This is a genomic window from Zobellella endophytica (genome assembly GCF_003012775.1).
GTDB classification, from domain to species: Bacteria; Pseudomonadota; Gammaproteobacteria; order Enterobacterales; family Aeromonadaceae; genus Oceanimonas; species Oceanimonas endophytica.
Window position 1 is genome coordinate 228,183 of record NZ_PXYG01000005.1, and the last position, 57,671, is coordinate 285,853.

At 58.4% G+C, this 57,671-nt stretch carries 52 protein-coding genes (1 of these 52 only partly in view); 38 read left to right on the top strand and 14 right to left on the bottom strand.

The window, feature by feature from the left end; genetic code table 11:
• Positions 1-187 precede the first annotated feature (187 nt).
• From lpcA to C7H85_RS13090, 15 genes are all read left to right on the top strand, one after another.
• A complete protein-coding gene (lpcA, locus tag C7H85_RS13025; RefSeq protein WP_106730130.1) occupies positions 188-769 on the top strand; it encodes a D-sedoheptulose 7-phosphate isomerase in 582 nt (193 codons plus the stop codon).
• 5 nt (positions 770-774) lie between these two features.
• Positions 775-1,557 carry a class II glutamine amidotransferase gene (locus C7H85_RS13030; protein ID WP_106730131.1) on the top strand — a complete coding sequence of 261 codons (783 nt, stop codon included), beginning with the start codon at positions 775-777 and terminating at the stop codon, positions 1,555-1,557.
• A 356-nt stretch (positions 1,558-1,913) separates the two neighbouring features.
• The gene (locus C7H85_RS13035) at positions 1,914-3,224 is read left to right on the top strand and encodes a nucleotide sugar dehydrogenase (RefSeq protein ID WP_106730132.1); all 1,311 of its coding nucleotides are present in this window, start codon (positions 1,914-1,916) and stop codon (positions 3,222-3,224) included.
• A 44-nt stretch (positions 3,225-3,268) separates the two neighbouring features.
• Positions 3,269-4,216 carry a Gfo/Idh/MocA family oxidoreductase gene (locus C7H85_RS13040; RefSeq protein WP_106730133.1) on the top strand — a complete coding sequence of 316 codons (948 nt, stop codon included), beginning with the start codon at positions 3,269-3,271 and terminating at the stop codon, positions 4,214-4,216.
• Between the two features lie 55 nt (positions 4,217-4,271).
• On the top strand, positions 4,272-4,853 hold the full coding sequence (locus C7H85_RS13045) for an acyltransferase (RefSeq protein WP_106730134.1): 582 nt from the start codon (positions 4,272-4,274) through the stop codon (positions 4,851-4,853).
• Positions 4,850-5,977, top strand: coding sequence for a DegT/DnrJ/EryC1/StrS family aminotransferase (locus tag C7H85_RS13050; protein WP_106730135.1), 1,128 nt, complete (start codon positions 4,850-4,852; stop codon positions 5,975-5,977). The genes C7H85_RS13045 and C7H85_RS13050 overlap by 4 nt, the downstream gene beginning before the upstream one ends.
• 51 nt (positions 5,978-6,028) lie before the next feature.
• A complete protein-coding gene (locus C7H85_RS13055) occupies positions 6,029-7,261 on the top strand; it encodes a glycosyltransferase (RefSeq protein WP_158260093.1) in 1,233 nt (410 codons plus the stop codon).
• Positions 7,262-7,387: 126 nt separating this feature from the next.
• A complete protein-coding gene (locus C7H85_RS19595; RefSeq protein WP_146140460.1) occupies positions 7,388-8,515 on the top strand; it encodes a phosphoenolpyruvate carboxykinase (ATP) in 1,128 nt (375 codons plus the stop codon).
• A gap of 29 nt (positions 8,516-8,544) precedes the next feature.
• A complete protein-coding gene (locus tag C7H85_RS13060; RefSeq protein WP_158260094.1) occupies positions 8,545-9,864 on the top strand; it encodes a flippase in 1,320 nt (439 codons plus the stop codon).
• 151 nt (positions 9,865-10,015) lie between these two features.
• Positions 10,016-11,125 carry a glycosyltransferase gene (locus C7H85_RS13065; protein ID WP_158260095.1) on the top strand — a complete coding sequence of 370 codons (1,110 nt, stop codon included), beginning with the start codon at positions 10,016-10,018 and terminating at the stop codon, positions 11,123-11,125.
• A gap of 179 nt (positions 11,126-11,304) precedes the next feature.
• Positions 11,305-12,429 carry a glycosyltransferase family 4 protein gene (locus tag C7H85_RS13070; RefSeq protein ID WP_106730205.1) on the top strand — a complete coding sequence of 375 codons (1,125 nt, stop codon included), beginning with the start codon at positions 11,305-11,307 and terminating at the stop codon, positions 12,427-12,429.
• A gap of 76 nt (positions 12,430-12,505) precedes the next feature.
• Complete coding sequence (locus C7H85_RS13075) at positions 12,506-13,795, top strand: exopolysaccharide biosynthesis polyprenyl glycosylphosphotransferase (protein WP_245879664.1); 1,290 nt, start codon at positions 12,506-12,508, stop codon at positions 13,793-13,795.
• Positions 13,796-13,813: 18 nt separating this feature from the next.
• The gene (gene galE, locus C7H85_RS13080) at positions 13,814-14,878 is read left to right on the top strand and encodes a UDP-glucose 4-epimerase GalE (RefSeq protein WP_106730139.1); all 1,065 of its coding nucleotides are present in this window, start codon (positions 13,814-13,816) and stop codon (positions 14,876-14,878) included.
• Between the two features lie 233 nt (positions 14,879-15,111).
• Positions 15,112-15,897 carry a type IV toxin-antitoxin system AbiEi family antitoxin gene (locus C7H85_RS13085; RefSeq protein ID WP_106730140.1) on the top strand — a complete coding sequence of 262 codons (786 nt, stop codon included), beginning with the start codon at positions 15,112-15,114 and terminating at the stop codon, positions 15,895-15,897.
• Entirely contained in the window at positions 15,897-16,832 is a 936-nt protein-coding gene (locus tag C7H85_RS13090) for a nucleotidyl transferase AbiEii/AbiGii toxin family protein (protein ID WP_106730141.1), read from the top strand. Before C7H85_RS13085 ends, C7H85_RS13090 begins: the two co-directional genes overlap by 1 nt.
• A 231-nt stretch (positions 16,833-17,063) precedes the next feature.
• On the opposite strand, the gene purN is transcribed toward C7H85_RS13090, so the two are convergent.
• On the bottom strand, positions 17,064-17,702 hold the full coding sequence (gene purN / locus C7H85_RS13095; RefSeq protein WP_106730142.1) for a phosphoribosylglycinamide formyltransferase: 639 nt from the start codon (positions 17,700-17,702) through the stop codon (positions 17,064-17,066).
• Complete coding sequence (gene purM, locus C7H85_RS13100; RefSeq protein ID WP_106730143.1) at positions 17,699-18,736, bottom strand: phosphoribosylformylglycinamidine cyclo-ligase; 1,038 nt, start codon at positions 18,734-18,736, stop codon at positions 17,699-17,701. Before purM ends, purN begins: the two co-directional genes overlap by 4 nt.
• 241 nt (positions 18,737-18,977) lie before the next feature.
• Between purM and upp the strand changes: the two genes are divergently transcribed.
• The 4 genes from upp to hda all read left to right on the top strand — a co-directional run bounded on the left by upp (position 18,978) and on the right by hda (position 22,850).
• Positions 18,978-19,604, top strand: a complete 627-nt coding sequence (upp, locus tag C7H85_RS13105; protein WP_106730144.1) for a uracil phosphoribosyltransferase — start codon at positions 18,978-18,980, stop codon at positions 19,602-19,604.
• 212 nt (positions 19,605-19,816) lie between these two features.
• Positions 19,817-21,085, top strand: a complete 1,269-nt coding sequence (locus tag C7H85_RS13110; protein ID WP_106730145.1) for a uracil-xanthine permease family protein — start codon at positions 19,817-19,819, stop codon at positions 21,083-21,085.
• Positions 21,086-21,150: 65 nt separating this feature from the next.
• The gene (locus C7H85_RS13115) at positions 21,151-22,131 is read left to right on the top strand and encodes a DUF2066 domain-containing protein (RefSeq protein ID WP_106730146.1); all 981 of its coding nucleotides are present in this window, start codon (positions 21,151-21,153) and stop codon (positions 22,129-22,131) included.
• Positions 22,128-22,850, top strand: coding sequence for a DnaA inactivator Hda (gene hda, locus C7H85_RS13120; RefSeq protein ID WP_106730147.1), 723 nt, complete (start codon positions 22,128-22,130; stop codon positions 22,848-22,850). The genes C7H85_RS13115 and hda overlap by 4 nt, the downstream gene beginning before the upstream one ends.
• Before the next feature lie 95 nt (positions 22,851-22,945).
• On the opposite strand, the gene C7H85_RS13125 is transcribed toward hda, so the two are convergent.
• Entirely contained in the window at positions 22,946-23,320 is a 375-nt protein-coding gene (locus C7H85_RS13125) for a DUF2069 domain-containing protein (protein WP_106730148.1), read from the bottom strand.
• Positions 23,320-23,667 carry an arsenate reductase (glutaredoxin) gene (arsC, locus tag C7H85_RS13130; RefSeq protein ID WP_106730149.1) on the bottom strand — a complete coding sequence of 116 codons (348 nt, stop codon included), beginning with the start codon at positions 23,665-23,667 and terminating at the stop codon, positions 23,320-23,322. Before arsC ends, C7H85_RS13125 begins: the two co-directional genes overlap by 1 nt.
• Before the next feature lie 61 nt (positions 23,668-23,728).
• Here arsC and C7H85_RS13135 point away from each other — a divergent pair, with 61 nt between their 5' ends.
• Complete coding sequence (locus C7H85_RS13135; RefSeq protein WP_106730150.1) at positions 23,729-24,175, top strand: TlpA family protein disulfide reductase; 447 nt, start codon at positions 23,729-23,731, stop codon at positions 24,173-24,175.
• A gap of 921 nt (positions 24,176-25,096) precedes the next feature.
• Here the strand turns inward: C7H85_RS13135 and bepA are convergent.
• On the bottom strand, positions 25,097-26,539 hold the full coding sequence (gene bepA, locus C7H85_RS13140) for a beta-barrel assembly-enhancing protease (RefSeq protein WP_106730151.1): 1,443 nt from the start codon (positions 26,537-26,539) through the stop codon (positions 25,097-25,099).
• Positions 26,540-26,655: 116 nt separating this feature from the next.
• On the opposite strand from bepA, the gene C7H85_RS13145 reads away from it, so the two are divergent.
• The 3 genes from C7H85_RS13145 to C7H85_RS13155 are packed head-to-tail and all read left to right on the top strand — an operon-like array spanning position 26,656 to position 29,333.
• Positions 26,656-26,877 (top strand): sulfurtransferase TusA family protein, encoded by a 222-nt coding sequence (locus C7H85_RS13145; protein WP_106730152.1) that lies wholly within the window; start codon positions 26,656-26,658, stop codon positions 26,875-26,877.
• Between the two features lie 11 nt (positions 26,878-26,888).
• Entirely contained in the window at positions 26,889-27,959 is a 1,071-nt protein-coding gene (locus C7H85_RS13150; protein WP_106730153.1) for an AI-2E family transporter, read from the top strand.
• Positions 27,960-27,995: 36 nt separating this feature from the next.
• Positions 27,996-29,333, top strand: a complete 1,338-nt coding sequence (locus C7H85_RS13155; RefSeq protein WP_106730154.1) for a sodium-dependent transporter — start codon at positions 27,996-27,998, stop codon at positions 29,331-29,333.
• 81 nt (positions 29,334-29,414) lie between these two features.
• Here C7H85_RS13155 and C7H85_RS13160 read toward each other — a convergent pair whose 3' ends face one another.
• Entirely contained in the window at positions 29,415-30,251 is an 837-nt protein-coding gene (locus C7H85_RS13160; RefSeq protein ID WP_106730155.1) for a tetratricopeptide repeat protein, read from the bottom strand.
• Positions 30,252-30,264: 13 nt separating this feature from the next.
• Entirely contained in the window at positions 30,265-30,984 is a 720-nt protein-coding gene (locus C7H85_RS13165) for a 4'-phosphopantetheinyl transferase family protein (protein ID WP_106730156.1), read from the bottom strand.
• 206 nt (positions 30,985-31,190) lie between these two features.
• Here C7H85_RS13165 and C7H85_RS13170 point away from each other — a divergent pair, with 206 nt between their 5' ends.
• Positions 31,191-31,586, top strand: coding sequence for an NlpC/P60 family protein (locus C7H85_RS13170; RefSeq protein ID WP_425445073.1), 396 nt, complete (start codon positions 31,191-31,193; stop codon positions 31,584-31,586).
• A 126-nt stretch (positions 31,587-31,712) separates the two neighbouring features.
• Here the strand turns inward: C7H85_RS13170 and C7H85_RS13180 are convergent, their stop codons facing one another.
• Positions 31,713-33,569 carry a DUF3413 domain-containing protein gene (locus C7H85_RS13180; RefSeq protein WP_106730158.1) on the bottom strand — a complete coding sequence of 619 codons (1,857 nt, stop codon included), beginning with the start codon at positions 33,567-33,569 and terminating at the stop codon, positions 31,713-31,715.
• 32 nt (positions 33,570-33,601) lie between these two features.
• The gene (locus C7H85_RS13185) at positions 33,602-33,829 is read right to left on the bottom strand and encodes a YejL family protein (protein WP_106730159.1); all 228 of its coding nucleotides are present in this window, start codon (positions 33,827-33,829) and stop codon (positions 33,602-33,604) included.
• Between the two features lie 77 nt (positions 33,830-33,906).
• Here C7H85_RS13185 and yejK point away from each other — a divergent pair, with 77 nt between their 5' ends.
• Both yejK and C7H85_RS13195 read left to right on the top strand, forming a co-directional pair.
• Positions 33,907-34,905: a nucleoid-associated protein YejK gene (gene yejK / locus C7H85_RS13190; RefSeq protein ID WP_106730160.1), complete on the top strand. Its 999-nt coding sequence runs from the start codon at positions 33,907-33,909 to the stop codon at positions 34,903-34,905.
• A gap of 518 nt (positions 34,906-35,423) precedes the next feature.
• A complete protein-coding gene (locus tag C7H85_RS13195) occupies positions 35,424-36,320 on the top strand; it encodes a hydrogen peroxide-inducible genes activator (RefSeq protein ID WP_106730161.1) in 897 nt (298 codons plus the stop codon).
• Positions 36,321-36,377: 57 nt separating this feature from the next.
• On the opposite strand, the gene ahpF is transcribed toward C7H85_RS13195, so the two are convergent.
• The gene (ahpF, locus tag C7H85_RS13200; RefSeq protein WP_106730162.1) at positions 36,378-37,925 is read right to left on the bottom strand and encodes an alkyl hydroperoxide reductase subunit F; all 1,548 of its coding nucleotides are present in this window, start codon (positions 37,923-37,925) and stop codon (positions 36,378-36,380) included.
• A gap of 94 nt (positions 37,926-38,019) precedes the next feature.
• The gene (gene ahpC, locus C7H85_RS13205; protein ID WP_106730163.1) at positions 38,020-38,586 is read right to left on the bottom strand and encodes an alkyl hydroperoxide reductase subunit C; all 567 of its coding nucleotides are present in this window, start codon (positions 38,584-38,586) and stop codon (positions 38,020-38,022) included.
• A gap of 839 nt (positions 38,587-39,425) precedes the next feature.
• Here ahpC and C7H85_RS13210 point away from each other — a divergent pair.
• The 6 genes from C7H85_RS13210 (at position 39,426) to C7H85_RS13235 (ending at position 48,767) form a co-directional block, all read left to right on the top strand.
• Positions 39,426-41,024: an isocitrate lyase gene (locus tag C7H85_RS13210; protein WP_106730164.1), complete on the top strand. Its 1,599-nt coding sequence runs from the start codon at positions 39,426-39,428 to the stop codon at positions 41,022-41,024.
• A gap of 234 nt (positions 41,025-41,258) precedes the next feature.
• Positions 41,259-43,397, top strand: coding sequence for a methyl-accepting chemotaxis protein (locus C7H85_RS13215; protein WP_158260096.1), 2,139 nt, complete (start codon positions 41,259-41,261; stop codon positions 43,395-43,397).
• 106 nt (positions 43,398-43,503) lie between these two features.
• Positions 43,504-44,688, top strand: a complete 1,185-nt coding sequence (locus C7H85_RS13220; RefSeq protein WP_106730166.1) for a thiamine pyrophosphate-dependent dehydrogenase E1 component subunit alpha — start codon at positions 43,504-43,506, stop codon at positions 44,686-44,688.
• On the top strand, positions 44,688-45,665 hold the full coding sequence (locus C7H85_RS13225) for an alpha-ketoacid dehydrogenase subunit beta (protein WP_106730167.1): 978 nt from the start codon (positions 44,688-44,690) through the stop codon (positions 45,663-45,665). Before C7H85_RS13220 ends, C7H85_RS13225 begins: the two co-directional genes overlap by 1 nt.
• Before the next feature lie 9 nt (positions 45,666-45,674).
• The gene (locus C7H85_RS13230; protein ID WP_106730168.1) at positions 45,675-46,946 is read left to right on the top strand and encodes a 2-oxo acid dehydrogenase subunit E2; all 1,272 of its coding nucleotides are present in this window, start codon (positions 45,675-45,677) and stop codon (positions 46,944-46,946) included.
• A 3-nt stretch (positions 46,947-46,949) separates the two neighbouring features.
• Positions 46,950-48,767 carry a protein kinase domain-containing protein gene (locus tag C7H85_RS13235; protein ID WP_106730169.1) on the top strand — a complete coding sequence of 606 codons (1,818 nt, stop codon included), beginning with the start codon at positions 46,950-46,952 and terminating at the stop codon, positions 48,765-48,767.
• Here the strand turns inward: C7H85_RS13235 and C7H85_RS13240 are convergent.
• Together C7H85_RS13240 and C7H85_RS13245 are read right to left on the bottom strand one after the other, a co-directional pair.
• Positions 48,764-49,345, bottom strand: a complete 582-nt coding sequence (locus tag C7H85_RS13240; RefSeq protein WP_106730170.1) for an acyl carrier protein phosphodiesterase — start codon at positions 49,343-49,345, stop codon at positions 48,764-48,766. The genes C7H85_RS13235 and C7H85_RS13240 overlap by 4 nt on opposite strands.
• Positions 49,342-49,851, bottom strand: a complete 510-nt coding sequence (locus C7H85_RS13245) for a CBS domain-containing protein (protein ID WP_106730171.1) — start codon at positions 49,849-49,851, stop codon at positions 49,342-49,344. The genes C7H85_RS13240 and C7H85_RS13245 overlap by 4 nt, the downstream gene beginning before the upstream one ends.
• 201 nt (positions 49,852-50,052) lie before the next feature.
• On the opposite strand from C7H85_RS13245, the gene queA reads away from it, so the two are divergent.
• The 6 genes from queA to nlpI all read left to right on the top strand — a co-directional run bounded on the left by queA (position 50,053) and on the right by nlpI (position 56,762).
• Entirely contained in the window at positions 50,053-51,114 is a 1,062-nt protein-coding gene (gene queA, locus C7H85_RS13250; RefSeq protein ID WP_106730172.1) for a tRNA preQ1(34) S-adenosylmethionine ribosyltransferase-isomerase QueA, read from the top strand.
• Positions 51,115-51,289: 175 nt separating this feature from the next.
• Entirely contained in the window at positions 51,290-52,438 is a 1,149-nt protein-coding gene (gene tgt, locus C7H85_RS13255) for a tRNA guanosine(34) transglycosylase Tgt (protein ID WP_106730173.1), read from the top strand.
• A gap of 173 nt (positions 52,439-52,611) precedes the next feature.
• On the top strand, positions 52,612-52,938 hold the full coding sequence (gene yajC / locus C7H85_RS13260; protein ID WP_106730174.1) for a preprotein translocase subunit YajC: 327 nt from the start codon (positions 52,612-52,614) through the stop codon (positions 52,936-52,938).
• 21 nt (positions 52,939-52,959) lie between these two features.
• Positions 52,960-54,813: a protein translocase subunit SecD gene (gene secD / locus C7H85_RS13265; RefSeq protein ID WP_106730175.1), complete on the top strand. Its 1,854-nt coding sequence runs from the start codon at positions 52,960-52,962 to the stop codon at positions 54,811-54,813.
• Between the two features lie 11 nt (positions 54,814-54,824).
• Complete coding sequence (gene secF, locus C7H85_RS13270; protein WP_106730176.1) at positions 54,825-55,769, top strand: protein translocase subunit SecF; 945 nt, start codon at positions 54,825-54,827, stop codon at positions 55,767-55,769.
• Positions 55,770-55,886: 117 nt separating this feature from the next.
• Positions 55,887-56,762: a lipoprotein NlpI gene (gene nlpI / locus C7H85_RS13275; protein WP_281257633.1), complete on the top strand. Its 876-nt coding sequence runs from the start codon at positions 55,887-55,889 to the stop codon at positions 56,760-56,762.
• Between the two features lie 24 nt (positions 56,763-56,786).
• On the opposite strand, the gene C7H85_RS13280 is transcribed toward nlpI, so the two are convergent.
• A protein-coding gene (locus tag C7H85_RS13280) for a U32 family peptidase (protein WP_106730178.1) crosses the window boundary here: on the bottom strand, positions 56,787-57,671 show its 3' portion. 15 nt of this gene lie beyond the right edge of the window; the window shows 885 of its 900 coding nt (coding positions 16-900); its start codon lies off the right edge, out of view; the stop codon is at positions 56,787-56,789.

Consider the following 57,671-nt stretch of genomic DNA (forward strand, 5'->3'; position numbering starts at 1 on the left):
TGTTTTCCCTAGTTGTAATTCATACGAGTGTTTAAATCAAGCTGCGCGGCCGTTAAAAAAGTGTATATCCTGAGCCGGGCGGGAGGACAACCGCACCGGCCGGGCTCAAGCCTGCCGGCTCCCCCGGCTTCCCGCCCCTGGCGACTTATGCCAAAATGCCCCTTTACCGCAAGTGAGAGGCAATTTCATGTACCAGGACCTGATCCGCAACGAACTCACCGAAGCCGCCGAGGTGCTGAGCCGCTTTCTGGCCGACGACGCCAACATCGCCGCCATTGAGCGGGCGGCCAAACTGCTGGCGAGCAGCTTCAAGGCCGGCGGCAAGGTGCTCTCCTGCGGCAACGGCGGCTCCCACTGCGACGCCATGCACTTTGCCGAAGAGCTGACCGGCCGCTACCGGGAAAACCGCCCCGGCTACCCGGCCATCGCCATTTCCGATCCCAGCCACATCTCCTGCGTGTCCAACGACTTCGGCTACGAGTACGTGTTCTCCCGCTACCTGGAAGCGGTGGGCAGCAAGGGCGACGTGCTGTTCGGCCTCTCCACCAGCGGCAACTCCGGCAATATTATCAAGGCGATAGAAGCGGCGCGGGCCAAGGGCATGCAGGTGATTGCGCTCACCGGCAAGGACGGCGGCAAGATGGCCGGCCTGGCGGACGTGGAGATCCGGGTGCCCCACTTCGGTTATGCCGACCGCATCCAGGAAGTGCATATCAAGATTATCCACATCCTGATCCAGCTGGTGGAAAAAGAGATGGAGCAAGGGTAAGCGCCATGTGTGAACTGCTGGGCATGAGCGCCAACGTACCCACCGACATCTGTTTCAGCTTTACCGGCCTGATGCAGCGGGGCGGGCGCACCGGCCCCCACAAGGACGGCTGGGGCATCGTCTTCTACGAGGGCAAGGGGCTGCGCACCTTCAAGGATCCCCAGCCCTCCAGCCAGTCGCGCATCGCCCAGCTGGTGCAGGAATACCCCATCAAGAGCTGCGCCGTGGTCAGCCATATCCGCCAGGCCAACCGGGGCGGCATTGCGCTGGAGAACACCCACCCCTTCACCCGCGAGCTGTGGGGCCGCTACTGGACCTTTGCCCACAACGGCCAGCTCACCGGCTACAAGAAGCTGAAAACCGGCCGGCACAAGCCGGTGGGCGACACCGACAGCGAACTGGCCTTTTGCTGGCTGCTGCACGAGCTGGAGCGCAAATACCCGCGCAGGCCCGGCAACATGGCGGCCATGTTCCGCCACGTGGCCACATTGTGCGACCAGCTGCGCACCCTGGGGGTGTTCAACATGCTGCTCACCGATGGCGAGCACCTGATGACCTACTGCACCAACAACCTGCACTGGATCACTCGCCGCGCTCCCTTCGGCCCGGCGCGCCTGATCGACGAAGAGGTGGAAATCGACTTCCAGAAGGAAACCACCCCCAACGACATCGTCACCGTGATCGCCACCCAGCCGCTCACCAACAACGAGCAGTGGCACAAGATGCAACCCGGCGAGTTCAGCCTGTTCCACCTGGGCGAGCGCATCGCCGGCAACGGCGCCGCCTGAGCACCGGCCCGCGCCCCGGCGGCGCGGGCCGCTTTTCCACCTGGCTCCCCGCCCGGCTGTACGCTTTTCAACCACTCCCGCTCGCGCCGCAAAAATAAAACAACACCATGATCCGCAACACAAAATTTTCACGATCAAGGCGCCCGCCATGGCTTACACTGAACAATGCAGGGCCAGGGAGCAAGGCCGGCACATAAGCCAATCATCAATCCTTACGGCGATATGCTGCCTGCAGTGCTGCCCGGTCAAAAAACAGGCGCTGGCAGCATTGAGGGGCTGTAACCTCCGGGCGGTAGCGTGTTTAAAGCATTATTGGTGTGCCCAGATATCCAATCATGGCAAACGGAGCTTTACACATGTCGTTAGCACAATTATCGATTGATAAATTCAATAAAAAAGAAGCCGTCATCGGCATTCTGGGCATGGGGTATGTAGGTTTGCCTTTAGCTTTACGCTATAGCCATGTTGGTTTCAGAGTTTTAGGTATTGACATCGATAAAAGTAAAATCGAACAGCTAAATAATGGGAAAAGCTATATCTCTCATATATCTGATAGTAATATTATATGTGCGATTAATAGTGGCTTTAGAGCAACTGATGATTTTTCTTTGGTTGCTGAGTGTGATGCCCTTATATTATGTGTGCCTACACCACTAAACAAATACCGTGAGCCTGATATGCAATTTGTGATTAATACAACAGAATGCATTGTTCCTTATTTGCGCCATGGTCAAATTGTATCATTGGAAAGTACAACCTATCCCGGCACCACCGAAGAAGAGTTGCTTCCTCGCTTGGAAAAATCTGGACTTAGCGTCGGTCTGGAACTATTTTTAGTGTATTCTCCTGAACGTGAAGATCCAGGGAATTCTGAATTTGAAACCTGCTGTATTCCTAAAATCATTGGCGGTTGCACTCCTGATTGTCTAAAGGTTGGGGTAGCATTGTACCAACATGCTATCAATAAAATTATTCCCGTCAGTTCAACACGTACAGCGGAAATGACGAAGCTGTTGGAAAATATACATAGAGCAGTGAATATTGGACTGGTTAATGAAATGAAAATAGTAGCCGATCGAATGGGAGTGGATATTTTTGAAGTTGTAGATGCAGCCGCCACCAAGCCATTTGGCTTTACTCCTTATTACCCCGGGCCAGGTTTGGGAGGGCACTGCATTCCTATTGATCCATTTTATCTTACTTGGAAGGCTCGTGAGTATGGTTTACATACCCGTTTCATAGAGCTTGCCGGTGAGGTAAATAGAGCCATGCCTGAGTATGTTTTAAATAAGCTGATTGAAGGTCTGAATAATCAGGGTAAGGCTCTTAAAGGGTGTCAAATCTTGGTCTTGGGCGTTTCCTATAAAAAAAATGTGGATGATATGCGTGAGTCTCCTTCAGTAAAAATAATGGATCTGGTGCGTGATAAAGGAGGAATTGTTGCTTATAGTGACCCTCATGTACCAAAGTTCCCCAGAATGCGAGAACACTACTTTGATCTGCAAAGCGTACAGTTGACTGTAGACAATATCAGGATGTTCGACGCAGTAGTACTGGCTACAGATCATGATTGCTTCAATTATGAAGGAATAAGAGAGAATGCTCAGTTAATTATTGATAGTCGTGGAAAATATCGTGAGGCTGAAGATAACGTAATAAAGGCTTGAGGTTTTTCAATAGAATGTCCTTTAAACTTTATTAAGGTTACCGAATGAAAAGATTCGCACTTATAGGTGCTGCCGGCTATATTGCCACTCGTCACATGAAGGCGATTAAAGAAACTGGTAATGATTTGGTATGCGCTTATGATATTAATGATTCTGTAGGTATCATTGATAATATCTTTCCGCAGAGTGAGTTTTTCACTGAGTTTGAGAATTTTATAGATTATGCTTACTCTATTAAGAAAAAGCCACAAGCAGCGCTGGATTATTTGGTAGTGTGTTCACCGAATTATCTACATAAAGCCCATGTTTCAGCAGGTTTGAGATTAGGGTGTAATGTTATATGTGAGAAACCTCTGGTTCCTACACCTGGGCTGCTGGATGAATTGAGTGATATAGAAAAGGAAACGGGCAATAAGGTTTATAATATCCTGCAACTTCGTCATCATAAAACAATATTGAATTTAAAAAGTGAGATTGCCGAGCAATTTTATAGTGAAAAATATGAAGTTGATCTTACTTATATTACATCACGTGGTAAATGGTATATGGAAAGTTGGAAAGGTGATCCGAGAAAGTCATTTGGAATTGCAACCAATATAGGTATACATTTCTTTGATATGCTGCATTTTATATTTGGTGATCTCGAACGTAATGAGTTGCATTATAGTGATGAATACAGAGCGTGTGGTTACCTGGAGTATGAAAGAGCAAAGGTTCGTTGGTTTCTTTCTATTGATGCAAACGATTTGCCTGAAGATATTAAATATAAAAAAACCACATACCGATCTATTATATGTAATGGTCGGGAAGTTGAGTTTTCTGACGGTTTCACCGATCTTCACACTGTTAGTTATCATAAAATACTAGATGGTCTTGGTTTTGGTATAGAAGATACCCGTCAATGCATTGAAACTATTAATGATATTCGCACAGCGAAACCTCAGTCCTCCAATGAGGATGAAGCGCATGCTTATCTAAGTAAACTTATATAGTCTTTCATTGTAATTGTACTTACTTTGTTATCCTTATTACTGTTAAGGTCATGTTATGATTTATAGTGCTCATCCAAGTGCAATTATTGATGATGGAGCGCAGATAGGCAATGGAACATGTATCTGGCACTTTGTTCATGTATGTGGTGGTGCTCATATTGGTAGGAATGTTTCTTTAGGGCAGAATGTCTTTATAGGAAACAAAGTAAATATTGGTGATAATTGTAAAGTTCAAAATAATGTTTCAGTCTACGATAGTGTTACTTTGGAAGAGGGTGTTTTTTGCGGTCCCAGTATGGTGTTTACTAATGTACTCAACCCACGATCACTGATAGATAGAAAAAGTGAATACCGCAGTACCTTAGTAAAAAAAGGCGCCACCTTGGGGGCAAACTGTACCATAGTATGTGGTATCACCATCGGTGAGTTTGCATTTATTGGGGCTGGAGCAGTAGTTAATAGAAATGTGCCAGCCTATGCTCTGATGGTTGGGGTACCGGCCAGACAAATTGGTTGGATGAGTGAATTTGGAGAACGTTTGGCACTGCCAATCCAGGGGGAAGGAGTGGCTATTTGTATTCATAGTGGTGATAGTTATCTACTAAGCGGTAATAAGCTGACCAAGGTGAATGTATGATGCAGTTTATTGATCTTGCTGCACAGCAAGCACTCATCAAGGATAAGATAGATGCTGCTATTCAACAGGTTCTGTCTCATGGTCAATATATCCTTGGGCCAGAAGTGGCTGAGCTTGAGCATAGACTGGCGGCATTTGTAGGAGCAAAGTACTGTATAACGGTTGCCAATGGCACTGATGCATTGCAAATAGCGCAAATGGCATTAGGTATAGGCATTGGGGATGAGGTGATTACCTCAGGGTTCGGTTACATCGCTGCTGCGGAAACTGCTGCTTTACTGGGAGCAAAACCTGTATATGTAGACATAGATCCTCGCACCTACAATCTGGATCCAACCAAGCTGGAAGCTGCTATCACACCTCAAACCAAGGCCATTATTCCTATCTCTCTCTACGGCCAGTGTGCCGATTTCGATGCCATTAATGCGATCGCCAATAAATATGGTCTTCCTGTAATAGAGGATGCTGCCCAAAGCTTTGGGGCCAGCTACAAGGGGAAACGATCCTGTAACCTGACCACTATTGCTTGCACCAGCTTTTTCCCCAGTAAACCTCTTGGTTGCTATGGTGATGGAGGGGCTATTTTCACCAATGATGATGAGTTAGCGTTAGTTATGCGGCAAATTGCTCGCCATGGCCAGGATAGGCATTATCATCATATTCGGGTAGGTGTAAACAGCAGATTGGATACTTTACAAGCCGCTATATTATTGCAAAAATTGGATATATTTGACGATGAATTAATTAAGCGTCAGAAGATAGCTCTGCGTTACAATAATTTCTTTGAAGAGTTAGGTAGGAGCATGCACTCGAATATGATTGGTAATTTAATCATTCCCCCATATGTTGAACCTTATAATGTCAGTGCATGGGCGCAATATACTGTTAGACTAAATAATCGTGTTCAACTACAAGAAAAGCTTAGAGTGGCAGGCATACCAACAATTGTACACTACCCATGCACTCTCAATGAACAAGTCGCGTTAAAAGACGTAGATGTAAATCTTGAGGTTGGAGGTGATGTTTCAACAGGAGTAATTAGCATTCCTATGTCGCCCTATCTTAGTGATAGGGACTTATCATTCATTATAAAGCCTTTGTCTGATTTTATTCAATCTCTTTAATGTAAGTATGAATTAACTCTCAAATATTCCTTTGATATGTTGAAGGCTGAAATGAAAAAAATCGTAATATTTACCAATGCATTTCCCTATCTTCCTGGCGAACAGTTTTTGGAAGAAGAAATGAAATTTTGGTCTGATGTTATATCTTGTGAGATTTTTATACTTCCTTGTCTTGCCAAGGGAATACCAAGGTATGTACCTAAAAACATTACAGTGGACTTGTCATGCACAATAAACCATTCATGGGTTTGTTTTTTGCTCTATACAATTAAATCTTTTTTTGATAAACACTTATATAAAGAAATTTTATATTTATGGAGCATTGGTAACCTTAATCTTTTTACTTTTCTTTCCGCGCTGAAATGTATATCCAGAACATTGAGGCTTAGTTATAAGATAAGAAAATTTGTAAAATTAAATGGTGTAATTGATGTTGCATATTGTTACTGGAATGACGTGCAGTCTTATGCTGCCTGTCTTGTTAAACTTGATGGGTATATAAATAAAGTAGTATCTAGAGTACATCGGTTTGATTTGTACGAAGAACAGAGGGACTTTAATTATATGCCTTTGAAACGACAGTTTGTTAGTATTTTTGATAAAGTATACTGTTTGTCTCAAGAAGGGATGATGTATTTTTTTAATAAATATCATGTGAGTTTACAGCGTGTATGTATTTCTCCTTTAGGAGTTAGGTTACCATCAGGTATGTCTAAGGCTAGTCTAGCTGGACATATCCATTTGGTGTCTTTGTCATATTGTGTTTCTGTAAAAAGAATAGATAAGATAATTAGTTCTCTGGTGGCTTTATCTAAAGAAGAACCTAGTTTGAAAATAAGGTGGACGCATATAGGTGAAGGGCCACTTTCTAATTATCTAGAAAATCTTTCTATAGATTCATTTGATGGGGTGGATAATGTCGAATTTATGTTTTTAGGAGGGATCGATAATTTTAAGGTGAGAGAGTTCTTTATAAAAAATCGTATCGATCTATTATTAAATGTTAGCGAATCTGAAGGTGTTCCAGTTTCTATAATGGAAGCTATGAGTTTCGGGGTTCCTGCTGTTGCTCCTGATGTAGGAGGTGTATCATATCTTGTTTCTAACAATTTAGGATACTTGATGAGTAATAATCCAAGTGTTGATGAAATAGTTAATGCCATCAAATGCATATATTATTCAGCAGATAACATGGTGATGAGATGTGAAGTGCGAGAACATGTGGCCTTAAATTATAATGCAGAGAAGAATTATAGAGATTTTGTTGGCTCAATTAGTGAGTAGTTTTTAAATAATCTATGATTTATACTGCGATCAATATTTTTACTTAGAGTAAAATCTTTTGTGCACTAGAGTAGTGGATGTAAATTGTTTCCAATAATTACAACGTCATATAAGGTAGGTCCATGTATGGGTTATAATATTCAATGCATTGGAGTGAAAAAAATATTTGGGAAAAATTTTAAATTTGAAGTAAATGACACTTGGGTTACAGAGCTGAAGGAAACCCTTTTACTTTACGATGATTCCTTGGATAATAATATTGATGTTCTCATCGAAGTTACAACAAATGAGAGCTTTTATTTTGTAAGGTCTAACAATCCGAAATCTTATAAAAGAAGCGATGATGGTTTTCAGGCTGATTTTGGACATGTCAAAGTGTCATGGAGTAACATAGACAAAAAGCCTTTAAAAGTATCTTTGCATATTAAAGATAAGCGGCCCCTCCCCTTAATTGGATTTCTAAAAAAACTGTACTCGATGGAATATCCAACGACCGTCGAGTGGTTTGAACAAATTTTACATGAACTTGTGTTGGTTCCATGTGTTTATTTTTTACCAGATCTAGCTGTTGTTCATGCTGCTAGTATAAGTAAGAATAATGAATGTGTTTTGCTTACAGGCACAGGTGGCGTGGGTAAGTCATCAGCATTACTTTCTTTTATTGGTGATGAAAGCATAAGTTTTATATCTGACGATATTGTTATCGTAGATAGTTTAGGGTCTGTCTATTCAAACTTTTCTTGGCCTAAAGTATATGGGTATAACTGTGATGGGAATGCATTAAAGGAAAAGATTTTAACTGGTAGAGGATGTTTAGATAGAATTCATTTTTATATAAAAAATAAGATTGATTCATCTAAGGTTAGAAGGAAAATAAGGCCTGATAAAATATTCAGCTCTTACTTAAAAACATCTTGTAAGTTAAGGGGTGTTTATTTTTTGATTAGGGAGGATGTAGATAGTATAAAATTATCTACACTCGAACGAAACTCTTCTATAAAAATGGCTTGTAATGTTATGAATGCTGAATATCAAGTGTTCCATAAGTTTATTGAATGGGAAGAGTATAATGCGGCTGCCTTAGGAGTATCCCCTTTAATTTCAATGGAAAACGTGATCTCTAAATGGAAAAAAGTTATGAATGGGTCTTTTCCGATTTTGATTAACAAGGTAAGCATTCCTATAGATATTGAAAATGTAGAGTATCAAGAAAAAATAAAAAAAATAATTTATAATGATTTTGATTTCTGTTAATAGCTTTTTATTTCATTATGGAACTTCTAGTGCGCGGTCTCGGTCTTAAAGAACTGTTCAAAAATGTACTCTTTGTTATAACTAGACAAATTGGTTCTGGTTTACTTCAAGTTATCACTTTGATTTTAATTGCTAGGACTTATGGGCCCGATGGCAATGGTGTTTACATGATAGCACTATTGTTACCAACAACGCTAGTAACTTTGTTAAGCTTTGGGGCTGCACCAGCAAATGTTTATTATTTGAGTGGAGGGAGGGTTAATACACTTGTAGCTTGGCGGAGTATATTAAAAATTTTTGTAGGAGGATCTGTAATTGGAGTGGTTTTAGGGGCGATGGTGATAATTTTCTTTTCAGGAAAATGGTTTCCTGAAATACCAAGCTTATTACTTTGGATATCCTTGCCAATATTTCCAGTTTCCTTATTGTTATCATTTGTTTTTAGCTTTTTTCAAGGGCTTCAGCAGTTCGATAAGTTTAATTATGTCCTACTACTCCATCCATTACTAGTACTGTTAACGGTTGTCTTAGTCATACTTTCTAACTTATATGAAGTTAAATGGTTGATCGTGGCTTATCTTGTATCTTCCATTATTACGTTGTTGTTTGCTTTTTATAAATTGAAACCATTTTTAAACAATGGCAATCCCTTTGGTTTCACCGACTATGATAGAACTATTCTTAGTTATGGTTGTAAAGTACATCTAAGTAATATTTTGTCTTTTGTTAATTACAAAGCTGATATTTTTTTAGTTAATTTTTATATTGGTCCCGTGGGCGTAGGTATCTACTTAGTAGCTGTTCAACTTTCTGAAAGGCTATGGCTACTTTCCCATGCCGTGGGCACAGTGCTTTTGCCTAGAATCTCACAATTATACAATGATGAGGATAAGCGAAAAGCCATTACACCATTGGTTACACGATGGGTTTTAATGATTACATTTTTATCCGCAGTATTCTTGTCTATAATTGCTTACCCTATTATCTCTATAGTATTTGGTGAGGTGTTTGTTTCTGCATATTATCCTTTTTTATTCCTTCTACCTGGTATCGTCGCTGGGTCTGCATCTCGCGTTATTGCAAATGATATAGCTGCGAGGGGACGGCCGGAGTTGAATTTTTATTCATCCTGTTTGGTTGTTTTTATAAATGTTTTAGGTAATTTTTTGTTGATTCCTAAGTATGGAATATCTGGAGCTGCAATTGCAACTACTATAGCATATATAATTAATTTTTTGTTACGTTTATTCACTCATCATTACTTAACTAAAGTTCCAGTGTTAAACAATATATTAATTAATAAAAACGATATAAAACTACTTAAATCATGGGTTCTCAATAAGTTATAATGTTCTTTTCATCTTGGGTTTTATGCAAAACCTTTGTATGTTTTTAATTGTATACGTTTGATTTTTAGTTTCCTAAAGTAAAACGAAATTGATTTTTCAGATGGATAGCTATTGTTAAAAGTAGATGTTTTATAAATAAAGGATGGTGCTTTTGACTAATAATATAAAAATATTGCATGCTGCTGCGTTACTCAACCCACCTTCTGGCATCATTAATCAGATGCATTGGGAACAGTATGCAGCTAATGCGTTAGGCTTTAAGTGGAAGGTTAAAATATTTTCACCTAAAGGAATAAAGGGGAAGAAATATATTTTCAAAGAGTCATCTCAAGTCAAATGTCAATCTGTAAGTGGATTGAAAAAAATTAAAAGTTGGTATTCTTTTAGAAAAGAATACTACGAATGGTTAGGGGAGCAAGAGCAATACTATGATGTTTTTCTTTTACGCTACTATGTTCATGACCCTTTTCAATATCGATTTGTTTCACGCTGTAAAAAGCCAGTTTACTTTGTCCATCATACTCTAGAGATACCCGAGCTTTCTTCCGAAAGCCTTTTTGGACGGGGGAGAGCCTGTTTGGAAAGTATACTGGGTGGTAAAACAATCCGAAAAGCAGCAGGTATTATTGGTGTAACACAAGAGATTTGTGATTATGAGAGATATAGAGCAGGGCAACTTAATAAGAAAAGTATAGTTTATCCCAACGCCATTATGCTCAATTACTCGCCAGTCGAAGATAAGAGGCATTATACTCCTAATCTTTTATTTGTTTCCAGCTATTTTTATTCTTGGCATGGTTTAGATCTTTTGCTTAAAAGCATGGAAAAAAATAAAGATTCTTTCACTCTTCATTTGGTTGGTAAACTTTCAAAAAGTGACCATGAAGTTGCTAGCAGAGACAATAGGGTGGTTATTCATGGCCATAAAAATATTTCTGAGATAAGAAATATTGCAGCTGACTGTTGGCTTGGGATTTCATCTCTAGCTCTTGACCGTAAAAATATGCAACAAGCTTGTACACTTAAAGTAAGAGAATACTTGGCCATGGGGTTACCAACATATGCAAATTACGAAGAGGTTTTTCCTGAAGAGTTCTTGTTTTATATAAAAGGAGATTGTTCTATTGAAAGAATTCTTGAAGCAGCAAGAAAAAATAGAAAATACTCTAGGCATATGATAAGTGAACTATCAGGTCCATATATCTCTAAAAAATCAACAGTTTTAAAACTGTATAATGATTTGATAAGTGATTTAAGTTGATAACGATTACAGTATGTCCTAGTTTTTAGTTTTTAGTTTTTAGTTTTTAGTTTTTAGTTTTTAGTTTTTAGTTTTTAGTTTTTAGTTTTTAGTTTTTAGTTTTTAGTTTTTAGTTTTTAGTTTTTAGTTTTTAGTTTTTAGTTTTCATTGATGTAATGCTTGACTTTAGGTTTTTTCTTATGAATGTTGCTCTTATTGGTGTTTTAGCTAAAGATATATTAAATTTCAGGAAGGGCTTGATAGAGGACCTTGTTGAAAATAGCATTGATGTTTTTGTTTTTTCCATTGACTACACCGTTGAAAGTAAAGAAAGCATATTTAAGTTGGGTGCGACTCCTATATCTTACGACTTCGACAGAACTGGAACTAATCCAATAAAAGATATAATTAATACACTCGCATTAAAAGAAAAGATAAAGTCAGTCTATCCAGATGTGGTTCTTTCTTTTTCCGTTAAACCTGTTATTTTTGGAACTCTTGCAGCAAAACTAGCTGGCGTTAAAAAGATATTCGGTATGCTAGAAGGGTTAGGGTATGTGTTTACTGAACAGCCTACAGGTCTATCGAGCAAGGTTCGATTTCTAAGATTCACCCAAATTATGCTTTATCGAAGTAGTATACCGTTTTTAGAAATAATGTTTTTTCTGAATCATGATGATGTATGCGATCTTGTCAGAAAATATGGTGTGAAAATTCATCATGCTGAAGTGTTGGGCGGGATAGGAGTCGATTTTAACGTATTTTCTTATTCCAAGCCGAATTCCAATGAAGTATCATTTCTTTTTATTGGTCGATTGCTAAAAGAAAAAGGAATTAATGAGTTTATTGAGTCAGCTCTATTGGTGAGAGAAAAGTATCCTGAAGCTACATTTAAAATCCTAGGTGGGTTGGATAACGGGAATCCTGGTGGGTTAAGCAATAGCGATATAAACGATCTGATTCGGAAGGGAGCGATTGAACATTTTGGGTATGTATCTAATGTTTCTGAGTATATAGCTAAGTCAAGTGTGTTTGTGCTCCCTTCATATCGTGAAGGCTTTCCTCGCAGTACTCAAGAGGCGATGGCCATCGGTCGGCCTGTTATTACTACTGATGTGCCGGGGTGTAGAGAAACCGTTGTTGATGGAGTGAATGGTTTTCTAGTTCCTCCGTGGTCTGCTGAAGCGATAGCAGAGAAAATGATTTATTTTATTGAAAACAGAGAAAAAATTGAAGAAATGGGGCTAGCTAGTTATAAAATGGCAAAGGAACGATTTGACGTTAGAATAGTAAATAAAAAACTGATGAAAATGATGGGCTTGTAACAGCCAGAGCGTACTATACTACCTACTGATATTTAATACCAATACGATCAGGCTTATCAAGAACAGGATGTTCGTTATGGCTGAAGATCTCATGTCCCAAAAGCTCGAACGGCGCTATTCGCGCTGGTATCAAAGCGTTCTGCTGCATTCCTTTACCCAGTTTTTTATCGGCGTGGCGGCGGTGGTGCTGCTGCCCTGCCTGCTGTGGTGGGGCGGGCAGTTCTGGCAGCAGTGGGACGAGGTGCGGGTGACCACCGTTATCTCCAACTTTCTCTGCTTTTTCGTGGTGTTCGTCTTTTACAAGCGGTTCCACCATTTTCCCGGCGCCCAGTCGCTGTTTTATGTTATCCCCACCATAGTGCTGGTGTACCTGCTGGCCTTTGCGGCGCTGTTTTTTGTGCGGGCCGGCTACAGCCGCCCGGTGCTGCTGCTGTCGCTGGGGCTGGCGGTGGTGTGCTTTTTCGCCGGCCATTTCGTGCGCCTTCGGGTGCGCCGGCTGCAACTGGCGGTGGTGCCGTTCGGCGAGCAGCCCAGCCTGCGCCGGGAGGCGGATGTCGACGCCTGTACCCTGGCGGAGCCCGCCTTTCATGGCCGGCGCTTCGACGCGGTGATTGCCGATCTGCGCGCCGATCTGCCCGCCGAGTGGCAAACCTTTCTGGCCCGCTGCACCCTGGCCCATGTGCCGGTGTATCACGTCAGGCAAATACGGGAGCGGCTGACCGGGCGGATCAAGATAGAGCACCTGTCGGAAAACGAATTCGGCACCCTGCTGCCCGATCCCAACTACGCCTTTATCAAGCGGGTCACCGAGCTGCTGCTGGTGCTGGCCACGCTGCCGCTGTGGCTGCCGCTGCTGCTGGCCACGGCGGTGCTGATCCGGCTGGAAAGCCCGGGCCCGGCGCTGTTTGTGCAGCAGCGGGTGGGGCAGGGCGGCCGCCTGTTCAACATGTACAAGCTGCGCAGCATGTATCTTGCTTCGCCCGGCAGCGGCGCCCGCTTTGCCGGCGCCAACGACAGCCGGGTGACCCGGGTGGGCCGTTTTATCCGCCGTACCCGCCTGGACGAGGTGCCGCAGTTCTTCAATGTGCTGAAAGGCGACATGAGCCTGATCGGCCCTCGCCCGGAGCAGCGGGAGTTCGTGGCGCAGTTCGAGCGGCAGATCCCCTTCTACGTTTATCGTCATGTGGTGCGGCCGGGCATCACCGGCTGGGCCCAGGTGCGCCACGGCTACGCCGCCAGCGCCGACGACACCCGCATTAAAATCGAGCACGACTTTTACTACATCAAGCATTTCTCGTTCTGGCTGGATCTGCTGGTGGTCTACAAAACCCTGCAAACCATGGTGACGGGGTTCGGGGCGCGATAAGGCGGAGGGGGCGGGCTTATGAACATTCTGGTTACCGGCGGCGCCGGCTATATCGGCTCCCACACCCTGGTCGAGCTGCTCGAACACGGCCACCGGGCGGTGGTGGTCGACAATTTCTGCAATTCGTCGCCGGAGTCGCTGCGGCGGGTGCGGCGGATCACCGGCAAGGCGCCGGTGCTGGTGGAGGGCGACGTGCGGGATCGCCGCCTGCTGCGCCGGGTGTTCGGCGAGCACGCCATCGCCGAAGTGGTGCATTTCGCCGGGCTGAAGGCGGTGGGCGAGTCGGTGCGCCGGCCGCTCGAATACTACGACAACAATGTCAACGGCACCCTGGTGCTGGTGGAGGAAATGCGCCGGGCCGGGGTGTTCAAGCTGGTGTTCAGCTCGTCCGCCGCGGTATACGGCGAGCCGGCCCGGATGCCGGTGCACGAGGGCATGGTCACCGGCGGCACCACCAATCCCTACGGCAGTTCCAAGCTGATGGTGGAGCAGATGCTGCAGGATCTGGCCCGGGCCGATCCGCGCTGGGCCATTGCCCTGTTGCGTTACTTCAACCCGGTGGGGGCGCACGAGTCGGGCCTGATCGGGGAAGATCCCAACGGCGTGCCCAACAACCTGCTGCCCTACATGGCCCAGGTGGCGGTGGGCCGGCTCGGGCAACTGGCGGTGTTCGGCAACGACTACCCCACGGCGGACGGCACCGGCGTGCGCGACTACATCCATGTGATGGATCTGGCCGCCGGCCACCTCTGCGCCCTGGAGCGCATTGCCGGCCACGGCGGCGCCTGCGTTTACAACCTGGGCACCGGCCGGGGCTATTCGGTGTTGCAGATGATAGCGGCCTTCGAGCGGGCCTGCGGGCGCCGGATCCCCGTTCGCCTGGAGCCGCGCCGGGCCGGCGACGTGGCCGAGTGCTGGGCCGATGTGTCGAGGGCCCGGGCCGAGCTGGGCTGGCAGGCCCGGCGCAGCCTGGCGCAGATGATGGCGGACGCCTGGCGCTGGCAGTCCCTGCACCCGCACGGCTACCGGGTCGAGCCGCTGCCCTGGGTGGCCGGATGGGGCGCGGGCGGCCCGCCCGCATAGGCGTTATGCGGGAGTGGAGGCGGTGCCTTGCCGGCCGTCAGGTTCCCGCTGCGCGGGAAGGCAGGCGGGCCGCCCGCGCCCCACCAGCAAGGCGCCCATCATTCTCTGTAGTCACTCCCGCTTTCCTTTTCGGTTTTAAAAATCTGTTTTTTTAACACTTTTAGTGAGACTATGCTGTTATATATAAACCAATGGTTTTCTATTTAAATCATAGTCACACTTTAAGTGTTAATATGTCATACAAACTAAACTGGCTGGTTAACCATGCATCCCCCGGTTCTTTGGTGCTCCAGCCTTGGTTGACCGAACACGGTATTGGCTACTCGCTTGCACAGCGGTATGTTGCCAGCGGCTGGCTGAAAAAGCTCAGGGCCGGGGTCTACTACCGCCCTGCGCCGGGAAATGGTCTGAAACCGGGATGGGTTGAGGCGCTCAATGCTGTTACGCATCAGTTGAACCTGCCTGTTTACCTAGCTGGCTTGAGCAGCCTTGGGCAGCAAGGATTAAGCCACTATCTTCAGCTGGGCAGGGCTGATGTCTGGGTTGGAGCCGCTCGCCCTTCGTTGTTACCAAAGTGGTTTCGTGAGTTTGATGGGCATGGCTGGCGCTATTGTACCAATAGCAAACTCGCCGCAACCACCGATAAGGACTTTACAACCATGTTGCTCAATGGGAAGGAAGTCCGGGCAAGCGCCCCCGAACTCGCGGCCTATGAAGTCGTCGACAGTATCGGTAAGCATATCAGTTTTGAACATACGGCAATATTATTTCAGGGACTGACCAATTTAAGCCCCCGAAAAATACAGTCTATCCTTCATCGCAGCCGCGCGGTGCAGACCAATCGTATTTTTCTTTTCCTTGGTCATTATTATGCTCACCAATGGAGCAGGCGGCTTGATGAGTCGCAAATAGAGCTAGGTTCTGGCAAACGCCAGGTGGTGGAGAATGGCAAGCTGGATGAGCGGTATTTAATCACGGTACCCAGCTCGTTGGCTGGTCGTCACAAAGAAAACGAGTAATGGATAAGAATACTGTTTACTATCGTCAGGTCTCGCTACTGATCAGGATGTTGCCTGTTATTGCGGATGAGCATGTTTTTGCATTAAAGGGCGGCACTGCCATCAACCTTTTTGTGCGCAACTTTCCGCGCCTTTCAGTAGATATTGATCTGTCTTACCTGCCCTTGGAACCCAGAGACGAAGCTTTGTCTAATGCCCGGGCTGCACTATCGCGTATTACTGCGCGAATTAATACACAGCCCGATCTGCAGGCAGTGTTTCAGGATAATAAGCCAGACGAACTAAGAGTGATCGTCAGTGGTAATACAGCCATCATCAAAATAGAGGTATCACCTGTTGCACGAGGGACGTTGCACGAGCCGGAACTGAAACCGGTGGTTGAGGAGGTTGAGGATGAGTTCGGCTATGCCGAAATTCCCGTGGTCAGTTTGCCTGATCTTTATGGTGGAAAATTGTGCGCGGCACTCGATCGCCAGCATCCCAGGGATCTGTTTGATGTTCGGATGCTGCTGGACGAGGAGGGAATTTCAAGAGCACTGTTTGTCGGTTTTCTAACTTATGCGTTGAGCCATCCTCGGCCTATCCATGAATTGATGGCTCCACGTTGGAAGGACTTGCAGGTTGCCTTTAATACCGAATTTATGGGCATGACCAATATCCCTCTTGGATTACATGAGCTGGTCGCTACTCAAGACGAAATGCTTAAGGCGTTGAAAGCCCGGTTTACTGAGCGGGATCGGGCATTTTTACTTTCTTTTAAACGAGGAACGCCAGATTGGTCGTTGTTTGACGAGGCCTCCGTTGCCGAGTTGCCTGCGGTACGCTGGAAGTTGCATAACATTCAGCTGTTAGCAAAACGACAGGAAAAACATCGTGAGCAGCTCGGGAACCTGGATTCGGTTTTAGCACAATGGTTGGAAAAGGGAACAGGCTGATTTTGTGCGGATAACCTTCGTATTACGCTATGGTCACTCCCGCCAAGGCGGGAGCCCAGTGCACTGTTTCATGATTCTCCGCCTTCGCGGCGATGACGATGGTGAAATAGCCGCGATCAAGGGAAATATCCGGCAAAAAGCAGGGAATGGACTGCCGGCAAACAAAAACGCCCAGCCGTGAGGCCGGGCGTTTTTATATGGCGGGGTAACAACCGTTATCCGCGGCGGGGGTTATTCCCCGGCATAGCCCTGGGCGGGCAGCTCGGCGCCGTCCAGCCAGGCGCTGCCGTCTCGCATGGCGAGCCGGCCGTCGCAGAACCAGCGCACCACCAGCGGGTAGATGGCGTGTTCCTGCACCAGCACCCGGGCGGCCACGGTGGCTTCGTCGTCCCCTTCAAAGATCGGCACCCGCGCCTGCAGCACCACGGGGCCGCCGTCCAGCTCTTCGGTAACAAAGTGCACGCTGCAGCCGTGCTCTTCGTCACCGGCCTCGATGGCGCGGCGGTGGGTGTGCAGCCCCTGGTATTTGGGCAGCAGGGAAGGGTGGATATTGAGCATGCGGCCCTGGTAGTGGCGCACGAAGCCGGGGGTGAGGATGCGCATAAAGCCGGCCAGCACCACCAGATCCGGGCGATAGTCGTCAATCAGCGCCATCAGGGCGGCGTCGAAGCTGTCCCGGTCGGCATAGTCCCGGTTGGGCAGCACGGCGGTGGCGGTGCCCGCCTCGCGGGCCCGCTCCAGGCCGTAGGCCTCGGCCTTGTTGCTGACCACGGCGACGATCTCGCCGCCCAGCTGGGCGGCGGCGGCCTGATCCAGCAGCGCCTGCAGGTTGCTGCCGCTGCCGGAAATCAGCACGACGATGCGCTTCATTTAATTTCGACCTGCTCTTCGCCTTCGGCGGCGTTGTCGATGCGGCCGATCAGCCAGGCGTTTTCACCCGCGTCCTGCATGAACTGAACGGCGGCCTCGGCCTGCTCGGCGGGCAGGGCGATAACCATGCCCACGCCGCAGTTGAAGGTGCGGTACATTTCGTAGGTTTCCACGCCGCCGGCCTGTTGCAGCCAGCTGAACACCGCCGGCCACTGCCAGCTGGCGCCGTCGATCACCGCCTTGGCGCCGGCGGGCAGTACGCGCGGAATGTTTTCCCAGAAGCCGCCGCCGGTGATGTGGCTGAGGGCATGGATGTCGAACTGCTTGATAAGCTCAAGCACCGGCTTCACGTAGATGCGGGTGGGGGCCATCAGGGCATCGGCCAGGGTGGCGTCGCCCAGCGGCTGTTGCAGATCGGCCTGGCTCACTTCGAGGATCTTGCGGATCAGGGAGTAGCCGTTGGAGTGCGGGCCGCTGGAGCCCAGGGCGATCAGGGCATCACCGGCGGCCACCTTGGTGCCGTCGATAATTCCGCTTTTTTCCACCACACCCACACAAAAGCCTGCCAGGTCGTAGTCGCCGGCTTCGTACATGCCGGGCATTTCCGCGGTCTCGCCGCCGATCAGCGCGCAGCCGCTCAGTTCGCAGCCGGCACCAATGCCGGTAACCACGTCGGCGGCGGTGTCCACGTCCAGCTTGCCGGTGGCGTAGTAATCGAGGAAGAACAGCGGCTCGGCGCCCTGCACAATCAGGTCGTTAACGCACATGGCCACCAGATCGATGCCCACGCCCTGGTGGCGCTGAAGGTCGATGGCCAGGCGCAGCTTGGTGCCCACGCCGTCGGTGCCGGCCACCAGCACCGGCTCCTTGTAACCGGTCGGCAACTGGCACAGGGCACCAAAGCCCCCGAGTCCGCCCATCACTTCCGGGCGTTGAGTACGACGGCTGACGCCTTTGATGCGTTCAACCAGGGCGTTACCGGCGTCGATGTCTACACCGGCATCTTTGTAGCTCAGGGGTTTGTTCTGCGTCACGAGTGGTTACCTTGTAATATTGGATTCGAGAGTGGGTTGGCGCCAATTGATGCTTTAACCGGCAGCCATTCACTATTTCGGCCGCTATTCTAATTTAATGCGCGGGGCAGTGCCACAGCCGTTAGCCACCTAACAGGGCGCGGGGGAAAGCGTTTGCTAAAATTTCCCCTGCACGTCTGCCGCCGGACGCTATTTTATGCTAGAGTTCCGCGGTTTTTTTGTGCATCGGGAGAGTGGGTTGATGAACGTCGTTGAGGTTAGGCACCCTTTGGTGAAACACAAGCTGGGTCTGATGCGGGAAGCCGACATCAGTACCAAACGCTTTCGTGAGCTGGCAAAAGAGGTCGGCAGCCTGCTGACTTACGAGGCCACCGCCGATTTCGAAACAGAAAAAACCACCATCAACGGCTGGAACGGCCCGGTGGAGGTGGATCAGCTCAAGGGCAAGAAGGTGACGGTGGTGCCCATTCTGCGCGCCGGCCTCGGCATGCTGGACGGCGTGCTGGAGCACATGCCGGGCGCCCGGGTCAGCGTGGTGGGGGTCTACCGCGACGAGGAAACCCTGCAGCCGGTGCACTATTTCAACAAGCTGGTCAGCCATATCGAAGAGCGGCTGGCGCTGGTGGTGGATCCCATGCTGGCCACCGGCGGCTCCATGGTGGCCACCATCGATCTGCTGAAGGAAAAGGGCTGCAACCAGATCAAGGTGATCGTGCTGGTGGCGGCGCCCGAGGGCATCAGGGCGCTGGAGCAGGCGCACCCGGACGTGGAGCTGTATTGCGCCTCCATCGACGAGCGGCTCAATGAGCACGGCTATATCATCCCCGGCCTGGGCGACGCGGGCGACAAGATTTTTGGCACCAAGTAAGGCCTGTCGCCCGTGTTTCGCCGGCGATATCCCTGCCGACGTCGTTGCTTGATGCGCGCCACCTCCGTTACCTCCGCGCAGGCGGAGGTCCATGGCGGCGTGCACCGGATGCCCGCCTTCGCGGGTATGACGACAAAGCGCAACATAAGGTTTGTCCGCACTCAGGAACCGGCCCTCGCCGGTTTTTTTCCGTTCCGACAAGGTAAAACAAGATGAATTCAGCAGAACACGCCGAGCCGGCGATCAACGCCCCGGTCCCGGTCGATACCCCCCTGCGCCAGGCGCTGGCCGGCTCCCAGATGTTGTTCGTGGCCTTCGGCGCCCTGGTGCTGATGCCGCTGATCACCGGGCTGGATCCGAACGTGGCGCTGTTTACCGCCGGCATCGGCACCCTGATCTTCCAGCTGTGCACCAGGCGCCAGGTGCCTATCTTCCTGGCCTCTTCCTTCGCCTTTATCGCCCCCATCCTCTACGGCGTGCAGACCTGGGGCATTCCCGCCACCATGAGCGGCCTGATGGCGGCGGGCGTGATGTACGTGCTGCTCAGCCAGCTGGTGCGCTGGCGCGGTACCGCCCTGCTGACCCGGCTGCTGCCGCCGGTGGTGGTGGGGCCGGTGATCATGGTGATCGGCCTGGGGCTGGCGCCGATGGCGGTGAACATGGCCATCGGCAAAACCGGTGACGGCGCCGCCGAGCTGCTGCCGCAGAATGTGGCGCTGTGGCTGTCGTTGTCCGCGCTGCTGACCACCCTGCTGGTGTCTACCATGGCCAGGGGCATTTTCCGGCTGGTGCCCATCACCGCCGGCATCGCCGTGGGCTATGGCCTGGCGTTGTGGTTCGGGGTGGTGGATTTCACCCCGGTGCGGGAGGCGGCCTGGTTCTCGCTGCCCGATTTTGTCGCGCCCGAGTGGCACTGGCAGGCGGTGCTGTTCATGATCCCGGTGGCCATCGCCCCGGCCATCGAGCACATCGGCGATATCCTGGCCATCAGTTCGGTGACCGGCAAGGACTACATGAAAAAGCCCGGGCTGCATCGCACCCTGCTGGGCGACGGCCTGGCCACCGGCGCCGCTTCCCTGTTCGGCGGCCCGCCCAACACCACCTATTCGGAGGTGACCGGGGCGGTGATGCTGACCAAGAACTTCAACCCGGTGATCATGACCTGGGCGGCGGGCTTCGCCATTCTGCTGGCCTTCGTCGGCAAGTTCGGCGCCCTGATGCTGACCATTCCGGCGCCGGTGATGGGCGGCATCATGATCCTGCTGTTCGGCTCCATCGCCACCGTCGGCCTCAACAGCCTGATCAAGCACCAGGTGGATCTGTCCCAGGCGCGCAACCTGTGCATCGTGGCGGTGATCCTGGTGTTCGGCATCGGCGGCATGGCCTTCGGCATCGGCGGTTTCAGCCTGCAGGGCATCAGCCTGTGCGGCATCGTCGGCATACTGCTGAACCTGGTGCTGCCCAGGGCGCGGGGCCATTGATCCTGGCCATGGCCAAGGATCTCTGGTTATCATGAGTCCCATGCTCCGTTAACGATGGCAACTTCATGCTGAAACATCTGCTTATGGCCGCCCTGCTGCTGTGCTCCGCGGCGGCCTCGGCGCAATCCGTGTTCGACGTCCGGCTCGATCCGGCCCCCTACAGCCGGACCGAGGCGCGGGAGCAGGCGCTGCGCCTGGTGCTGGCGCGGATCACCGGCGATCGGGCGCAGGACTCCTGGGTGCAGGATGAGGCCCTGGGCGATCTGCAGCGTTACCTGCAATCCGAGCCGGATGGCCCCGGCTACAATGCCCGCTTCGATGGCGAGGCCCTGCTGCCGCTGCTGCAAAGCGGCGGGCTCGATATCTGGCTGGAGCCGCGGCCGCCGGTGCTGGTGTGGCTGCTGGACGAGGGCCGCCCCCGCAGCGAGGCGGACCGCGCCTGGCGGCAGGCGTCGTCCGCCTACCAGCTGCCGCTGCTGTGGCCGTTGTGGGATCTGCAGGAACACATGCAGATCGACACCGCCCGGCTGTTCGAGCCCGGCATGCTGCGCGACGCCAGTGCGCGCTACGGCGCCGATTACTGGCTGGCGGTGGAAGACGACGGCGAGCGTCTGCGCTGGCAGCTGTTCGGCAAGGACGACGACCAGGCGCTGACCGAAGGCGCCCTGGCCGCCGGCGACGAGGCGGCGACGGCGCTGCTGGCGGCACTGAACCGGTACTGGGTGGCGGAGGCCGGCGGCCGGGAGCCGCCGCGGGCCGACAATCCGGATCCGCTCGAACCGCTGTCGCTCGGGCAGGATGCCCCGGGCGAACTGAGCATACTGGTGTCGGGCCTGCGCCGGTTTACCGACTCGATTCGCCTGGAGCAGCAACTACGCGCGCTCGACGGGGTGGAGCAGGCCTATGTGGCGGAAAGCGCCGGTCATCAGTTCCGCTTCCGGCTGGTGGTGGCGGGCTCGCGGGCGTCGGTGCTGCAGGCGGTGGCCGCCCTGCCGGGACTGAGCGCCGCCGGCGAACGGGAATTCACCTTCAGGGGCGGCGAGTGAGTAAAGAAGACGAAGACGACACCCAGCCGGCGCAACTGGCGCTGGCGGTGCAACTGCCCGACGACGAAACCTTTGCCAGTTTTTACCCGGGCGACAATGCCCAGTTGATCACCGCGCTCAAGAACGCCGCCATCGGCCAGGGCGCCGATGTGCTGTATTTCTGGGGCCAGCGGGGCAGCGGCCGCTCCCACCTGCTGCACGCCACCTGCGCCGAGGTCAATGCCTCCGGCGAGGCCGCCGCCTATATTCCGCTCGATTGCCACCGGCAGATGTCGCCACGCCTGCTCGAGGGCATGGAGCTGCTGCCGCTGGTGTGCCTGGACAACCTGGACGCCATCGCCGGGGTGGAGGAGTGGGAGCGGGCGGTGTTCAACTTTTTCAACCGCCGGCGGGAGCGGGCGGCGGGGTCGCTGATCGTGTCAGCGGTCAGCGCCTCGCGCAACCTGGGGCTGGCGCTGCCGGATCTGGCGTCCCGCCTGGACTGGGGCGTGGCCTATCAGCTGCGGCCGCTGGATGACGAGGGCAAGCTCAGCGCCCTGCAGCTGCGGGCCGAGCTGCGCGGCTTCAAGCTGCCGACCGACGTCGGGCGCCTGCTGCTGAACCGGCTGTCGCGGGACATGCGTACCCTGCTGGCCGCCCTCGACCTGCTGGACAACGCCTCCTTCCAGGCCAAGCGCAAGCTGAGCATCCCCTTCACCAAGGAAATACTGGGGCTGTAAGGGGCGGGACGCCAAGGCGGGGACCAGGGATTGGTGACTGGGGATTCGAGAGCCATTATTCTGGTCCCGAGTCCCGAGTCCCGAGTCCCGAGTCCCTAGCCCTTTTTCTTGCGAATGCTCAGGCCCAGCTCCCGGCCGCGCAGCTTGGCGTAGTAGCTGCTGCCCACGAACATCAGGCTGGCGAAGCCCAGCTCCACCAGCGCGAGCCAGCGTTCGCCCTCGTCCACCCACAGCAGCGTCAGGGCGTGCAGGAAGTAGGGCATGATCAGGAAAATGGCCCAGGCGTGGGTATAGGGGTTGCCCCTGACCATGCCGGCCATGGGAATAAACAGCCAGGGCAGCCACATCATCAGCATAAAGCCGGCGCCCAGCTCCGGGTGCGGGGAAATCAGGCCGTGCCAGAGCGCGACCCAGAGGATCAAACCAAAATAGCCGGCCAGTGCCAGCCTGCGAGCCAGAGGTGTGGTCATTACAGAATATCCAGAACCTGCTCGGGCGGGCGGCCCAGGGCGGCTTTATCGTTATGGACCACGATGGGGCGTTCGATCAGCTTGGGGTGCGCCACCATGGCGGCGAGCAGCGCCGCTTCGTCCTGCACCTCGGCGAGCCCCAGGGCCTGGTATTCCTCTTCCTTGGTGCGCATCAGCTCCCGCGCCGAGCTCATGCCCAGCTGGGCCAGCAGGGTTTTCAGTTGATCCACGTCGGGCGGGGTTTCCAGATATTTGATAACCTCGGGCTGGTGGCCATGCTGCTCGAGCAGGGCGAGGGTTTCCCGGCTTTTAGAGCAGCGGGGATTATGGTAGATACGTAGGCTCATTTTAAACTCCTGTGGCAATGCAGCGGGCATTGTATAAAAGCTAGTGCGGAGGGTACAGCATATGGGCAAGCATCAGGCCCTGTTTTTGGCGGTGTTGGCGATGGCCGGGTGCCGGGAGGCGGCCACCCTGACCCTGGCCGACGGGGAGCGGCAGACGCTCGGCGATTACCGGGGCCAGTGGCTGGTGGTGAACTATTTTGCCGAATGGTGCGCCCCCTGCCTGCGGGAGATGCCGCTGCTCAACGAATTGAGCGAGGCGGCGGGGCCGGCGGTGCTGGCGGTGAGCTTCGACGCGCTGCCGGCCCAGGCGCTGCAGAGCCTGAAGGAGCGCTACGAGATGGCGATGCCGGTGGTGGCCAGCCTGGAGGGCGGCTGGCCCTTCGAGGCGCCCCGGGTGCTGCCCACCACCTTCGTGATCAACCCCCAGGGCAAGCTGGAGGCGGAAATTCGCGGCGAACTGCACGCGGAGGATCTGGCCCGCTGGCAGGAACAGTACTGGGGGCAGTAGCCCGTGCGGGCCCGCAGACCAGGCTCCGTTGTCGGGGCCGGAGTCCTCTGCCCTGGAGCCCCGCCTGCGCGGACAACTCGAGGCGTAGGGGCACCGCGTTGCACCGGGTCTGCCGGGTCCACTTCAGTGGACCTTTCCGATAACGGCGCCGGGGTTCGGTCGACTGAAGTCGACCCTACGGGCCACCGCGTTGCACCGGGTCTGCCGTAGGGTCCACTTCAGTGGACCTGTCCGATAACGGCGCCGGGGTTCGGTCGAATAAATTCGACCCTACAAATACTTCCCCGCATTTGTAGGGTCCACTTCAGTGGACCTGTCCGATAACGGCGTCGGGGTTCGGTCGACTGAAGTCGACCCTACGGGCCACCGCGTTGCACCGGGTCTGCCGTAGGGTCCACTTCAGTGGACCTGTCCGATAACGGCGCCGGGGTTCGGTCGAATAAATTCGACCCTACAAATACTTCCCCGCATTTGTAGGGTCCACTTCAGTGGACCTTTCCGATAACGGCGCCGGGGTTCGGTCGAATAAATTCGACCCTACGGGCCACCGCGTTGCACCGGGTCTGCCGTAGGGTCCACTTCAGTGGACCTGTCCGATAACGGCGTCGGGGTTCGGTCGACTGAAGTCGACCCTACAAATACTTCCCCGCATTTGTAGGGTCCACTTCAGTGGACCTGTCCGATAACGGCGTTGGGGTTCGGTCGACTGAAGTCGACCCTACAATGACCACCCCGATAACGGCGTTGGGGTTCGGTCGACTGAAGTCGACCCTACAATGACCACCCCGACCACGGCGTTGGGGTTCGGTCGACTGAAGTCGACCCTACAATGACCACCCCGACCACGGCGTCGGGGTTCGGTCGACTGAAGTCGCCCCTACAATGACCACCGTGATCTCCCCGTCGCTTCCGCGAACGGGCTCAGTTGCGCAGGGTGTCCCAGTCTTTCTGCTGTTGGCGCAACTGCTCCAGGCGGGCGCCGAGGCGGGCGCGCTGCATGGCGTCCTTGGACATGTTGGCGGCAATTTCCATCTGATCCACCGCCACCTCGTAGCGCCCCTTGAGCGCGGCCACCTCGGCCTGGGCCTGGCGGAACGCCGACTCATCGCTGAGCGGCCGGTAGGCCTGGGCGATCAGTTCCCAGGCCAGCGGGTTTTCCGGATGGCGGCGCAGGTAGCCGTCGAGCAGCTCGGCGGCCTGCTGGTGCCTTCCGGCCTGCAGCAGGCTGTCGGCCAGGTTGATCATCACCACCTGATTGTCGGGCAGCCGCTGCCGGGCCTGCTGCAGCCGGGCGATGGCGGTGTCGTGACGTTTCTGGGCGTTGTCCAGATCGGTCAGGGCATCGAGAACAAAGATATTGTTGCCGTGGCGGCCGGCCAGCTCGGTCAGCACCGTTCTGGCCGGTTCGTACTCGTTGATGGCCAGCAGGCCCAGCGCCTGGCCGTAGCGGGCGGCGTCGGGCTGCCAGTCGCCGCCCTGGGTGGCGGCCCGCTCGAAGTAGCGGTGCAGCTCGCTGGTGCTGGATTGCTGGAAGCGCACCATGATGCGGGCCTTGGCAAGCTGGAAGTCGAGGCTCGGCGGATATTGTTTGGCGGGGTATTCCGCCGCCCGGCTGCGGGCTTCGGCGATACGGCTGGCGGGCAGCGGGTGGGTCAGCAGCATCTGCGGCGGCGTGCTGGCAAACTGGTACTGCTCCGCCAGTTTCTGGAAGAAGCTGGCCATGGCGGCGGGATCGAAGCCGGCGTTGTGCAGCAGGCGCAGGCCGATGCGGTCCGCCTCGAATTCGTTGTCCCGGGTGTAGTTGATCGCCGACTGCATCTTCAGCCCCAGGGTGGTCTGCAGCGCGGCCATGCCCGCCTGGGGGTTGACCATGGCCAGCGCCACCGAGCCCACCAGACCGGCGATGGTCAGCGGGGTGCTGCGCGACTGGGATTCGAGATAGCGGGCGATATGGCGCTGGGTGACGTGGGTGATTTCGTGGGCCAGCACCGAGGCCAGCTCGCTTTCATTGGCGGCATTGAGGAACAGCCCCGAGTGGATTTGCACCACGCCGCCGAGGAAGGCGCTGGCGTTGATACTGTCGTCGCGGATCAGCAGGAACCGGAACGGAAAACGCACCGAGTCGGCCTGGGACAGCAGCTTGAGCCCGAGATCGGTGACGTACTCGTTGAGCACGGGATCGTCGATAATGGGCTGGTTGGCGCGGGCAAAACGGGTAAAGGCCTGGCCGAAGCGGGCTTCCCGCTCCACCGACATGGCACTGACCCCGGCGGTACCGATGTCGGGCAGGCTGTTGGCGGCCGCCACCGGCAGGGCCGTTGCCAGGGCGAAAGCCAGAGCCAGTTTGGTTGCGCGAAAACCCATTGCGAAAACCTTCTTGATGCTGCGTTAAACGCAGAATAACCCTCTGTATGTGGCGGAACAAGCATTGTTTGGTAAGGCGAACAAGGGGATAATGCGTTTCTTTTGACGGGGGTGGAATGGACCGGCTGGATGCGAGCGAGTGGCGTTGTCCGCTGCCGCTGATCAAGGTCAAGCTGTGGTTGAAGGCGGCCCGGGGCGGGCAGCAGCTGCGGCTGTTACTGAGCGATCCCGGCTCTCGCCAGGATATCCCCGCTTATGCCACCCGGGCCGGGCACCGGGTGCGGGTGGTCGCCGACGGCCCCCATCTTCTCGAACTCATTATCACCAAGGCACCATAAGGAAGTTTTTCATGCTGGATGTTCTCAAGCACTGGTATCGACAGCGCTTTTCCGATCCGGGTGCGGTCGCCCTGTTCCTGATCCTGTTGTTCGGCTTCGTGGTGGTGTATTTCATGGGCCATATCCTGGCGCCCTTTTTTGCCGCCATCGTGATCGCCTACCTGCTGGAGTGGCCGGTGAGCCGCATGGAGCGACTGGGACTGGGGCGGGGGCTGGCCGCCGGGGTGGTGCTGCTGTTGTTCGCGTTGCTGATGGTGCTGTCGTTGATCAGCATTGTGCCTTCCTTCCTGGTGCAGACCGCCAACCTGGCGCGGGAAGTGCCCACCATGATCAGCCGCACCCAGGAGGTGATGCTGACCCTGCCGGAGCAGTACCCCGAACTGGTGGACGTGACCCTGGTGCAGAGCATTCTCGATGATCTGCGCGCCCGGCTGCTGGGCTCGGCCGACGCCATTCTCAGCGTATCGATCAGCTCGCTCACCAACGCCGCCGTGTTGCTGGTGTATCTGATCCTGGTGTCGGTGCTGGTGTTCTTTATGCTCAAGGACAAACGCCACCTGCTGGAGGGCATCAGCCGGTTCCTGCCCCGCAACCGGGAGCTGGTGTCGCGGGTCTGGCTGGAGATGAACGGCCAGATTGCCAACTATGTGCGCGGCAAGGTCATCGAAATCCTGATCGTCGGCGGCGTCAGCTACGTCACCTTCATGCTGCTGGGGCTCAACTATGCGCTGCTGCTGGCGGTGCTGGTCGGCTTTTCGGTGCTGATCCCCTACATCGGTGCGGCGGCGGCGACGGTGCCGGTGGCCATGGTGGGGCTGTTCCAGTGGGGACTGAGCCCCGACTTCCTGTACCTGATGATCGCCTACGCCATCATTCAGGCGCTGGACGGCAACGTGCTGGTGCCCATCCTGTTTTCCGAGGCGGTCAACCTGCACCCCATCGCCATCATCGTCGCCGTGCTGGTGTTCGGCGGCCTGTGGGGCTTCTGGGGGGTGTTCTTCGCCATCCCGCTGGCCACCCTGGTGAAGGCGGTGATCAATGCCTGGCCCCGGCATGAAGATCTGCCGGCCGGCCAGCCGTAACCCTGTTTTATTGAAGACATTAAGGAACCACTAACAGTGAGAGAACATTTCGGCTCGCGCTTCGGATTTATCATGGCCGCCGCCGGGGCGGCGGTGGGGCTGGGCAACATCTGGGGCTTTCCCACCCAGGCGGCGAGCAACGGCGGCGGCGCCTTCCTCATCGCCTATCTGGTGCTGGTGCTGGTGCTGGCTTTTCCCATGCTGGTAATGGAAGTGGCCATCGGCCGCTATGGCCAGGCCAACCCGGTGGACTCGGTGCGCAAGCTGGGCAGGGGCGATGGGCAGAAGGCCATGGCCTCTTTGGTGGGCTATGCGGGCATGCTGGTGCCGAGCCTGGTGCTGTCGTTCTATGCCATCGTCGCCGGCTGGCTGCTGGCCTTCCTGGCGGCGGCGGTGACCCGCATCATGGGCTGGGACGCCGCCACCGAGTGGCTGCAGGCCTTCGGCCTGGCGCGCAATATCGTCTGGACCCTGGTGTTCTACCTGCTCACCATACTGGTGGTGCAGGCCGGGGTGCGCCGGGGTATCGAGCGCTGGTCGGCCCGGCTGATGCCGGCGCTGTTCGTGCTGTTCCTGCTGTTGTTCTTCTACATCCTGACCCAGAACGGCGCCATGGAAGGGCTGCGGCACTACCTGGTGCCGGACTTCGGCAAGGTGATGGAGCCGGATCTGCTGATCAGCGCCATGGGCCAGGCCTTCTTCTCGCTCACCATCGGCGGCTGCTCCATGCTGATGTACGGCTCCTACCTGAGCAAGCAGGAGAGCATTCCCGGCACCGCCTTCCAGGTGACGCTGATCGACACCGGGGTGGCCTTTCTCGCCGGCCTGGTGATACTGCCGGCGATGTTCGTGGCCATGAACAATGGGGTGACCATCTATGCGGAAGACGGCAGCCTGCTGAGTTCAGACACCCTGGTGTTCACCGTGCTGCCGGCGCTGTTCGATACCATGGGCCCGGTAGGGCTGGTGATGGCGCTGGTGTTCTTCGTGCTGATGGGCATCGCCGCGCTGACCTCGTCCATCTCCATGCTGGAGGTGCCGGTATCCTACACCACCGAGCGGTTCGGGGCCTCGCGCCCGCTGGTGACCTGGCTGCTGGGCGGCGGCCTGGCGCTGTTCAGCGTGGTCATCTGCCTGAATTTCGGCGCCCTGTTCGGCTTCGTCATCCGCCTGTCCACCCAGAATATCCAGCCGCTGGTGGGCCTGGGGTTCTGCCTGCTGGGCGGCTGGATGTGGGGCCGGGCCAAACTGTTCGAGGAACTGGTGCAGGGCACGCCCGAGCTGGGTGCCAGCCTGTTCTGGCGCGTCTGGCCCTGGTATGTGCGGCTGGTGTGCCCGCTGCTGGTGCTGCTGGTGATCGGCGCCAGCTGGTGAGTCATAGATGAATAAGGCAGGGACTCGTGATGGGGGACTCGGGACTGGAAGATCCCCAGTCCCCGATCCCCGGTCCCGGGGTCAATACAGCATGCTGTACAGCTTGCGGCGATAGCGGGAGGCCACCGGATCGGCGCCCATCGAGGTCAGCATGTCCAGGAAGTGCTTCTTGGCTTCCCCGAAGGCCAGGTCCTTTTGCAGGACTTCGATCAGCAGCTGCAGGGCTTCTTCCTGGCGGCCCGCCTGGAAGTACAGCACCGCCAGCTCCTGCTTCAATGCCATGGAGTCCGGGGTTTCGGCCAGCTTCTGCTCCAGCTCGCGCAGCTCGGGGCTGTCGGCGGCTTCTTCCGCCAGCTCCAGACGGGCCAGGATATGCTGGTACTGGCTGTCCTGATCCGCCATGCCGATGGTTGCCAGCAACTGCTTGGTTTCTTCCAGCTTGTTCAGCGCCAGGGCGGCTTCCGCCAGGCACAGCCGGATCGCCGGGGTATCGTCCAGGGCGCGGGCCTGCTGCAGCAGGCCGTAGGCCGCCTGCGGATCCAGCCCCAGGGTCTGCTTGGCCTGCTCCAGCAGCAGCTCGGCCTCGTTGGGCTGGTAGGGCTGCAGAAACGCCTTGATGCCGGCTTCATCCTGCGGACCTTCCAGCACGTCCACCGGCTGGCCGTCCTTGAACGCCACCATGGCCGGCAGTGCCTGCAGGCCGAGCTGGACCGCCAGGCTCTGCAGCTGCGGGTCGGCCACGTCGACCTTGGCCAGATCGATATGCGCGCTGTCGGCTCCGATGAGACGCTCCAGCACAGGGGTCATGGCCTGGCATTCAGGCACCTGCTGGGCGTGAAAATAAATCACCACCGTCTTGCTCATGGAGGCCTCGATCAGCGCCTGCTGGAAATTCTGTACAGTGATATCAACGATCATAAACAGCGTCTCATTAAGGGTTTATGGTTAAGTTGGGTTGCGGGCCGGTAATTTCAAGGTCGAAGGGCAAATCCGCCGGGCGGAGCCGGTGCGGCGGGTCGCCGCCGGCGTGGCCGAGGGCGAGGGTCAGCCAGGCCGGTCCCAGGGGATACTGGTAGAGCCGGTACGGCTGCGCGTCGAGCAGGGCGGTGGCGCTGTCCGGCTGCCAGTGCACCCGCTGCAGGTTGTTGGCGATGCCGCCGCCGCCGGCCTTGAGCACCGCCTCCTTCACCGTCCACAGGCGGATGAAATCCCGGGTAGGGTGGGCGCTTTGCGCCAGCCACTGCTGCTCCGGGGCGCTCAGGTAACGGCGGGCCAGTCGTTGGATCTGCGCGGGATCCAGCTGGCGGCTTTCCAGATCCACCCCGAGATCGCCGTGGTTGCCGATGGCCAGGGCCAGGTAGTGGCCGCTGTGGCTGAGGTTGAAGTACCAGCCCGGCGGCTCGAGCTGCGGTTTGCCCCGGTCGTCGATCCGTATCGCGATCTGCGCCGGATCCTGCTGCAGGCGTTCGGCCAGCAGCCGGCGCAGCAGGTAGCGGCCGAGCAAAAACAGTGTCGCCTGGCGCGGATGATTCATGCTGTCGAGCCGTGCCAGTTCGGCGGAAGCCAGGAAATTCCGGGCGTTGGCGGGCAGTTTTATGGCTGCACTGTCACAAATCAGTAATTCGGTGACAATATCGTTGTTTCTGCTCATATTCTCTTTTGCAAAAGACCCGGGTTCTGCACTAGTATCTTCCAAATCGATAGCCGGTTGCCATTATTCGTATGAAAAAGGTCATTATTCTAAGTAGTTTGCTTTTAGTTGCCGGTTGCAGCAGCACGCCGGACGCGAAGTCGGGCAAGAAGATGACGGGCAAGAAAAGCACCTCTTCCCTGACCTACAGCATCAGTACCGGTCCGATGAAGCCCAAGCGCATGCCGGGCACCATCAAGGATTTGCACCAGGTGTACCAGCGCTGGCGAGGCGTACCTTACCGCTTCGGCGGGGTGGATGCCCGGGGCATAGACTGTTCCGCCTTCACCCGCACCATGTATCAGGAAGTATTCGGCATGGAATTACCCAGAAGTACCTATGAGCAGGTGCACCTGGGACGGGAAATCACCAAAAACGAACTGCAGCCAGGGGATTTGGTGTTTTTCCGTATCGGCAACGGTACCCAGCACAACGGCATCTACGTGGGCGACGGCAAGTTCGCCCACGCTTCTTCCAGCGTGGGGGTGACCATTTCCCGGCTGGACAACGTCTACTGGCGCAGCCGCTACTGGCAGGCCCGCCGCCTGCTGGACGATATCTGAAACGCGGGGACTGTTGACTGGGGATGTGAGGCATCAAGAATATCCCCAGTCCCCAGTCCCCAGTCCCCAGTCCCCAGTCCCCAGTCCCCAGTCCCCAGTCCCCAGTCCCCAGTCCCCAGTCCCCAGTTATTTCCCCTGAAAACGATTCAGTTCATTCATGATCTGCAGCAGCAGTGACAGCTCCGGGTTGGCGTCGGGCTTGGCCCGGTAGTCCTCGGCCCGCAGCAGCCGGAAATCCCCCCGCCGGTTGAACAGGGTGATGTCGTCCCGCTGGTAGATGGCGTATTCCTCGTCCCCCGAGGCCAGCCGCCAGCGTTGCGGGTCTTCCTGGAACAGGGACTGGCCGGCGGCGTAGCTGCGGTGCGGGCTCTGTACGCCCAGCGCCTGGTGCATCAGGGTCGGGATCAGATCCAGGTGGCTGGTCGGGTGGGCGTATTGCGCCGGCTGGGACCGGCCCGGCCAGGCGATCACCAGCGGTACGTGCAGCTGTTGGGGCGAGTAGGCGTTGCCGAAGCCCCAGGTGTTGTTGCCGTTGTCGTTGAACTCCATACCGTGGCCGGAGGTGACGATGATCAGGGTGTCCCGCCGGGAGGGCGAGGGCAGCGTCGCCAGCAGTTGGCCCAGCAGCTGGTCGGTGTAGAAGACGGCGTTGCGGTAGCGGTTGAACAGCGCCAGGCGCTGCTCGTCCCGGTAGCTGTCGGCGGGATTGATGCGCTCCAGCGACGGCTGGAAGGGGCCGCGCTGGTGCTCGGGCAGATCGAGCCGGCTCAGGGCATCGAGATAGAGGTAGGAGAACCAGGGACGGGCCTCGTGCTGCTGGCCCAGCCAGTCGCCGAACCGGGCCAGCACCTCGGCATCCCCGGCGGCGCCGGCGGTGGCCGGGGTCAGGGGCTGATTGCGCAGGGCGGAGAAGATGGCGTCCTGGTACAGCGGGGCCTCGAGCCCGCCGCTGGCGAACAGGCCGAAGCGGTAATCCTGGCGTTGCAGCTCGTCGATCAACACCGGCGTGATGCCCTCGGCCTCGGCATCGCGGCGGTAGTGGGCCGGCAGGCTGTAGAACAGGCTGAACAGGGCGGACTCCGCCTCGTTGCCGGCGCTCAGGTGATTGTCGAAGCGCAGGTGGCGGTCGGCGAAACGGCTGAGGTTGGGCATGGTGATGTCGTCCAGCATGTCGGCGCGCAGGCCGTCCGCCACCACCAGCAGGATATTGGGCGCCAGATCCGGGGCCTGGACCGCCAGCGGGCGCAGAGGATAGTTGAGCCGCTGCGGGGGCGTGCCGGCGGCGCGGGCGGCCTGCTGGCGGTATTCATCTTCGTCCAGCCAGCCCTGCTTGATCAGGAAGGTCTTGGCGGTCATCGGGTAGGACAGCGGGAAGTTGGCCTTCTGCTCGGTGATGGCGGGGTAGAGGGTGGCGTCGGCCCAGATATGCATGCTGTGGGTCAGAAAGAAGCTCACCAGCAGCGGCAACACCAGCGGCAGGGTGAGGGAGCGCCGGCGGCGCTGGCTCCAGCGCCACAGCCAGGCCGCCAGCCAGAGCTCCGCCAGGAACAGCAGCGGCACCCACACGAACAGCCAGCCCCAGCCCGAGGCTTCCTCCGCCTGGGCCTGATCCAGCAGCAGGCGCCAGACGGTTGGGTTCAGGTGGAACTTGAACAGGCTGAATACCTGGGTGTCCACCAGCAGCAGGGTCAGGGCGCCGGTGGCGATGGCCGCGCCGAGCAACTGCACCGCCCGCAGCCGGGGAAACAGGAAGGTGAGCGGGAACAGCGTCAGCAGGTAGGTAAAAAAGGTCAGGAAGGCAAAATGGCCGACCCAGCTCACCAGCATGTAACCGGCCCCGAGCAGGGTATCGGGCCAGCCGGTGGCCAGCAGGTAGCGGCTCGACACCGCCATGGCCAGCAGGATATTGAAGAACACAAACCAATGACCCCACCCGATCAAGCGGGAGACATTATCGCGATAGAGGTTACCGGTTTCGACCATGGGAGCAGACGCTTAGGCTAACAAAAAGGCGCTTAGTGCGCCCCTTTTTGGGTATCGACGGAGCCGGTGAGCACCTTGGCGAACTTGTCGGCAATGGCCTGACGCTGCCCCGGGGCCACCTGATGGTTGATGATATGGGTCGCCAGGTTGCCCAGCACCATCAATCTGAGATCCGCCGGGGCCTGGTGCTTGTCCATCACGGCTTCCAGCTCGCTCAGCAGTTGGTCAAATTGTTTATCGTACTTGGAAATGATAGGCATGGGCGTTCAATCATGTAACTTAGTGACAGGCCGACTATAATACCCCACCCCTTCTGGCAACTCTATGGCAATCTTTTATGAGCTTGGATATTGAACATATCATAGTGCACTCCCTGTTTCTGGACGAACAGGGGCAGACCCAGCTTGCCACCCGCGAACAGGAACTGGCCACGGGGCCGGCGGTGAACCAGCTGATGGGCGAGCTGCATCATATCTACAACACCAAGGCGGGCAAGGTGTTCGGCTACTTCAACGAGGAAGACGACAGTTTTCGCGATCTGGTGCGGCGGGTGGAAGATCAGAGCCTGACCTTCGCCGCCTTTTCCCATCTGGCGGCCGAGCGGCTGCAGGCCGAGCTCAAGCGGCTGGACATGAACGAGGCTGGCGTGCTGCTGTTCGTGCGCTACCGGTGGCTGGGTGCCCACTACCTGCTGATCGCCCTGCTCGACAACAAGGACAGCGTGACCGTGACCGACAAGCTGGAAGTCAGCCACGCCAGCTACCTGGATCTGGGCAAGATGCAGCTCGCCGCCCGCCTGGATCTGACCGAGCTGCAGAGCCGGCCCGAATCGCACCGTTACTTTTCCTTTATCAAGGGACGGGCCGGGCGCAAGGTGTCGGATTTCTTCCTCAACTTCCTGTCCTGTGTCGAAGGCATGGATCCCAAGGCCCAGAGCCAGGGGCTGCTGAAGGCGGTGGACGAGTATTGCGAGTCGCGCCAGCTCAGTGCCGAGGAAAAGCTGGAAAGCAAGGCGCTGGTGAACAAGTACTGCCGGGAGCAGCTCAAGGAGGGCGAGGAGCTGGAGTTGCGCGAGCTGTCGGCGGAGCTGGGCACCGATGACGATCTGGACTTCTACCAGTTCGTCAGCGAGGAATACCAGCTGGAGGACAAGTTTCCGGTGGACAGGTCCGCGCTCAAGGGACTGACCAAGTACGTCGGCTCCGGCGGCGGCCTGACTATCAGCTTCGATCAGAAGCTGCTGGGAGAACGCGTGCAGTACGATGCGGCCACCGATACCCTGGTGATCAAGGGCACGCCGCCCAACCTGAAGGCCCAGCTGCAGGGCAAGCATTAAGACTGACTCTTGGTCACAAGTCCGGCTGTCTGATTTGACATAGCGAAGAGGCAACAGGGCCACCTCCGCCGACACGCCGTGAATACATCCATGTAGGCTCGCACATGCCATCCCTGGCATGTGACGGTCGGCAGAGGTAATCCCTGTTACCTCTTTATCAAGCCCCGACGCTGTCTGAAGGTAGTGCCGGCAGGCGGCTGCGGAGCGATAGAGAGGACAAAGGGCGCAGCGAAGCCGGCCCTCCGCGCCAGGGAGGGCGCGGCGGAGCCCCCATGGATGGGTTTACGGTGTGCCGGAGGAGCAGTGCGCTTTGGCCGACGTTTGACGCCTTATCATCAACAAAAACTTGTGACTGAGAGTCAGGCATTAAGAAGGGTGGGGCGGCATCCTGCCGCCCCGGGACTGTAGCAAGTAGGCATACTTGAGACAGGAACAGGGAAATGCGATGGCGGCCAGTCTAGAAGCTGTGATAGCTTTGTTGAACTGAATTAAATAGATAGCGTTAATCGAGTTTATCAATGAGTCGCTGGCCCAGCCTGAAACAGCTTACCTACCTGGTGGCACTGGATGAACACCAGAACTTCAATCGTGCCGCCAAGGCCTGCTTCGTCAGCCAGTCCACCCTCAGCACCGGCCTGCAGAACCTGGAGAGCCTGCTCGGCGGCGAGCTGATCGAGCGGGATCATAAGGCCTTCGTGATGACGCCCCTGGGGCGGCAGGTGGTGGCCCGGGCGCGGGAGCTGCTGGCCCAGACCCGGGAGCTGATGGAACTGGTGGAAGGGCAGAAGGGCGCCATGAAAGGGGCCATCCGCCTGGGCTGCATCCCCACCATAGCGCCATTCCTGCTGAGCGGGCTGGTGCAGTCGTGCCGCGGCCGTTATCCCGAACTGCAGCTGTTGCTGCGCGAGGACACCACGGCGCAGTTGCTGGCGCTGCTGCGGGCCGGCGAGCTGGATCTGCTGTTGCTGGCGCTGCCGACCGAGACCGAGGGCCTGCATACCCGCATCCTCGGCCAGGATCCCTTCGTATTGGTGATGCACCAGGAGCAGGCCCGTCATCTCAGCTCGCCGGTGAACTACATCGACCTGCCGGATCAGAGCATTTTTCTGCTGGAGCAGGAGCACTGCCTGACCGAGCACGCGGTCAGTGCCTGCAAGCTGACCGACAGGCGCAAGGTCAACCCCTTCGCCGCCACCAGTCTGCACACCCTGGTGCAGATGGTGGGCGCCGGCCTCGGCACCACCTTCCTGCCGCAGATGGCGATCGACGCGGGCATTCTCGACAACACCGATATCATCGCCATGGCCCCCCAGGGCGACAAGGCCTACCGGGATATCGGCCTGGTATGGCGGCCCACCGCCACCCGGGTGGAGACCTTCTACCGGCTGGGCGATCTGGTGACCGAGTTGCTGTAACGAAAAGCGGAGTGCCGGGGCACTCCGCTTTGTTTTTTCCGGGGCATCCCGGCGCCGTTACGAACCGGCGCGGATCAGATGGTCGAAGGCGCCCAGGGCGGCGGTGGCGCCGGCGCCCATGGAGATGACGATCTGCTTGTAGGGCACCGTGGTGGCGTCGCCGGCGGCGAACACGCCGGCCATGGAGGTGGCGCCCCGGTTGTCGATCACCACTTCGCCGGAGCGGGTCAGTTCCACCTCGCTGCCGCGCAGGAACTCGGTGTTGGGCACCAGGCCTATCTGCACGAAGATGCCCGCCAGCTCCAGCCGCTTGCTGTCGCCGCTGACCCGGTCGGTGTACTGCATGCCGGTTACCTTGCTGCCGTCGCCCAGCACTTCGGTGGTCTGCGCATTCATGATGATGTCGATGTTGCCCATGGAGCGGGCCTTGCGCTGCAGCACCTCGTCGGCGCGCAGGGTGTCGGCGAACTCCAGCACGGTGACGTGCTCGACGATGCCGGCCAGGTCGATGGCCGCCTCTATCCCTGAGTTGCCGCCGCCGACCACGGCCACCTTCTTGCCCTTGAAGAAGGGGCCATCACAGTGCGGGCAGTAGGCCACGCCCCTGGTGCGGTACTCGGCCTCGCCGGGCACGTTCAGCTCGCGCCAGCGGGCGCCGGTGGCCAGGATCACCGCTTTGCTTTTGAGGGTGGCGCCGGTGGCCAGGGGCAGCTCGATAAGTTCGCCGCGGCGGATGCCGGCGGCCCGCTGGTCGGTGATGATGTCGACCCCGTATTCCCTGACGTGCTGCTCCAGGCTGGCGGCCAGCTTCGGGCCCTCGGTGTAGGGCACGGAAATGAAGTTTTCGATGCCGACCGTGTCCATTACCTGACCGCCGAAGCGCTCGGCCACCAGGCCGGTGCGGATGCCCTTGCGGGCGGCGTAGATGGCGGCGGCGGCACCGGCCGGGCCACCGCCGACGATCAGCACGTCGTAGGGGGCCTTGTCATCGAGGGCGGCGGCCGTGCGCTCGGCGGCGCCGGTGTCGACCTTGCCGATGATCTCTTCCAGGCTCATGCGGCCCTGGCCGAAGTGCTCGCCGTTGAGGTAGACGGCGGGCACCGCCATCACCTGGCGTTCGTTCACCTCGTCCTGGAACAGGGCGCCGTCGATCATCACGTGGCTGATGTTGGGGTTCAGGTTCGCCATCAGGTTCAGCGCCTGCACCACGTCCGGGCAGTTCTGGCAGGACAGGGAGATATAGGTTTCAAAGTGGTATTGGCCCTCGAGGTTGCGGACCTGCTCCAGCAACTCGGGGGAGGCCTTGGACGGATGACCGCCGGCCTGCAGCAGGGCCAGTACCAGCGAGGTGAATTCGTGGCCCATGGGGATACCGGCGAAGCTGACCCTGGGGGCTTCACCCTGGCGGGCGATGCTCATGCTGGGAGTGCGGCTGGCGGCGGCTTGCTCGAGGCTGATCTTGCCGGAAAGCCCGCTGATCTCGGTGGCCAGTTCCAGCAGTTCTTTTGATTTGGGGTTGTCATCACCGGACACGCTGACTGCTATCGGAGAGACGATGTTCTGCAGATAGGTGTCCAGTTGTTTTTTGAGATTAGCATCTAACATGGTCGTGTCCTGTGCCGAATTTTGGGTATAAAAAACCCGGCCCGCCGACCGGATGAAGGATCATCGCGGCGAGCCGGGGTTCATGGCCTGGGTGTCAGATCTTGCCGACCAGGTCCAGGGACGGGGCCAGGGTGGCTTCGCCTTCCTGCCACTTGGCGGGGCAGACTTCGCCCGGGTGGGCGGCCACGTACTGGGCGGCCTTGATCTTGCGCACCAGGTCGGAGGCGTCGCGGCCAATGCCTTCGGCGGTCACTTCGATGGCCTGGATCACGCCCTGGGGGTCGATGATGAAGGTGGCACGGTCGGCCAGGCCCTGGCCTTCACGCATTACCCCGAAGTTGTTGGTGATGGTGCCGGTCTGGTCGCCCAGCATGTAGTACTGGATCTTGCCGATGGTCTCGGAGCTGTCGTGCCAGGCTTTGTGGGTGAAGTGGGTGTCGGTGGACACGGAATACACTTCAACGCCCATCTTCTGCAGTTCGACATAGTGGTCGGCCAGATCGCCCAGCTCGGTGGGGCAGACGAAGGTGAAGTCGGCCGGGTAGAAGAACACGACGGACCACTTGCCTTTCAGATCGGCTTCGGTCACTTCCACGAACTTACCCTGGTGATAAGCCTGGGCGGTAAAGGGTTTGATTTCGGTATTGATGGAAACGGCCATGGTGAGCTCCTTTATTTCCGTGAGTGGATGAGTGTTTCTCTGGTACGCCGTTCATACTAGGTGCTCCGAACTATCGAATAAAGTCATTATTTTCTATTGATTCAATTGGTAAATTCGATTGGAAGCCGTTCGCTCCCCGGTGGTGGCCTCCGCCGGGACCGATTTTTTTATCGGTGCCGCTGCCGGCGGGATACGGGCGGCCGGCGGCGTGTTCAGGCGCCGGCCGTGCGTCTGGCAAAAATGATAAAACAACAACAAGCCGGCCCGGGCGCTGCCGATACCCTGGTTGCTGCGTGGTTTTTTGCGACTGCAAAAAACCGGAACCGACCGCAGACAGGATTTAAAACGTGTGTTTAAATGCAGTTGTCACCGGCGCTGCCGGGGAGGCGGGGAAAAATAATCAAACCTTGGAGTTTGGTCGGGATAATTTATTGCATATGTAATTTAATTACGTAACTTTAAAACTCAATATCCTGTCTTGGTCCAGTTGTTCATGGCCGTTACATCCAGCAAATATGCGATTTTAAAGCCTAAATACTTTGGTCGTAGCCGGTGGTCGTTGTGTGACATGTGTTGTGTTTTTGTGAAATCAGATCTTGATCTTGTGGGGATTTTTACGCAACTTAATAGGCGTACGGCAACGCAGAACAAACGGAAACGTGGATCACGACAGGCGCACAAGACGGTAGCAGAAATAACAGCCTGGCTGCGGAGCAAAACAAAAAACCACTGCCAACATCAGCAAGCTGGATCCGCCATGCTCGATTTGCTGGTTTGACAGGGAAGTTTCAAGCCTCTGAACAAGAGTGGCGCAACCCTAACAAGACAGGACGGACACCATGCCATACGCAAGCGACGTTGATACCCTCACTTCATTGATCAAGCAAAACCCGAGCTGGAGCGCCATCAAGCCGGAGCACGCCGCCCGCATGCGCGCCCAGAACAAATTCAAGACCGGCCTGGACATCGCCAGGTACACCGCCGGCATCATGCGCGAGGACATGGCCAACTACGACAGGGACTCCTCCCGGTACACCCAGTCCCTCGGCTGCTGGCACGGCTTCATCGGCCAGCAGAAGCTGATTTCCATCAAGAAGCACTTCGGCAGCACCAAGCGCCGCTACCTGTACCTGTCCGGCTGGATGGTGGCGGCCCTGCGCTCCGAGTTCGGTCCGCTGCCGGATCAGTCCATGCACGAGAAAACCTCGGTGCCGGCGCTGATCGAAGAGCTCTACACCTTCCTGCGCCAGGCGGACTCCTGGGAGCTGAACCACCTGTTCCGCGCCTTGGAAGAGGCCCGGCAAGCCGGTGACAGCGCCAAGGCCAAGGCCATTGAAGCCCAGATCGACAACCATGAAACCCACATAGTGCCGATCATCGCCGACATCGACGCCGGTTTCGGCAACGCCGAGGCGACCTACCTGCTGGCCAAGAAGATGATCGAAGCGGGCGCCTGCTGCATCCAGATCGAGAACCAGGTGTCCGACGAGAAGCAGTGCGGCCACCAGGACGGCAAGGTGACCGTGCCCCATGCCGACTTCCTGGCCAAGATCAACGCGGTGCGCTTGGCCTTCCTCGAACTGGGGGTGGACGACGGCGTCATAGTGGCGCGCACCGACTCCCTCGGCGCCGGCCTGACCAAGCAGATCGCGGTGACCGACGAGCCGGGCGATCTGGGCGATCAGTACAACAGCTTTATCGATGGCGAGGTGATTAACAGTGCCGCCGACATCAACAACGGCGACGTGGTCATCAAGCAGAACGGCAAGCTGGTGAAACCCAAGCGTCTGGCGTCCGGCCTGTTCTGCTTCCGGGAAGGCTCCGGCGAAGACCGGGTGGTGATGGACTGTATTGCCAGCCTGCAGCACGGCGCCGACCTGTTGTGGATCGAAACCGAGAAGCCGCACGTGGGCCAGATTGCCGGCATGGTGAACCGCATCCGTGAAGTCGTGCCCAACGCCAAGCTGGTGTACAACAACAGCCCGTCGTTCAACTGGACCCTGAACTTCCGCCAGCAGGTATTCGATGCCTGGTCCGCCGAAGGCCGGGACCTGTCCGCCTACGACCGTGCCAGGCTGATGAGCGCCGACTACGACAACACTGAGCTGGGCCGCCTGGCCGACGAGTGGACCGCCAACTTCCAGCGCGACGCGGCGCGGGAAGCGGGCATCTTCCACCACCTGATCACGCTGCCGACCTACCACACCGCGGCCCTGTCCACCGACAACCTGGCCAAGGGCTACTTCGGCGAGGAAGGCATGCTGGCCTATGTGGCCGGGGTACAGCGCCAGGAAATCCGCCAGGGCATCGCCACCGTCAAGCACCAGGACATGGCCGGCTCCAACATCGGCGACGATCACAAGGAGTTCTTCGCCGGCGAGGCGGCGCTGAAGGCGGGCGGCAAGGACAATACCATGGGCCAGTTCGAGAACATCTGAGTGCAATAACAGGGTCAACAAAAAATAAAAAAACAATATAAAATCTAGGTCCACTCGTTTTGGCAGCCTCCGGGCTGCTTTTTTCGTGCTGAGGGAACGCGGGGTGTTAAGTAAACAGGTACAGTGCCGATAAGGATTCCAGGCCACCCGATCTTCGGGCCGAAAGGCCGCCACCGGATGGCACGGTCAGGATCCAACCGGTGCAGGAATTCACTCAGAGGGACGCTGAAAGGTATGGTAGAGATAAAAAAGACGGCGCTGTCGGCCAAGTTGTTTGTGGCAACCGGGTTGATGTTGCTGCTCAGTATTCTGATCCTCAACGGTGTGGTCAGCCTGTTCCTGCAGCGAACCGCCGGGCAGGTGAGCGCGGACACCTCCCGGGTGCTGGTGCGGGAAGTCACAGAACGCCTGCACAGCCAGGCCGGCGAGGCCGGTACCCGGCTGTCCGGCTTTATCAATGAAAGTTTCCGTTCGCCGCTGACCCTGGCGGCAATACTGGCGGATAACGCCGCGGCGTCGGCATCTGAGCGGCTCGGCCGGGAGCAGGTGGTGGCGCTGAACAGGCAACTGCTGACCGCCAACCGGCAGTTGGGCTCCAGTTACAGCCAGTTTGAGGCCAACGCCTATGACGGCGACGATGCCCGGTTCCGCCACGGCTACGACCACTCGGTGGCCGGCGCCGGCAGCCTGGAGGTCTATGTGGTGCGCCATCAGGACGGGCGCCTGGAGCAGCAGGTGATCGGCGACGCGGCGGAAAAGCACGATCAGGCGCGTAACGAATTCGGCGTGCGCAACGCCGAGTGGTACCTGTGTCCGATGGAAACCGGCAAGCCCTGCCTGATGGAACCCTACCTGTACGAAATCAAGCCCGGCTACAGCGAGCTGATGACCAGCCTGACGGTGCCGATCATGTCGGAAGGGCGCTTCCTCGGGGTGGCGGGTTCGGATATCAACCTGCCCGCCTTCCAGCAGCAACTGGTGCAACTGGCCGGCTCGCTCTACCAGGGCCGGGCCGAGGTGCTGCTGCTCAGCAGCCAGGGGCTGATCGTTGCCTCCAGCCGCTATCCCGACAAATTGGGGCGGCCGCTGCAGGAGGCGGTGAGCGGTGACGAACTGGCGCCGTTGCAGGCGCTGGCCCGGGGCGAACCCGGGCAGCCGTCGCTCGATCGGCTTTACGGCGCCTACCGGATGGAGATAGCGGCGACCGGAACCCGCTGGTCGCTGCTGATCAGCGTGCCCCGGGAGGTGGCCCTGGCCGAGGTCGCGGCCCTGGAGGCCGGGCTGGCCACCGGGGTGCGCGAGCTGACCCGGCAGCAGTGGCTGGCCGGCGGCCTCATCATCCTGGCTGGGGTCGGGCTGATGGTGCTGCTGGTACGGACCATCACCCGGCCGTTGAACATCATGAACGAGCGTATCGGCAGCCTCGGCAGCGCCGAGGGGGATCTGACCCGTTCGGTGACCATCGATACCCACCGGGAGCTGATTTCCCTGGCGGGCGGCTTCAATGCCTTTATCGAGAAGTTACGGGGGCTGGTTGGCGGCCTCAAGCAAACCGGCCGGCAGGTCGGGCAAGAGTCGGAAAACGGCGCCCGGCTGGCCGGCCGGATGCACGAGCAGGTCGGTCGGCAGCACCGGGAAATCGACTCGGTGGTGACCGCCATGAACGAGATGAGCGTGGCGGCGGGGGAAGTGGCTCGTTTTTCCGAGCAGGCGGCGATCGAAGCCGACCAGGCCAACCAGGCGCTGAAAGGCACCCAGCACCGGCTGGCCGGCACCGTGGACGACATCGGGCTGCTGGCCACGGAGGTACTGGACGCGGCCCGGGCGGTCAATCAGGTAGCGGAGCGCAGCGAGGCCATCAACGGCATCCTGGAGGTGATCCGCACCATTGCCGAACAGACCAACCTGCTGGCGCTGAACGCGGCCATCGAGGCGGCCCGGGCCGGCGAGCAGGGACGTGGCTTTGCGGTGGTGGCCGACGAGGTACGGGCGCTGGCGGCCAAGACCCGTCAGTCCACCGATGATATCGCCGAGCTGATCGGGCGGCTCAACCGGCAGGTGGGCACCACGGTGCAGCTCATGGAGCAGGGGGCGTCCCGCGCCGAGCAGACGTCGGCCGGCTCCAGGGAGTCGTATGAGGAATTGACGCGGGTGGTGGGACTGATCGACGTCATCAGCGAACACGTGACCCAGATGGCAACCTCTGCCGAGGAGCAGAGCGCGGTGTCCGACGACATCAACCGCAACCTCAGCTCCCTGGGCGAGGCGGCCGTCGAGCTGGCGGAACTGGCCGGGCAGGTGGGGGAACACGGCCAGCGGCTGAGCAGCCTGTCATCGGGGCTGGATCGGGAACTGGGCCGGCTCCGGACCTGAGCACCGGCCAACGGCTTGTTATCCAGGTGTTATAATTGGCGTCATACTGAGCTGTCGACGGCCGGCCCGTTTTCCTGATGCGCCGGCGGGCGCTGGGAGTGACGCCATGACCAACCCGAACAATGCCACCGCGAACACGGTACACCAGGCCCTGTTTATCGGTGCCAATGCCCTTGATATTCCCACCCTGCGGATACTGCGGGATGATGGTTCCCTCTACGCGGACGCCTCTCCGCCGGTGCTGGATCGGGAGACGGCGCTGAGAATGTACGACAGCATGGTGTTTATCCGCATCCTGGACGAACGCATGCTGGCGGCCCAGCGCCAGGGGCGGATCAGCTTCTACATGCAGTGCCTGGGAGAGGAGGCGGCCACCGTGGCCAGCGCCGCCGCCCTCGACCGGCAGGACATGATCATGGCCCAGTACCGGGAGCAGGGCGCCCTGCGTTACCGGGGCTTCACCCTGGCCCAGTTCATGAACCAGCTGTTTTCCAACGAGCGGGACCTGGGCAAGGGCCGGCAGATGCCGGTGCACTACGGCAGCCGGGACATTCACTTCATGACCATTTCCTCGCCGCTCGCGACCCAGATCCCCCAGGCCAGCGGTTACGCCTATGCCCAGCGGCTGCAGGGCCTGGACAATACCACCCTGTGCTATTTCGGCGAGGGGGCCGCCTCGGAGGGAGACTTTCACGCCGGGCTGAACATGGCGGCGGTGCTGCAGGCGCCGGTGATCTTCTTCTGCCGCAACAACGGCTACGCCATCTCCACCCCGGCCAGCGAACAGTTTATCGGCGACGGCATCGCCTGCCGGGCGGTCGGCTACGGCATCCAGGCGATCCGGGTGGACGGCGCCGACGCCCTGGCGGTGTACGAGGCGACCCGGCTGGCGCGCAAGCAGGCCATCGAGCAGCAGGAGCCGGTACTGGTGGAGGCCGTCGCCTACCGGCTGGGGGCCCATTCTTCCTCCGACGACCCCAGCGGTTACCGCTCCAGGGAGGAAGAGGAGCGCTGGCGCAAGCAGGATCCCATCGCCCGCTACCGGTTGTGGCTGGTGAACCGGGGCTGGCTGGACGAGGCCGCCGACCAGATTGCCACCGACGCCCTGCGCCAGGAGATCCTGGAGGCGCTGAAGGAGGCGGAGCAAGTACCCAAGCCCCATATCGATACCCTGATCAGCGACGTCTACGCCGAGCCCACCGCCGGGCTGCGGGCCCAGCTCGAGGCGCTCAAGGAGCATATACGGCACTATCCGGATGCCTATCCGGCGACCGCGGGGAGGCTCGACTGATGGCTCAGATGAATATGCTGCAGGCGATCAACAACGCCCTGGATCTGGCGATGGCGCGGGATGACGGTGTGGTCTGCTTCGGGGAAGATGTCGGCCATTTCGGCGGCGTGTTCCGCGCCACCAGCAAGCTGCAGGACAAATACGGCAGGCAGCGCTGCTTCAACACCCCGCTCACCGAGCAGGGCATCATCGGTTTCGCCAACGGCATGGCGGCCCAGGGGCTCAAGCCGGTGGCCGAAATCCAGTTCGCCGATTACATCTACCCGGCGTTTGATCAGATAGTCAACGAAACCGCCAAGTTCCGCTATCGCTCCGGCGATCAGTTCAATGTGGGGGGCCTGGTGATCCGCACTCCCTACGGCGGCGGCATCGCCGGCGGCCACTATCACAGCCAGTCGCCGGAGGCCTATTTCGCCCATACTCCCGGCCTGCGTGTGGTGGTGCCGCGGGATCCGGCCCAGGCCAAGGGACTGCTGCTGGCGGCCATCGCCTGCCCGGATCCGGTGCTGTTTTTCGAACCCAAACGACTCTACCGTGCCGCCGTCGGCGAGGTGGAGGAAGACTACTACGAGTTGCCGCTCGACCAGGCCGAGGTGCTGCAGGCGGGCACCGACGTGACGGTGGTGGCCTGGGGCGCCCAGTTGGAGGTGGTGCAGAAGGCGGTGGCCCTGGCGAAGAACGAGGGGATTTCCTGCGAGCTTATCGATCTGCGCAGCATCGCGCCCTGGGACGCGGACACCGTGGCCGAGTCGGTGCTGAAAACCGGCCGGCTGGTGATCAACCACGAGGCGCCGCTCACCGGCGGCTTCGCCGGGGAGATCGCCGCCACCATCCAGCAGCGCTGTTTCCTGTACCTGGAAAGCCCCATCGCCCGGGTGTGCGGCCTGGACACCCCCTATCCGCTGGCGCTGGAAAAGGAATACATGGCGGATCACCTGAAAACCTTCGACGCCATCGTGTGTTCGGTCAACTTCTGAGAGGGCAGCATGAAGCAGGATTTTTATCTGCCGGATATTGGTGAAGGCATAGTGGAATGCGAACTGGTGGAGTGGCTGGTGGCCGAAGGGGAGCGGGTGGCGGAGGATCAGGCCATCTGCGACGTGATGACCGACAAGGCACTGGTGCAGATACCGGCGGTGCATGGCGGCACCATTACCCGGCTCCATGTGGCCAAGGGGGAAATGGCGCGGGTGCATGCGCCCCTGTTCGAGATGGAGATCGAAGACCGGGGCGAGGATAACAGGCCGGCCGCGCCGGTATCCGCCGCACCCGGGTCGAAAGACGAAATCGGGCAAGACGAAACCGGGCAGGAAGACCAAGCCGACCGGACGCCGGCGGTGTCTGCACCGCCCGAGTCTGTACCGGGAAACGGGGCCAAGGCGGTGGCCAGCCCGGCGGTGCGGCGGCTGGCCCGGGAGCATGACCTGGAACTCGGCCAGGTTCCCGGCTCGGGGGACAAGGGCCGGGTCTACAAGGAAGATATCGAGGCCTACCTGGCCGGGCGCGACGTGGGCGGCGAGCCGGCGCCAGCGGTGACCGGAACGGTGGCGGAAGAGGCCGGTGAAGTCGAGCCGCTCAGGGGGGTGCGCGCGGCCATGGCCCGGCAGATGACCGCCTCGCTCGGGATCCCGCAGTTTACCTTCTGTGACGAGCTCAGCCTGGGCGAACTGCTGCGGCTCAAGGAGAAGCTGAAGGTGTCCTTTGCCGAAGAAGGGGTTCGGCTGACCCTGCTGGCCTTCTTCATCAAGGCGCTGTCGCTGGCCCTGAAGGACTTTCCCCTGCTCAACAGCCGGCTCGATGCGGAGGCCACCGGGCTGATCCGGCCGAGTGGCCACCATATCGGGGTGGCGGTGGATACCGAGGCCGGGCTGCTGGTGCCCAACATCAAGCACTGCGAGCAGAAGTCCCTGCTGGCCATCGCCGCCGAGCTGGAGCGGCTGGGCGAAGCCGCCCGGGCCGGCCGGCTGAGCCAGGCCGAGCTGCAGGGCGGCACCATTACCCTGTCCAATATCGGGGTGTTGGGCGGCATTGTCTCCAGCCCGGTGGTCCGCCCGCCGGAGCTGGCGATCGCGGCCCTGGGCCGGCTACAGCGGCTGCCGCGCTTCAACGAGGCAGGGGAGGTGGTGGCGCAACAGCTGATGATGGTGTGCTGGTCCGCCGATCACCGGGTGATCGACGGTGCGACCCTGGCCCGCTTCAACCAGTGCTGGCGGCAATACCTGGAGCAGCCGGAGCGGATGCTGGCCCGGCTGGCCTGAGCCATGTACCGGCACCAACTGCGCAACTTCTATATTCCGGAAGAGCAGTCCATCTATCTGCTCAACGCCAACGACGCCAGGAAGCTGAAAGACTGGATTGCCCTGTGCATGCGCGAGCTGGAAAAGCTTGGCTACCGCCGGATCAGCCTGGCGGGCAAGGGGGCCTACGGTTTTACCTTCGCCGGCACCGGCCGCCACGGCGAGGAGGTGGCGTTCAAGTTTTCGCGCATCAACCTGCCGCTGCATATCCAGGAGCGGCTGGCCGACGAAGCCTACATGCTGTCCCAGGTCAGCCATCCGCTGGTGCCGCGCTTTATCACTTACCAGGTGCTGAAAAAGCAGGGCATCCTGATGATGGGCCGGGCCAGGGGCGAGGATCTGGAGCGGCTCAGCCTGCGGCGCGGGCGCCTGCCCGCCCGGCTGTTGGTGGACATCGCCGCCCAGTTGGCGGACATACTGCGCACCCTGCGCCGCCACCACAGGGATGGTCAGGCCGCCCCCCTGGTGCACGGCGACATCAAGCCCTCCAATATCGTGTTCGATCCGGACAGCGGCCGCATCAGCCTGGTGGACTGGGGCTCCTCGGTGTTCGCCCAGACCGACAGCGAGGGGCAGTTCGTGGCCAACAACGTGATGCAGCTGATGTCGGCGGATCTGCAGCATTCCAATGCCCGGTTGGGGGATGTCTACTTCATCGGCCCCGAGCAGCGGGAAGGCGCCCTGTCCAGCCCGCGCTTCGACGAGCAGGGGGTGGCCGGCACCCTTTACGCCCTGGCCTCCGGCCAGTCCTGCCGCTTCGGCCGCAAGGCGATACCGGCGGTGAGCCTGGGGTTGCCGAAGGCGTTCGCGCTGATGCTGGACGGCCTGCTGTCCGACGATGCCCGGCTGCGGCGGCAGGCCGGGGATTACTTTATCGCCGAGATGCCCCGGCTGCGGCGCCTGGTGCTGCCGGCACTGGTGCTGTTCGACGACAGCCCGCAACTGCCGGTCTGGACCAGCCCGGAGCGGCACGAGATGGATACCGTGGTCTATTCCTCGCGCAAGTCGTTTCTGCGCGAGCACAGCGAGGAGCAGGGCATCCATTACGTGGACGACGCCCAGTTGGAACGCTATTACAAGAATTACCTGGAAGGCATGGGCGAAACCGAAAAGGCCTTCGTGGCGGCGGTGAGCCGGCTCGGCCGCTATCCGGTGGTGGGGGGGCTGGCCATCCACTGGGAGGAGGAAGGCGTCTATATCGACTCCAGCCTCAACCTGTATGACGAACGCCTGTACGAGGCCTTCGCGGTGGCGGTCAACAACGTGGTGCTGCTGGCACGGGCCATCGACAAGAAAGGGGTGTTCAAGGCCTGTCTGTTCAATGCCCGCAATACTCTCCACCTGAGCCGGGGCGAGCCCGGCCAGCCCTTCGTACCGCCGCCGGGCACCCGCATTCCCTACCGGCTGGCGCCGATACCGAGCACCGACGAGGCCAGCCGCCAGCATTCCTACTTCGAGGATGGCCGGGATCCGGACGAGCAACTGGTGCTGCCCTACGCCATCATGGACGCCATCGCCCGGCTCAACGCCATCCACCATACCGGCTGTATCATCTTCGAGGTGACGCCGCTGTACATGAAGCTGCACAGCTATTACCGGCTGCTGGATGACAGCGCCGAGGCGGAGTTTGCCGCCCTGCTCGCCTTGATCGTGGACAAGATCCCGCTGATCGGCGACGAAGGGGTGGGGGGCTTTATGAAGCTGCCGCACAAGAACACCCGCTTCTTTTCCCACCAGCCGGTGCAGCCCGAGCTGTTCTATCCGGCCAATCCCAGGGCTTAGCCTTGTCGGGTCTGGCTCAGCACAAAGTCCTGCAACTCGGGATAGAAGGCGAGGAAGGCCTGCTCCATCTTGTCGTAACGGGCCCGCAGCAGGGGCGCGCAGCGGGGCAGGGGCGTGGGGCGGCGAAAGCGGCCGTCGATGCGGGCGATGGCCCGGATGATGCCGTCGAAACGCTCGTACTGGGCCAGCAGCCGGTGCTGTTTGAGCCGTTCCACCAGGGTGACCATGGCGGGGGGCCAGTGTGCGTCCGGCACCAGTTGGCGGTGACTGTAGCCGATGAAATCGGCCAGTGGCCAGGGGTGGTAGCGAGGCCAGTGCCGGGCCAGGAAGTGGTCGAACATCATGTCCATGATGATGCCGCCGTAGCGGCGGAAGGGGCTGGGCAGGGCCTGAACTTCCCCCATATGCCGCGGGTGGGCATCGGTGAAGCTGTCTATCTGCCGGTGCAGGCGGATGCCGGTTTGCAGCGCGGCGGGCAGGTCGGGATCGATGGTGCCCCGGGCGAATTCGCCCAGCAGGGCCCCGGGCAGGCTGGTGTGGCTGAGATGGGCGAGGTGCAGATGGGCCAGATAATTCATAGATCCCGGGAGCCGTCCTGATAATCCTGGGGATCAGGAGCGAGTTCCAGCTCGTCCTGGTCGAGGTCGTCGAAGCCGTCGTCGGACAGCTGGTTGTCCAGCACTTCCAGCAGGTGGATGGCCACCGCCACGAAATCGCTGTCGGTGACGATGCCCACCAGCTTGCCCTTGTCCACCACCGGCAGGCAGCCGTACTTGTGTTTCTGCAGGTAGAGGGCGGCCTCGCGGATCCCCGCCCGGGGGCTGACGGTGGTGACCCCGTGCACCATCACTTCCGCCAGCCGGTGGTTTTGCAGAAAGTGGCCGTTGGTGCCTTTTTCCAGGCTGGATTCCTGGGCAGCCAGGATATCCCGCTGGCTGATCAGGCCCACCAGCTTGCCCTGCTCGACCACCGGCAGGTGGCGGATATGGTGGCGTTGCATCAGGGTGCGCGCCTCGGACAGGCTGGCGGTGGGAGGCAGGCCGATAACCTTGCGTGACATGATTTCCGATACGACGGCTGGCATGATGTTTTCTCCTCTTCATTTCTATCAAGATAGCTTAACTGTCCGGTCAGGTAACATGACCGCCGTCACAGCCGGACCCGGCCATCGACGCAAGGAGCCCGGCCGCATGGAAATTTGCCTCGTGCCCGCCGGCGGCCGAATTGCCTTGATCCCGTGATGCAGCCTCACTAGACTAGCGCCCGTTATAACAAGAGGTTGTCTATGCAGGTCCGTGATTTTTCCTTTGAACTTCCCGATGAACTGATCGCCCGTCATCCGATGCCGGAGCGCGCCGCCAGCCGGTTGCTGCAGCTGGACGGCAACAGCGGCGAGATCACGCATGGCCGGTTCGGCCAGATCCTGGACCTGGTCAACCCCGGCGACCTGCTGGTGTTCAACAACACCCGGGTGATCCCGGCCCGGCTGTTCGGCCAGAAGGCCAGCGGCGGCAAGCTCGAAGTGCTGGTGGAGCGGGTGCTGGACGACAAGCGGGTGCTGGCCCATTTGCGCGCCTCCAAGTCGCCCAGGCCGGGCACCGCGCTGCTGCTGGAGCCGGACGTCAGCGCCACCATGCTGGCCCGCCACGACGCCCTCTTTGAAATCGAATTCAACGACCCGCGCCCGGTGCTCGAGATCCTGGAAGCGGTGGGTCACATGCCGCTGCCGCCCTATATCGACCGGCCCGACACCGAGGCCGACAAGGAACGCTACCAGACCGTCTACAACGAAAAACCGGGGGCGGTGGCAGCCCCCACCGCCGGTCTGCATTTCGATCAACCGCTGCTGGCGGCGCTGAAGGAAAAAGGGGCCGAGCTGGCCTTCATCACCCTACACGTGGGGGCGGGCACCTTCCAGCCGGTGCGGGTGGACAAGGTGATCGAGCACAAGATGCACGCCGAATACATCGAGGTGCCGCCCGAGGTGGTGGCGCAAATCGAGGCCACCCGCGCCCGGGGCGGCCGGGTGATCGCCGTGGGCACCACCTCGGTGCGCTCGCTGGAAAGCGCGGCCCGGGCCAGCCTGGCCAGGGGCGAGCCGCTTGCGCCCTTCTACGGCGATACCGACATCTTCATCTACCCCGGCTACCGCTTCCAGCTGGTGGATGCCATGGTCACCAACTTCCACCTGCCGGAGTCGACCCTGATCATGCTGGTCAGCGCCTTCGCCGGCCACGGCCATATCATGGACGCCTATCGGGCGGCGGTGGCGGAGCGCTATCGCTTCTTCAGCTACGGCGATGCCATGTTTATTACCAGACAGCAGGGATTGGGGACTGGGGAATAGGGACTGGTCAGAGGTGTTTGTAGGCCCCACTTTAGTGGGGTGAAAATGGCAGCCGCCGATAGTATTGCCCGAATAAATTCGGGCCTACAGGCGCCCATAAACCAATCCCCAGTCCCTTATCCCTAGTCCCATCAAACCAAGGTCGGACTGTTTCTCCGGCCAACAGAGGTAAACGATGAAATTTGAACTGCAAAGCACCGATGGCCGCGCCCGCCGCGGCCGGTTGATCTTCGACCGGGGCGTGGTGGAAACCCCGGCCTTCATGCCGGTGGGCACCTACGGCACCGTCAAGGGCATGACCCCGGAAGAGGTGGCCGGCACCGGCGCCCAGATCCTGCTCGGCAACACTTTCCACCTGTGGATCCGCCCGGGCCAGGAAGTGATGAAGCTGCACGGGGATCTGCACGACTTCATGAACTGGCAGGGCCCCATCCTCACCGACTCCGGCGGCTTCCAGGTGTTCAGCCTGGGCGACATCCGCAAGATCACCGAAGAGGGGGTCTACTTCCGCAACCCGGTCAACGGCGACAAGATCTTCCTGTCGCCCGAGGTGTCGATGGAGATCCAGTACGATCTGGGCTCCGACATCGTGATGATCATGGACGAGTGCACCCCCTACCCGGCGACTTGGGAAGAAGCCAGGAAGTCGATGGAGATGTCCCTGCGCTGGGCCAGGCGCTCGCGGGATCATTTCGACCAGCAGGGCAACAAGAACGCCCTGTTCGGCATCATCCAGGGCAGCGTGTACGAGGATCTGCGCGACCAGTCGCTGGAGGGCCTGCTGGACATCGGTTTCGACGGTTATGCGGTGGGTGGCCTGGCGGTGGGCGAGCCCAAGCACGAGATGCACAAGGTGCTGGAGCATACCTGCCCCAGGATCCCGGCGGACAAGCCCCGCTACCTGATGGGGGTGGGCAAGCCGGAGGATCTGGTGGAAGGGGTGCGCCGGGGCATCGACATGTTCGACTGCGTGATGCCGACCCGCAACGCCCGCAACGGCCACCTGTTCACCACCGAAGGGGTGGTCAAGATCCGCAACGCCAGGCACAAGACCGATACCAGCCCGCTGGATGCGGATTGCGATTGCTACACCTGCAAGCATTATTCCCGTGCTTATCTGTACCATCTGGACAAGTGCAACGAGATCCTGGGTGCGCGTTTAAACACCATTCACAACCTGCGTTACTACCAGCGGGTGATGGAAGGTTTACGCGGAGCCATAGAGCAGGGTAAATTAGACGACTTTGTAGCTGAGTTCTATGGCCGGCAGGGCAAACCCGTGCCGCCATTGGGCCAGAGTGAACAAACAGATTGTGACCATTGAGCTCGCAGCCGGGCACCGGAAGGCACAGCACGCCGATACGCTGTGAATACATCCATGTACGCTCGGACATGCCATCCCAGGTATGTCACGGTCGGCTTAGCTGTATCCTTCCGTTGCCTGGCGGGTTGTGACTCGGTATCCAGCTTTTAACCATCAACGAGGAACCAAAACGAATGGATATTATCTCTAAAGCCCACGCTCAGGGCGGTGCCGCCGGTGGCGGTATGGAAATGATCATCATGCTGGTCGTGTTCGGCCTGATCTTCTACTTCATGATCTTCCGTCCCCAGTCCAAGCGGGTGAAAGAGCACAAGAACCTGATGTCTTCCCTGAGCAAGGGCGACGAGGTGCTGACCAACGGTGGCCTGGTGGGTAAAATCTCCAAGATCTCCACCGAAAACGACTACGTGGTACTGAGCCTGAGTGAACAGACTCAAGTGACCATCAAAAAGGACTTCATCACCGCCGTCCTGCCCAAGGGCTCTATCCAGTCCCTTTAATTCCCTATCGAGGAGCACAGCGTGTTAAATCGATATCCGCTGTGGAAATACTTGATGGTGATCGCCGTGATCACCATCAGTTTTCTTTATGCAGCACCCAATCTGTTTGGTGAAGACCCTGCGTTGCAGGTGTCCGGATCCCGCGGTACCCAGGTTACCCCTGCGACCCTGACTCAGGCCCAACAGACGCTCAGCGAAGCCGGCATCGACGTGATCAGCGCCGCCCTGGCCGACAATCAACTGCTTATCCGTTTTCGCAATACCGACGATCAGCTCAAGGGCAAGGACCTGGTGGCGGAAACCCTGGGCGAGGACTACATCGCCGCCCTCAACCTGGCGCCGTCCACCCCTTCCTGGCTGGAAGCCATAGGCGCCGGTCCGCTCAAACTGGGCCTGGATCTGCGCGGCGGCGTGCATTTCCTGATGGAAGTGGACATGGACGAGGCCCTGAACCGGGTACAGGAACAGATGGTGCAGGACTTCCGCACCGATCTGCGTGAACAGCGCCTGCGTTATTCCGGGGTGCTGACCCAGGACGACGGCGCCCTGATGGTGTTCCGCGAGGCCGAGACTCGCAATCAGGCCATGAGCTACCTGCGCGGCCGTTATCCGGATCTGGTGTTCTCCGAGCGGGACAGCGGCGACAACGCCGGCCTGTTTGCGGTGATGAGCGAGCAGCGGCTGAAGGAAGTGAAGGAATACGCCCTGCAGCAGAACATCACTATCATCCGCAACCGGGTCAACGAACTGGGTGTGGCCGAGCCGCTGGTGCAGCGCCAGGGCGCCGAACGCATCGTGGTGCAGCTGCCCGGTATCCAGGACACCGCTCGGGCCAAGGAAATCCTCGGCGCCACCGCTACCCTGGAATTCCGCCTGGTGGATGACAGCGCCGACGTGGCCGCCGCCGCCGCCGGCCGGGTACCGCCCAACAGCGAGCTGTTCCGGGGACGGGACGGTCGGCCGGTGGTGCTGCAAAAACGCATCATCCTCACCGGCGAGCACATCGTCGACGCCAGCTCCGGCATGGACGAGTTCAGCCGTCCGCAGGTGAACATCAGCCTGGACGCCCCCGGCGGCAGCCGCATGGCCGATTTCACCAAGGACAACGTGGGTCGCGCCATGGCCACCGTGTTCACCGAATACAAGCCCACCGACGAGCGCGACGAAGACGGCTCCCGCCAGTTCCGCAAGGATCAGGAAGTGATCAACGTGGCCACCATCCAGTCGCGGCTGGGGCGCAGCTTCCGCATCACCGGTATCGACTCCATGGCGGAAGCGCAGAACCTGGCGCTGCTGCTGCGGGCGGGCGCCCTGATCGCCCCGATCCAGATCGTGGAAGAACGCACCATAGGCCCGAGCCTGGGACAGCAGAACGTGGAGAACGGCCTGATGGCTATGGTCTACGGCATGCTGGCGGTGGTGCTGTTCATGACCATCTACTACCGCAAGTTCGGCCTGGTGGCCAACGCCGCCCTGCTGGCCAACGTGGTGATCATCATCGGCGTGATGTCGATGGTACCGGGGGCGACCATGACGCTGCCGGGCATCGCCGGCATCGTGCTCACCATCGGCATGTCGGTGGACGCCAACGTGCTGATCTTCGAGCGGATCCGCGAAGAGCTGCGCGACGGGCGCGGGGTACAGCAGGCGATTCACATCGGCTACGAGAAGGCGCTCGGCACCATCGCCGATGCCAACATCACCACCCTGATCACCGCCGTCATCCTGTTCGCGGTGGGCACGGGCCCGATCAAGGGCTTCGCCGTGACCCTGATGATCGGTATCCTCGCCTCCATGTTCACCGCCATCGTCGGTACCCGGGCCCTGGTTAACCTGATCTGGGGCGGCAAGCGTCTCAGCAAACTGTCGATATGAGGAAATAACCGATGTTTGAGATCCTCAAGACCAACGCGCCCATCCGCTTCATGCGCTACTCCAGGGCGGCCACCGTGCTGTCCCTGGTGCTGGTGGCCCTGTGCTTCTTCAGCCTGTTCACCCGCGGCCTGAACTGGGGCCTGGACTTCACCGGCGGCACCGTGGTGGAAGTGGCCTTCGAGCAGGCGGTGGTACTGGACCAGGTGCGTGACCGCCTCAACGAGGCGGGACTGCCCGGTGCCACGGTGCAGAACTTCGGCACCAGCCGGGATCTGCTGATCCGCCTGGCGCCGCAGGAAAACGTGGATGTACAGCAGCAGGGCGAGTCGGTGCTGGCGGCCATGCAGCAGGTATCGCCGTCCGCCGAGATGAAGCGGCTGGAGTTCGTCGGCCCGGCCATCGGCGAAGAGCTGGCCGAACAGGGGGGCCTGGCCATCCTGGTGGCGCTGCTGTGCATCCTGGTGTACGTGGGCATGCGTTTCGAGTGGCGGCTGGCCTCCGGTGCCGTGCTGTCCCTGGCCCACGACGTGATCATCACCCTGGGGGTGTTCTCCTGGCTGCAGATCGAGGTGGACCTGACCATAGTGGCCGCCCTGCTGACGGTGGTGGGCTACTCGCTCAACGACACCATAGTGGTGTTCGACCGGGTACGGGAAAACTTCCGCCGGGTGCGCGACACCACCACCGCCCAGGTGTTCGACGAGGCCATTACCGATACCCTGAGCCGGACCCTGATCACCTCGGCCACCACCCTGGTGGTGGTGGTGGCGCTGTTCCTCAAGGGGGGAGCGCTGATCCACGGTTTTGCCACCGCCCTGCTGCTGGGTATCGGCTTCGGTACCTACTCGTCCATCTACATCGCCAGTGCCTGGGCCATGCTGCTCGGGGTGCAGCGGGAGCACATGCTGCCGCCGCAGGTGGAGAAGGAAGGGGCGGACCAGGAGCCGCTGCCGTAAGGTGTTATTGCAAAGGGGCCCGTTGTGCCCCTTTTTGTTGTGAAATGCATTTGCAACATGACAAACGTCGTGGAGCTGCATAACATGTGGTCATAATAAGACAAGTTCGGAGCCGTCTTGAACGACAGATTTTTGCTCGGCCCTCTAGCCCTGATTAGTGTAATGCTGGCCGGTTGCAGTGCGCCCCAGGTGGTTACTCCCACCCTGGTGTTGCCGGTGCCGATGCAGGTGTCCTATGAAAGCGAGCTGGGCATCGCCCGCCTGGGGCAGTTGCTGAATTCCCCTCAATTAACGCCCGAACAGCGTGCCGAGCTGTTCTTTCAGCGCGGCGTGGTGTTCGACCGGGTGGGGCTGCGCGCCATGGCGAGACTGGATTTCAACCGGGCGCTGCGGGAGCGGCCGGACTTTGCCGACGCCTACAACCTCAACGGCGTCTACCTGACCCAGAACCAGGAGTTCGACGAGGCCTATGAGGCCTTCGACTCGGCCCTGGAGCTGGCGCCGGATTATGCCTATGCCAATCTCAACCGGGGTATCGCCCTCTATTACGGCGGGCGGCCCGGGCTGGCGGCGCGGGATCTGAAGACCTTCCTCGATGAAGATCCGAGCGATCCCTACCGGCTGCTGTGGTGGTACCTGGCGCTGGAGCAGAGCGATCCCGAGCAGGCCCGCGATCGCCTGATCGCGCACCAGCAGCAATTCGGCACCGACGAATGGGCCTGGGATATCGTCAACGTTTACCTCGGCAAGGTGACCGACGAGCAGTTGCTCAACCGCATCGCGGAGGAGAGTGCGGACAACCAGGAGCTGGCCGAGCGGTTGTGCGAAGCCTACTTCTATCTCGCCAAGCAGGCCCAGCGCAACGAGCAGCCGGAGCAGGCGGCGGTTTACTTCAAGCTGGCCCTGGCCACCAATATCTACGACTTCGTCGAACACCGCTATTCCCTGCTGGAGCTGGACCTGCTCGGCGAGCAGGCCCGGCTGAAGCGATAAGCGAGGGGGCCTTGGCCCCCTCGGCTATTCCACCTCCATTCCCGCCGGTGACGGCAGCCATTCCATGCCCGACAGTTGGTTCCAGTAGCCGTTGCAGAAGCGGGAGGCGAGCGGGTAAGGGCGGGGCTGTCCGACCTGCTCCGAAAACCGTCCTGTCCAATCCAGGCACTCGGGGCTGTGGGCGCTGAGGCGCACCGCGTCCACCCAGCCCCGCATGCCCGCCACGTCGTTGATCAGGTTGTAGCAGTAGCCGGACTGGGTCTGGATGCCGTTGAGGTTGAACACCGGCTGGCCTTCCTGGGTGTTGGCCCGGCGGCCGGCGGGATACTTGATGCACACCAGCTCGCACTCGTCCTTGGGCCGGTTTTCCGCCCGGGCGGTAAAGCAGCGGGCCGAGTAGGCCAGCGGCAGGTAGCCGTAGCCGAACACCTCCAGTTGAAACCGGGATCTGATGCCCGCCGCCTCCGCCGCCCGGTGAATATCGAGCAGCCAGCTGCGCGACAGCTCCACCGGCGGCACCCAGGTGGTCATGCCCCGGTCCAGCAGCAGTCGCAGGGTGTCCAGGTTGTAAACGTTGAGCGCCGGGCCGGCGACGAAGGGCAGATGGTGTTCATGGGCCAGCTGTACCGCGCCCAGATCGTTGGCCTCGATCTGCAGGTCGCCGTTGTCACACAGTTTCCTGATGGTCAGCAGCTCCGCCGGCGACTGGATCAGCGCCAGGGTGGACAGCACCACCTCCTTGCCGGCGGCATTCAGCTCCCGGGCCAGCGCCAGCCAGTCGGCGGTTTTCAGCTCCCGCCGCTTGGGGCAGACGGTCTCGCCCAGATAGATGCGCCGGCAGGGGGTGGCCAGGGCGGCCCGGTAGAAGTCTTCCACCTGTTGTTTGGGCCAGAAGAACAGCAGGGGTCC

Excerpts from the sequence above, each read along its gene's own strand:
- lpcA (WP_106730130.1), top strand. The coding sequence starts at position 188 with ATGTACCAGGACCTGATCCGCAACGAACTCACCGAAGCCGCCGAGGTG.
- C7H85_RS13030 (WP_106730131.1), top strand. The coding sequence starts at position 775 with ATGTGTGAACTGCTGGGCATGAGCGCCAACGTACCCACCGACATCTGT.
- C7H85_RS13035 (WP_106730132.1), top strand. The coding sequence starts at position 1,914 with ATGTCGTTAGCACAATTATCGATTGATAAATTCAATAAAAAAGAAGCC.
- C7H85_RS13040 (WP_106730133.1), top strand. The coding sequence starts at position 3,269 with ATGAAAAGATTCGCACTTATAGGTGCTGCCGGCTATATTGCCACTCGT.
- C7H85_RS13045 (WP_106730134.1), top strand. The coding sequence starts at position 4,272 with ATGATTTATAGTGCTCATCCAAGTGCAATTATTGATGATGGAGCGCAG.
- C7H85_RS13050 (WP_106730135.1), top strand. The coding sequence starts at position 4,850 with ATGATGCAGTTTATTGATCTTGCTGCACAGCAAGCACTCATCAAGGAT.
- C7H85_RS13055 (WP_158260093.1), top strand. The coding sequence starts at position 6,029 with ATGAAAAAAATCGTAATATTTACCAATGCATTTCCCTATCTTCCTGGC.
- C7H85_RS19595 (WP_146140460.1), top strand. The coding sequence starts at position 7,388 with ATGGGTTATAATATTCAATGCATTGGAGTGAAAAAAATATTTGGGAAA.
- C7H85_RS13070 (WP_106730205.1), top strand. The coding sequence starts at position 11,305 with ATGAATGTTGCTCTTATTGGTGTTTTAGCTAAAGATATATTAAATTTC.
- C7H85_RS13075 (WP_245879664.1), top strand. The coding sequence starts at position 12,506 with ATGGCTGAAGATCTCATGTCCCAAAAGCTCGAACGGCGCTATTCGCGC.
- galE (WP_106730139.1), top strand. The coding sequence starts at position 13,814 with ATGAACATTCTGGTTACCGGCGGCGCCGGCTATATCGGCTCCCACACC.
- C7H85_RS13085 (WP_106730140.1), top strand. The coding sequence starts at position 15,112 with ATGTCATACAAACTAAACTGGCTGGTTAACCATGCATCCCCCGGTTCT.
- C7H85_RS13090 (WP_106730141.1), top strand. The coding sequence starts at position 15,897 with ATGGATAAGAATACTGTTTACTATCGTCAGGTCTCGCTACTGATCAGG.
- purN (WP_106730142.1), bottom strand. The coding sequence starts at position 17,702 with ATGAAGCGCATCGTCGTGCTGATTTCCGGCAGCGGCAGCAACCTGCAG.
- upp (WP_106730144.1), top strand. The coding sequence starts at position 18,978 with ATGAACGTCGTTGAGGTTAGGCACCCTTTGGTGAAACACAAGCTGGGT.
- C7H85_RS13110 (WP_106730145.1), top strand. The coding sequence starts at position 19,817 with ATGAATTCAGCAGAACACGCCGAGCCGGCGATCAACGCCCCGGTCCCG.
- C7H85_RS13115 (WP_106730146.1), top strand. The coding sequence starts at position 21,151 with ATGCTGAAACATCTGCTTATGGCCGCCCTGCTGCTGTGCTCCGCGGCG.
- C7H85_RS13125 (WP_106730148.1), bottom strand. The coding sequence starts at position 23,320 with ATGACCACACCTCTGGCTCGCAGGCTGGCACTGGCCGGCTATTTTGGT.
- arsC (WP_106730149.1), bottom strand. The coding sequence starts at position 23,667 with ATGAGCCTACGTATCTACCATAATCCCCGCTGCTCTAAAAGCCGGGAA.
- C7H85_RS13135 (WP_106730150.1), top strand. The coding sequence starts at position 23,729 with ATGGGCAAGCATCAGGCCCTGTTTTTGGCGGTGTTGGCGATGGCCGGG.
- bepA (WP_106730151.1), bottom strand. The coding sequence starts at position 26,539 with ATGGGTTTTCGCGCAACCAAACTGGCTCTGGCTTTCGCCCTGGCAACG.
- C7H85_RS13145 (WP_106730152.1), top strand. The coding sequence starts at position 26,656 with ATGGACCGGCTGGATGCGAGCGAGTGGCGTTGTCCGCTGCCGCTGATC.
- C7H85_RS13150 (WP_106730153.1), top strand. The coding sequence starts at position 26,889 with ATGCTGGATGTTCTCAAGCACTGGTATCGACAGCGCTTTTCCGATCCG.
- C7H85_RS13160 (WP_106730155.1), bottom strand. The coding sequence starts at position 30,251 with ATGATCGTTGATATCACTGTACAGAATTTCCAGCAGGCGCTGATCGAG.
- C7H85_RS13165 (WP_106730156.1), bottom strand. The coding sequence starts at position 30,984 with ATGAGCAGAAACAACGATATTGTCACCGAATTACTGATTTGTGACAGT.
- C7H85_RS13170 (WP_425445073.1), top strand. The coding sequence starts at position 31,191 with ATGAAGCCCAAGCGCATGCCGGGCACCATCAAGGATTTGCACCAGGTG.
- C7H85_RS13180 (WP_106730158.1), bottom strand. The coding sequence starts at position 33,569 with ATGGTCGAAACCGGTAACCTCTATCGCGATAATGTCTCCCGCTTGATC.
- C7H85_RS13185 (WP_106730159.1), bottom strand. The coding sequence starts at position 33,829 with ATGCCTATCATTTCCAAGTACGATAAACAATTTGACCAACTGCTGAGC.
- yejK (WP_106730160.1), top strand. The coding sequence starts at position 33,907 with ATGAGCTTGGATATTGAACATATCATAGTGCACTCCCTGTTTCTGGAC.
- C7H85_RS13195 (WP_106730161.1), top strand. The coding sequence starts at position 35,424 with ATGAGTCGCTGGCCCAGCCTGAAACAGCTTACCTACCTGGTGGCACTG.
- ahpF (WP_106730162.1), bottom strand. The coding sequence starts at position 37,925 with ATGTTAGATGCTAATCTCAAAAAACAACTGGACACCTATCTGCAGAAC.
- ahpC (WP_106730163.1), bottom strand. The coding sequence starts at position 38,586 with ATGGCCGTTTCCATCAATACCGAAATCAAACCCTTTACCGCCCAGGCT.
- C7H85_RS13210 (WP_106730164.1), top strand. The coding sequence starts at position 39,426 with ATGCCATACGCAAGCGACGTTGATACCCTCACTTCATTGATCAAGCAA.
- C7H85_RS13215 (WP_158260096.1), top strand. The coding sequence starts at position 41,259 with ATGGTAGAGATAAAAAAGACGGCGCTGTCGGCCAAGTTGTTTGTGGCA.
- C7H85_RS13220 (WP_106730166.1), top strand. The coding sequence starts at position 43,504 with ATGACCAACCCGAACAATGCCACCGCGAACACGGTACACCAGGCCCTG.
- C7H85_RS13225 (WP_106730167.1), top strand. The coding sequence starts at position 44,688 with ATGGCTCAGATGAATATGCTGCAGGCGATCAACAACGCCCTGGATCTG.
- C7H85_RS13230 (WP_106730168.1), top strand. The coding sequence starts at position 45,675 with ATGAAGCAGGATTTTTATCTGCCGGATATTGGTGAAGGCATAGTGGAA.
- C7H85_RS13235 (WP_106730169.1), top strand. The coding sequence starts at position 46,950 with ATGTACCGGCACCAACTGCGCAACTTCTATATTCCGGAAGAGCAGTCC.
- C7H85_RS13240 (WP_106730170.1), bottom strand. The coding sequence starts at position 49,345 with ATGAATTATCTGGCCCATCTGCACCTCGCCCATCTCAGCCACACCAGC.
- C7H85_RS13245 (WP_106730171.1), bottom strand. The coding sequence starts at position 49,851 with ATGCCAGCCGTCGTATCGGAAATCATGTCACGCAAGGTTATCGGCCTG.
- queA (WP_106730172.1), top strand. The coding sequence starts at position 50,053 with ATGCAGGTCCGTGATTTTTCCTTTGAACTTCCCGATGAACTGATCGCC.
- tgt (WP_106730173.1), top strand. The coding sequence starts at position 51,290 with ATGAAATTTGAACTGCAAAGCACCGATGGCCGCGCCCGCCGCGGCCGG.
- yajC (WP_106730174.1), top strand. The coding sequence starts at position 52,612 with ATGGATATTATCTCTAAAGCCCACGCTCAGGGCGGTGCCGCCGGTGGC.
- secF (WP_106730176.1), top strand. The coding sequence starts at position 54,825 with ATGTTTGAGATCCTCAAGACCAACGCGCCCATCCGCTTCATGCGCTAC.